Here is a 56,145-nt window from a genome sequence, read left to right as displayed (position 1 = left end):
GTCTTTATACTAAATAAGAGGCGCATTATGTACGTACTGTCCGCCATCGTTGTTCTGACTGCACTGGGACTGTTACTAGGGCTGGCGCTGGGGATTGCCGGAAAGTATTTGAAAGTAGAGGCCGATCCGCTGATCGAAAAAGTGGAGGCGTTGATGCCCGGTTCGCAATGCGGACAGTGCGGTTATCCGGGCTGCCGGCCTGCGGCTGAAGCGGTGGTATCGGGCGCGGCGCCGGTGACTTTGTGCCCGCCGGGGGGAACGTCGCTGGTGGAGCAACTGGCCAAGTTGCTGGGCGTGGAAGTCGATTTGAGCCAGACTCAGGACCAGGAGCCGATGGTGGCCCGGGTGAGCGAGGAAACCTGCACCGGCTGCACCCGCTGCTTCAAAGTCTGCCCGACCGATGCGATCGTCGGCGCGCCGAAACAAATCCATGCCGTGGTTGCCGATGCCTGTATCGGTTGCAAAAAATGCGTCGAAGTCTGCCCAACCGAATGTTTGCAAATGTATCCGATCGAAGTGACCCTGCGCAATTGGCGCTGGCCTAAACCGCTGGCGGCCTGACGGAGAAGCCTATGCTCGCATTGTTCGAAAATCCCCGTTTGCGCGGCGGTATTCACGCCGAAGAACACAAAACCGAGACCTCGGCGCTGCCGATTGCGACCGATTTTCCGTTGCCGAAGAAACTGTATATTCCGGTGCAGCAGCATGTGGGCAAGCCGGCCGAGCCGTTGGTCATGGTCGGTGAAAAAGTCTTGAAAGGCCAATTGCTGGCGTACAGCCAAGGTACCATCTCGGCGCCGGTACATGCGCCAACCTCCGGCACCATTGTCGATGTCAAAGACTTTCCGGCGCCGCACCCGTCGGCCTTGCCGATCCGCACCGTCGTGTTGGAAAGCGACGGCCTCGAACAATGGGCGGAGTTGAACGTCGCAGAAGACCCGTTTCAGCTCGATCCGGAAGAAATCTGCCTGCGGGTCGGTGCGGCCGGCGTGGTCGGTCTGGGCGGCGCGGTATTCCCGTCGGCGGTGAAATTGAGTCTGGGCCGGAAGAACAAAATCCATACGCTACTGATCAACGCCGGCGAATGCGAACCCTATCTGACTTGCGACGACCGCTTGATGCAGGAACGGGCGGCGGAAATAGTGGCCGGCATCCGGCTGATGTTGCGCGGGATGGATGCGCCCAAAGCCTTGGTCGGGATCGAAGACAACAAGCCGGAAGCCTTTGCGGCGATGCGCGAGGCCAGCCGCGACTTCGCCAATATCGTCGTCTCGCAAGTGCCTACCCGCTATCCGATGGGCTGGGATCGGCAAATGCTGCGCTACCTGACCGGCCAGGAGATTCCTGCCGACGGCCGCGCCACCGACATCGGCGTCGTAGTGCATAACGTTGCCACCGCGTACGCGGTTTATAAAGCCGTTTGTTTGGGCCAGCCCTTGATTAGCCGGGTGGTGACGGTGTCCGGCGCGGCGGTCGCGCAGCCGCAGAATGTCGAAGTGCCGATCGGTACCCTGATGTCGGAAGTATTGGCCTATTGCGGCCTGGACAAAGCCAAAATGGCGCGGCTGGTCATGGGCGGGCCGATGATGGGCGACGCATTGCCGATTGCTGAGGTGCCGGTGGTCAAGGCCTGCAACGGAATTCTGGCATTGTCGCAAGCCGATATCGAAGAGCCGGAAGTGCAGCCTTGCATTCGGTGCTCGAGTTGCGTGACGGCCTGTCCGGTCGGTTTGTTGCCGTTGGAGATGGCCAGCCGGATCAAGGTTAACCAACTCGATGCGGCGGTGGATTTGGGGCTGAAGGATTGCATCAGTTGCGGTAGTTGTTCTTACGTTTGTCCCTCTAACATTCCGTTGGTGCACTACTTCAAGTTTGCGTCCGGCGAACTGGTCAAGCGCCAACAAGCCGAGCATAAAGCCGAGCAAACCAAGCGTTTGATCGAAGACCGCAACAACCGGATGGAACGCATTCGCTTGGAAGCCGAAGCCGAAGCCGAGCGCGCCGCCGAAGCCCGTGCCGCCAGATTGGCCGCCCAGCAGCAGGCGCAGCAAGCTAAAGCCGAAGGTACCGAAAAAACCGCGCCGGGCGTCGCCGCCGAGGAGACCGCATGAGCAGCAAACCGATCAGCGGGCCGCACGTTGCGGCGACCCGCCGCGTAGACCAGATCATGTGGCTGGTGATTAAAGCCATGGCGCCGGCAATCGCCTGCGGCATATTTCTGTTCGGTTGGCCGGCCCTTTACTTGCTGGCAACGACCGTAGCCGCGGCACTGTTATTCGAAGCGTTCAGTTTGAAACTGAAGGGCGTTGCCGCCATGCCGTTTTTGCGCGACGGTTCTGCCATCGTCACCGGTTTGCTGGTGGCCATGACCTTGCCGCCCTGGGCGCCTTGGTGGATAGGCGTGGTCGGTGCGGCCATCGCGATCGTGCTGGGTAAGCACGTCTACGGCGGCTTGGGCCAAAATCTGTTCAACCCGGCCATGCTGGCGCGGGTGGCCTTACTGATTTCGTTTCCGATCGAGATGACGACCTGGGCCAACGTGTCGCCGTTGTTCGCGGGTCCGGGGATGATCGATAGTTTGGGTATTACCTTCGGCGGCTTGCAAAATGCCGATGCCGTGACCGGCGCCACCACCTTGGGTTACGTCAAAACCGAATTCTCCCAAGGTCGCTTGCTTCCCGGCAGTTTGTTGGATTATTCCGGTTTTCTGGCCTTCATCGGCTGGGAGCGGGGTAGCCTGGGCGAAACGTCGTCGCTGCTACTTTTGGCAGGCGGCATCTGGCTGATGCGGCAGGGCGTAATCAAATGGCATATTCCGGTATCGCTGTTGCTCAGCATTTTTCTGTTGTCGAGTCTGTTTCATTTACTGGATAGCCAGCACTATCTGGGGCCCTGGGTGCATTTGAATTCCGGTGCGGTGATGTTAGTGGCGTTTTTTATCGCCACCGACTACGTCACGTCACCGAATACGCCGGTGGGCCAAATTATTTTCGGTGCCGGTTGCGGCATGTTGATTTACGTGATCCGCACCTGGGGTGGCTATCCGGAAGGTACCGGCTTTGCAATCTTGTTGATGAACGCCGTGACGCCGTTGATCGACCATTACATCCGTCCGCGGATCTACGGCCGTTACCGTAACGGCAAACCGCTCGATATTTCCAACTCCTGAGGCCGGCCATGAGTTCCGAACCCGCAAAACCTCAAACCGGGCTCAAAGCCGGCGAATTTTTAGAATCGGCGCGGCAACGTTGGGCTTGGTTCAGGCAAAAACTGGCGGTTTGGCTGGAACCCGATAATTTGCAGCAATTAAGGCCGCAAGTTAAATTTCAGGCCGGCGTGTTGGCCGGGTTTGCGCTGTTGGCTGCGATTCTGTTGGGCGTTGCCGACCTGGCGACCCGCGGCGTGATCGAATTGCGCTTGCGCGAAGATTTGCAGGCCAATCTGGCCCAGGTAGTGCCGGCCGAATTTCACGATAACGATCTGCTGCAGGACAGCGTGATGCTGGATGCCCGCGACAACAATCTGGGAAGCGAGCAAATCGAGGTGTATTTAGCCAAGCAAGCCGGGATGGTCAATGCGGTATGTTTCAAATTCGTGGCGCCGGACGGCTATGCCGGGCCGATTACTCTGGTGATGGGCATCGACCGCAACGGCGAAATTCTCGGCGTGCGGGTCATTTCTCACGTCGAAACGCCCGGTCTGGGCGACAAGATCGAAGTCACCAAATCGAAATGGGTGTTAGGGTTCAACGGCAAATCGCTGGATAACCTGACCGTCGAACAATGGGCCGTGAAGAAAGACGGCGGCGTCTTCGACCAATTCAGCGGCGCGACGATCACGCCGCGTAAAGTGGTGCAGGCCATCAAGCGCGGTTTGGACTTTTACAAGTCGCACCAGGCGGAATTGCTGGCTGCCGGTTAACCGTCGGTTAGCAAGCTCACTGAGCAGCGACTGCGTTGGCGCCGCCGATAGCGCACGAATCGCAACCAAGTTTTTATAAGGGAGCATAGCTGTCATGAATCTGTCGATTCTATTCTCTGCACAATACCGAAAAATTGCCCGCGACGGCTTGTGGGACAACAATGTGGTTTTGACCCAAAATCTGGCGCTGTGTCCGCTATTGGCCGTGACCGGAACCGCAACCAACGGCTTGGGCATGGGCTTGGCAACGATGGTGGTGATGGTGGCTTCCAACGCCGCGGTTTCGGTCAGCCGGCATTTGATCCCGTCGGAAATTAGGATTCCGATTTTCGTGCTGCTGATTGCGGCGCTGGTGACGCTGGTCGATATTTTTCTGAATGCCTGGATGCACGAGTTGCATAAGGTGTTGGGCCTGTTCATCCCGTTGATCGTGACCAACTGCGTGATTCTTGGCCGCGCCGAAGCCTTCGCTTCCAAGCAGCCGGTGATGCCGTCGATGTGGGACGGTCTGATGATGGGTGTCGGCTTTACCGGGGCGATGGTGGTGTTGGGGGCGATGCGCGAGATTAGTTCGACCGGTACTTTATTTGCCAACGCTTCGGTTCTGCTTGGCGAAAGCTTTCGCTTTCTGGAGACCGTGTTGATACCGGAATACAAAGGTTTCTTACTAATGGCGTTGCCGCCGGGCGGCTTTATCATGCTTGGGTTCATGGTGGCCTTGAAGCGGTTGTTGGATCGCAGAATTGCGCTCAAGCCGGCCCCGCTAGTGGAGGCGGCGGTGGAGGTGGTTGACGAGGATGCGGTCGCGGTGGAATAACAGGAGGCGAAGATGAACGTAGGGGTATGTTACGCACAGGCCGATCGGCAAATTTGGTTGCGTCTGGAAGTGCCTGACGGCAGCACCATCGCTGATGCGATCCAGTTGTCCGGCGTGTTGAAGCAAATTCCGGAGATCGATCTGGAAACGCAAAAGGTCGGTATTTTCGGTAAACTAGCCAAGCTGGATGCTCCGGTCAAAGAGGGCGACCGGGTGGAAATCTACCGTAAAATCACCGCCGATCCCACTCAAGTTCAACGGCGACGAGTGGCATAAGCGATGTATGTCTGCATTTGCAAAGCGGTGACCGATAGCCAGCTCGATGCCGCAATCGCCAGAGGGCTGTGTTCGCGCAAGCAGTTGTTCCATTGTTTCGGCGTGGGCGGCGACTGCGGCAAATGCAACAAGGATATTGCCCGAATCTTGACCGATAAATCCGCCGGACCTTTGCAGCAGACGGCGAATCATCGGCACTGACCAAACCACATTACCCAGGAGATTAGACATGCAAGGCGACAAGAAAGTTATCGAGTATCTGAACAAGGTATTGGAAAACGAATTAACCGCGATCAACCAGTATTTTTTGCATGCCCGGATGTTTAAAAACTGGGGTTTGCACAAGCTCAACGAAAAGGAATACCACGAGTCGATCGACGAAATGAAACACGCCGACAAGCTGATCGAGCGGGTGTTGTTTTTGGAAGGTTTGCCCAATCTGCAAAGCCTGGGCCGCTTGATGATAGGCGAAAATCCGCGGGAAATGCTGGAATGCGACCTTAAGTTGGAATTGCTGGCGTTGCCGCTGTTGAAAGAAGCGATCGCTTACTGCGAATCGGTCAACGACTATATCTCCCGCGAAGTATTGGAGCACATCCTGGAAAGCGAGGAAGAACACGTCGACTGGCTGGAAACCCAGTTGGATTTGATCGAAAAAATCGGCTTGCAAAACTATTTGCAGTCGCAAATGTAACCTACCTTTCGCAAACAGCGGTCGCGCCGAGAATACCTTTGGCGGCGCGACCGCCGTTTCTCGCGCGTGTTCCCAACTTCCTGTCTTTAATTCAATAGTCGCGCAGGCGGCGAAATATCAGCTTGCTTGCCGACAGGGCCGGCGAAGGTACTTCAGCGAATATTTTCCGCGCCTCGCCACCACTTTCCGCTTATGGGTTATGCTTACTCCGATTGCTGGGAGCGGCCTTGGGCTGGTTGATACGGTCGTATCCCGCCGTTGCCGTCTAGCGGCGTGAGGTTGCCGATTTTTCTATCAAAACTGCCGGAATGGAGCGTATGCCGCAAAATGCTTTTACCCTGGAATCCTTGCTGGAAACACACGACTTGCCGCTGGTTATCGTCGATGCCGGTTTGAATGTGGTAGCCGTCAACCGGGCTTGGGAATTGGGGTTCGGCGCTTCCCGGCAGAGTCGGGTAGGTAAACCGTGCTGTCCGGATAACAGCGATTGCCGGCACCGGAAAATGTTCAGAACCTTGGAATCGTATGCGGGGGTCTATCCCGATTACAGTAATCCAGAGGCGCCGTCCTCGTTAAATGTACGCGGTTTTCCGCTGTTGGATGCCGATGCCACGCTGTATCTGGGGGAAGTGCAGACACCATTGCACAAAGGCCCGTCTGTAGAGTCTGAGACCTTGATGGTAGGTAAGTCGCCAGCCTTTACCGAGTTTAAAACCCGGTTATGCCAGGCTGCCGATACTCAAGCTGCCGTGATGCTGCTTGGCGAGACCGGAACCGGCAAAGAGTTGGCCGCCGAGTTTGTCCACCGGAACTCCAAGCAGGCGAATGGCGAATTCGTGATTGTCGATTGCACCATCCTGGGTGAAGACTTGTTCGAAAGCGAGTTGTTCGGCCATGAAAAAGGCGCGTTTACCGGCGCCACTGCGGCGAAGAAAGGCCTATTCGAATTGGCGGACAATGGCACTTTGTTTTTCGACGAGATCGGCGATTTGCCGTTGTCGCAACAACCCAAGTTGTTACGGGCCTTGGAAAGCGGTCAATTTCGTCGTGTGGGCGGTACCACGATGCAAAAAGCGAAAGTCAGAGTGGTTTGTGCTACGCATCGGAATTTGGCGGAAATGGTCAAAAACGGCCGGTTTCGCGAGGACTTATTCTACCGGTTGTCGGTGTTTCCGGTGGGAACGCCGCCGTTACGCCAGCGGAAGCAGGACCTGCCGATATTGATCGACCATTTCCTGGGGCAACTCGCGGTGGGAGATGGGCGTTACAGCCTGACGCAAGCGGCGTTGGTCAAGTTGATCCAATACGATTGGCCGGGGAATATCCGCGAGTTGCGCAATTGTCTACAACTGGCCGCCGGTTTGTGTAAGGAACACAAGATTCAAGACACCGACATTCACTTTATGCAGCGTCCGGCCGAGATCGCTGAAACCGGAAACGGCGTTGCCGAGCAACGCGAGCCAACAGCCTTGACCGGCTTGGCGCAGTACGAGGCGGAATTTATCGGCAGTCTGATGAAAAAATATCAGGGCAACCGCAAGCTGATAGCGGCCGAAATGAATATCAGTGAACGAACGCTTTACCGGAAATTGAACCGGCTGCACTTGAACTAGGCCACGGGACGCGATGATGGAATCCAATTTGATCAACTGGACGCTGGACAACATCGGTAACCAGCAACGTAACGGTTTCACGCCGCCGCGGGATATGCGGGAAATGATTTCCCAGATCAAAGCGTTGCCGCCGTTGCCGGGCAGCGCAATGCGCATATTGAATCTGATCGGCGATCCGCATGCCGATGTCGCCAAATTGGCTGAAATCATTGAGCTGGACCCGCTATTGACGGCGCAAATCATCCGTTGGGCCAGTTCTTCGTTGTACGGCTACCGCGGCAAGATTACGACCGTACACGACGCGATTAGCCGGGTTCTGGGATTTAATTTCGTCCTGGATCTGGCGCTGGGCCTGGCGGTGCTGGCGCCGCTGAAATCGCCGAAGGAAGGGCAGATCGGGACTCGGATGTTCTGGACTCACGCCTTGGCCAGTACCCGGTTGATGCCGCAATTGGCGGCGGCGATGCCGGAGTCGATGCGGCCGAGTTCCCAGGAGTTGTTTCTGGCCGGTTTGATGCACAACATCGGCTTTCCGTTGTTGGGGCATCGGTTCCCTGACGAATTCAACTATCTGAGCGGCCTGATCAACGCAAATCCGAATTTGGCGATCTTTAACCTGGAAAATTTCGCGTTCGGTTTGAATCACACCGAAATCGGCGCTTGGTTAATGAATGTCTGGTCGATGCCGCGCACAATCACCGATATCGTTTATCACCACCACAACCCTTGTTATCGCGGTGAGCATCACGTGCTGAATTTGCTGACTTTTTACAGCGATTGTCTGTTGGGCAAGTTGGGGATAGGCGATGCCGCGAATCAGGCTTGTCCCGACGACGTGCCGACGCTGTTGGGCTTGGACGAGGCGGCCTGCGAACGCATTCTCGACAGTCAAAACGACGAGATCAGTTATATTCTGGCAACGGCCGAACAGTTGACGGACTGAGCACTGCTGCTACAGGCAAGCGGCGTGGAATCCCGGTTACGCTTGGTGTGATTACAATTCGACCCCGCCCCCGGATTCCGAGGGCGCCAGGATCGGGTCGCATTTGGGATTAGGTTGAAGAATGGCTGGTTTCGACCAGGATTTTCAGTTTCGAGCCGGGTTTTATGTCCGCTTTGTTGCGCGGCACATTGTTCCATTTACGCAATTCGGTAACGTTGACATTAAATTTTTTCGAAATTTGGCCCAGCGTGTCGCCCGGTTTGACGGTGTAACTGATTTGTCTGATGGCTGGTGCCGTGGATGCGACGGTGATGCTGCCGCTGGTCTTTTTAATGGTCAGTTTTTGGCCGGGTTTTAACGCGGCTTTTTTCGATAGCTTATTCCAACTGACGATGTCATCCTGATCGATGGCGAAATGCTGAGCCAGGCGGGACAAAGTATCGCCTTTCTTGACCGTATACACCTGTTTGCCGGCCGGCATCGGCGCCGAGGTTTGGGCTGCCGGTGCCGACGAGGCTAGGCTGGTAGCTTCGCCTTTTTGCGATTGGTTGGACGCCGGAATCAGCAAGATTTTGCCTTGCGCCACCGCTTCGTCTTCCAGGTGGTTGACGCTGGCAATTTCTTCAACCGTGGTGTGGTGTTTGCTGGCGATACTTTTCAGCGTCTCTTTTTTACCCACCGTATGGTGTTCCCAGCGGATGCGTTCTTCGTGCGGCAGTTCCGCCAGTTTTTCCTTGAATTTATCGGCTTTGTCGACCGGAATCAGCAAGTGCTGGGCGCCGTTCGGATCGGTACTCCAGCGGTTGTAACCCGGGTTCAGCTTCAAAAAATCGTCCAGCGGGGTTTGAGCCAGTTCCGCGGCTTTACCCAGGTCGATCTGAGATTTGACGTCGACCAGTTCAAAGTAAGGCTGGTTGGCGAATTGGTGCAAGTTGACGTTGTATTTTTCCGGATTGGCAAAGATTTTGGCGATCGCCAACAGCCGGGGGACGTAAGCCGAGGTTTCGCTATTCAGATCCAGCGACCAGAAATCGGTGGGTTGGCCGCGTTCAACATTCCGGTCCACGGCATTTTTGATATTGCCCTTGCCGGCATTGTAAGACGCCAGCGCCAGCAGCCAGTCGTTATTGAAGGTTTCGCTGAGCTCTTTTAAGAACGTGGTGGCTGCCTGGGTCGATTCGACCACGTCGCGGCGGCCGTCGTACCAGCTGTTTTGTTTCAGGCCGTAAAGCTTGCCGGTCGGCGGAATAAACTGCCACAAGCCCGATGCTTGCGCCGGCGACATTGCATCCGGGCGGAAAGCGCTTTCCACCGCCGGTAACAAGGCCAGCTCGCCGGGGATGTTTTTGGCTTCGATTTCGTTCAATATGAAATACAGATAAGGTTCCGCCCGCTGCTGGACTCGGGACAGATAGTCCGGATTACGCAAATACCAATTTACTTCGCGGTCTATCCGGGGGTGGTCGATTTCAGGCAATGCATACAGCGACAACATTCTGTCCCACAGCGTGTTATGTTCTTTGGCTGCTTCCTGCTTCTTAGACGAGCTGATAGCTTTGCCATTGCGGGTAAATACGGAAAACTTACTCGTGGAAGACTGGGTCAGATGATCTTTCTGAGCTTGTTGGCTACAACCTGTAACCAGCAAAATAGGTAGTAGATAAGACAGATGACGGGCTGATTTTTTAGAAATTGAGCGGGGCATTGTCTGAACTCGCTAAAATAAAAAAATTAGATCGTAGCATGGCTTTCTAAAATAGCCAAAAAACATAGCCTTATCGGTTGAATAGATGAAAAGACAATTCTTGTTTGCACTATACGAAACCCCAAGAGGGAAGCTGTTGCAAACCATGGAAGCCAGTTACCTGAAACGCTCGATTACCGTCAGTTGCAAACAAAACCAATTGCAAATCGGCGGACTGGGCTGGGAGAAAGAGTTCGTCGATTTTTCGCTTTACCGCAATTATCTGATTCTCGACGGCAAGGCGTTGGGCGATGCCGACGCGCTCAAAGTGGCCGCTAAGGCCTTTAGCTTGCCGATACAGACCGAGTCGATAGATTTGGTGATTTTGCCGCATATACTCGAGTTCGATGCGCGCCGGTTCCAGACTCTGCGCGAGGTCAACCGGGTGCTGAAGCCGGGTGGCGAATTGGTGGTATTGAATTTCAGTCCGTTTAGTCTGGCGGTTCGGTTTCAGTTTCTGTGGGACCGAAAAATGGCCGATTCCTGGCGCGCGCATTTCATCAGTAAATCGCGGATGTTGGATTGGTTAAAGTTGATGAATTTCGAGCTGTTGACTGCGGCCGAGTTCGGTCTCGATAGTTACACTATTTCCCACGGCAAGTTCCAAACCGGATTCGCTGCGTTGTTTGCGATGGCCTACGGCATTAGAGCGGTAAAGAGACAATATACCCTGATACCCCTGACCGTCGAAAAACGGCGTAAAACCAAATTAGCGACTGCGGCGGCGGGCTTGGAGTCGCGCTCACACGAGGATTCATAAACATGGCGGAAACGGTCAACATATACACTGACGGCGCGTGCAAGGGCAATCCGGGGCCCGGCGGCTGGGGGGTGTGCCTGGACTATAAGGCTCACCGCAAAGAGTTGTTCGGCGGAGAGGCAGAAACCACCAATAACCGGATGGAATTGATGGCGGCGATTCAAGCGCTGGAAACCTTGAACAAACCCTGTAGCGTCAGGCTGTATACCGATTCTAAATACGTGTTGCAGGGTATTACCGAATGGATGCCCAACTGGAAAAAACGCGCTTGGAAAACGGCTGCCAATCAGCCGGTGAAAAACGTTGAATTGTGGCAGCGTCTGGATTCGGCGATCCAACGCCATCGGATCGATTGGGTCTGGGTCAAGGGCCATGCCGGCGTTCCCGGCAACGAACGCGCCGACCAGTTGGCAAACCTGGGTATTCCCCCGGTTGCCGGGTTACTCAATAATTAAACAGGTGATGCATGATAGGTTCGGTAGCGGCGGCGTTAATCGCAGTATGGTTTTACAACACGGCCGCGCGCTCGGGCCGGCCGGCGATTTCCTGGGCGGTGTCCGGGGTAGTGGTCTATTTTTTGGCGGCGGTATTGTGGACGCTGGTCGTGACGCCCGCGATCAAGGACACTGCCAGCCACACTCAAAACGGCGTGTTGGTTTTTATCGTGCAGTACGCTTACATCGCGTTTGGTGCGGCGGTGGCGCTGGCCGTCAATGCCTGGTTGAATAAGTCGGCTTGACCCGGCCGGTGCGATGGCAGTTTGGTCGGTTTACATCATCGAATGTTGTGACGGTAGTCTGTATACCGGCATCACTACCGATGTCGAACGGCGGTTTCGCCAGCATCTGACCGGCACTGGCGCCAAGTATTTCAGGTCCAAGCAGCCGCTTCGGATCGTTTACACGGAGTCGGAACACGATAGGGTGACCGCCAGCCGGCGGGAAGCCGAGATCAAACGCATGGCGCGGGTCGAAAAGCTGGCAATGCTGCAATCGGCCCGCTAAGCGGACAAGTTTGTGGTGGGTTTGCAATTGCCCCGCGGCTACGTCCCTGTCAGCCGCAAGTTGGCCGGCTTGTTATCAAAAATTGACTTTAAAACCGGCTTGGACCAAACGCGGCGAGCCCGGCAGAATGCCGCGGGTCCTGTCGACGATGTAAGTCTCGTCGAGCAGGTTTTTCAGCGATACGAAGAAATCGGTGTTGATCGGTTTGGCGTGATAGGTGGTGGCGACGTTTAACACTACATAGTCGTCGATTTTGCCGGTTTGGCCGTTACCGTTGACCGGCGCCGTGCCGGTATTGGCAAAATCGCTGAATTGTTCGCCGACGTAAACCGTTTCCAGATGCAGATCGAAGCCGCTGGGATGGGCATAGCCGATGGTGGTAGTCAGGTTGTGTTCCGGCGAGTAGGGCAGGCGGTTGCCGACAAAGTTGCCGTTGGCCATCGCGATTGCCGTAGCGTTGTTGCAATCGGTGCCGGTGGCCAGACAGCGGAAAGCGGAAGTCATCTCGGCAGTACCGACCCAAGTGTAAGCGGCTTGCAGGTAAACGTTATGATCGCTGTCGAACAACGGGCCGAAGTCCTGGCGGGCCGACAGTTCGGCGCCCTGGTATAGAGCCTGTCCGGCGGCCAGCGGGGTGGAACCGCCGGCGATGCTGCCGACTGCGTTTTGCTGCAAGAAATCGGCGTGGAACAAGGTGGCATCCAATTTGGCGCCTTTATATGGTTTGGTCCTGACGCCCACCTCGTAATTCCAACTTTTCTCCGGCCCGACGTCCACGACGGTGCCGACATTGCTCAGCGTATCCTCCGCGCGCGGCGGGGCAAAGCCGCCGTGAAAACCGAAAAAGGTGGTGATCTTGTCGTTCGGCGTATGTGCGATACCGAACGCCGGCAAGATTTCGGTCAGCGTGGTATCGCCGGCGAGATTGGTCCGCTTATCCAGTCGGCGAAAATCGACGTGTTCGATACGAACGCCCGGCGTCAAACTCCAATCGCCGAGTATGAACCGGTTTTGGGCGAAGCCGGAGTAGGCATCGGTTTCGCGCTCGTTACGTTCGGCGAACGAGGTTATCGTGCCGGTCAAAAATTGTTTATTTTCCTGAATCCGCTGCTGTTCTTCGAAGTGGGCGCGGAAGCCGATGTCGAGTTCGTTGTCGATGCCCAGGGTTTTGTGGTTGACATGGAGACGCGGTTCGACGCCGTAGCTGTAGTAATCCCGCAACCGGCCCTGAATCGAGTTGCAAGCGTCGGGATTGACCGCGACGCCATTGAGTCTGGCGGTATTGAAGCCGCACTGGTTGTCGGTGGTCGTGCTGGCTTGGCGCCACCAGTCGCGGTGGAAATGCGACCAGTAGACATTGGTGGTCAACGTGGCGTTATTGTTGATGCTGTACTGGTGGGTGACTGAAGTACCCCAGCGGTCGGTCATCATCCGGTCGTTTTTAAACGGGTTGTAGCGAATCCCGAAGTTGCGCATTTCGGCGTCGGTGATGCCGGAATAGGTCAATTGCGAGTCTTCCTGGAAATAGTTGGCGCGAATGGTCAGGGCATTGCTCGCGTTGATATCGTAGACACCTTTAATGTTGAAATCGTTGATGTCGGAATGGGTATTGTCGCGGGCGCCGCGGCTTTCTTTGTGAGTGATATCGACCAGACCGCCGAAATCGCCGACCGTGCCGCCATAGTTGAAATGGCCGTCGTAAAAGTCGCGGGTACCGCCGGTAAAGCTTAGATAACCGCCGGGCTTGCTAGGCGGATTCGGCGTCAGATAGTTGATAGTGCCGGTGATGGTTTGCGGGCCGTACAAGATTTGCGACGGACCCTTCAACACTTCGATGCTGGCGAAACGTTCGATCGGCGGATGGTAATAACTGGCATTATCGCCGTAAGGAGCGTACGAGAGCGGGATGCCGTCTTCCAATAACAAGGTTTTGGTGGAGCGGGTGGGGTTCATGCCGCGGATACCGATGTTGGGCCGCATGCCGAAACCTTCCTCGTCGCGGGCATTGACGCCGGGGATTTTTCGCAACGCCTCGTTGACGTTAAACACATGGCTTTCGAACAACTCTTCCTGGGTCAGTACATTGACGGTGCCGGGGATTTTTTGCAGGGTTTCCGCGGAATCGACGATTTCCACCACCGGCATTTCCAGCTCAGAATCTTCGGCGGCGGGTGCTGCGAGCAAAATCGGAGAATGGCCGAGGAGTATGGCGATTTGACCGGGTATCAAAAGGTGTGAATATTTTTTCGGCATGGTGTTGATCCGCATCGGTAGTTTCTATATGACAAGTAGGGTATTTACCAAAGTTAACGGAAGTATACGTCCCTTAATGCAAAAGGTAAATGATAATGCATATTATTTACCATTCACTTTGGTAGTGGTGGCGTGAGTGTCTTGCGCCGCATTGGATTGGATTTTTTGCTGTTTTATTTTTAGCCCTGTACCATGCCCGGTCATTTGTTAAGTTTGGGGAAAACGATGAATAAACATCTGCAACAAGTCAGGGCTTTTCACGACACTTTCGGCATCGTCCAGCCGGAAGAAGGCGATGCCGGCTGTCTTTCGGATATGGATATTGTCCTACGCCAGGCTTTGTTGCTGGATTGCGCCAGCGACACCTTTAAAGCGATCGCCGCCGGCGATCTGGAAAAAATACTCGCCGGTTTGGTGGACTTGGCGTTCAACGCATTGGCGGCCATTGCGACCCGCGGCGACGATGTGGTGACAGTTGCGGCCAACTGGCGCCAGGACGGTTCGGTCTTGTCGGTGGTCAGGGTTTTATCCGATAAGGTCAACCAATGCGCATCGGGCGAAACCGTGCATTACTCGGGTTTGTATTCCATCTGTGTGCATCTGGCGCAGCGTTTCGTCAATGCCGATTTCGACCAGGCCTTCCAAATTTTGCAGCGCCATCTATTAAGTGGGCAGGGCGATTCGGTACGGATCGACTTGAGTCCGGCTTTGTTCGAATAAGCGGGCTACTATGCTTGGGCGACCCTACAAATTAGGTTTCGTCGGCATCGGCCTGATGGGCCGGCCGCTGGTGTTGCGCCTGCTGCAAGCCGGTGACCAGGTTTGGGTGTGGAATCGAAATCCGGAAAAAACCAAGCCGGTAGCCGAGGCCGGTGCCGTGGTTTGCGGTTCCGTTGCCGAACTGGTGCGCGCAGTCGATGTGACGATTTTATGTTTGTCGGATACCGCCGCCGTAGAACAGGTTGTCGCAGGCCAAATATTGGACAACGGCGGTCCCAGTAAATTGCTGATCGACTTGTCCAGTATCGACCCGGAAGCCACGCGGCGGCTGGCCCGTGAATTGGAATCCGCGTGCGGCATGGCTTGGGTCGACGCCCCCGTTTCCGGCGGCACCGCCGGCGCCGAGCAAGGAACTTTGGCCATCATGGCGGGAGGGGATGCGGCCGATATCGCCCTTGCGCGCGAGGTGCTGCGGCCTTTATACAGCCGCCTGACTCATATGGGGCCGGTCGGTAGCGGCCAGACCACCAAAATTTGCAATCAAATGATCGTCAGTTGCAACGTACTGGTGATTGCGGAAATGATGGCCCTGGCCAAAGCGGCCGGCGTTGACTCGGCCAAAATACCGGAAGCTTTGGCCGGCGGTTTCGCCGATTCCAAACCCTTGCAAATCGTGGGGCCGGAAATGGCGGCAGAGCGTTTCGAACCGGTGAAGTGGCGGGTTAAAACCTTGCTGAAGGATTTGAACATGGCGGCCGAACTGGCTACCAAGCAGGGCAGCGCGGTGCCGATGTCCGGGCTGGCGGCGCAACTGATGCAATTGCACGGCAGTCGCGGATTTCTGGAGCAGGACCCTTCGACCTTGGTCAAGCAATATCTCCGATCTTAACCATGTTGCAGTTTTCGGCCAATCTCAGCCTGCTTTTTAACGAATATCCGTTGCCGCAACGGTTCGCTGCCGCCAAGGCCAGCGGTTTCGATGCGGTAGAAATTCAGTTCCCCTACAGCGTTCCGGCCGCGGAATTGCGGCAGCTATTGGATGACAACGGCTTGCGGCTAGTGTTGTTCAATGTCGATGCCGATACCTTGCTGCAAGGCGGCGAAGGTCTCGCCGCGGTGCCGGAAAAGCGGCAGGATTTTCAACGGGCAGTGGAACAGGCGCTAGGCTATGCCGAACTGTTGCGGCCCGGAGCGATAAACGTGTTGCCCGGCCGCTGCCTGAACTCGGAACGGTTGGCCGAATTCAGGGCAACCTTTCTGGAAAACCTGGATTATGCCGTTCGGGTGTTTGCTGAGCGAGATATCATCACCGTTTTCGAAGCGGTGAACAGTTTCGATATGCCGGGATTTATTGTCGATAGCAGCGCGCAGATGCTAAAAATACTGCACGACTTGAATCATCCGCAATTGTGTTTGCAATACGACATTTATCACATGAGCCGGATGGGCGAGGACTGCGCCGATTTTCTGCGCCGCCACATTGGCCAGGTCGGCCATATCCAGTTTGCCGACTGTCCGGGACGCGGCCAACCGGGTAGCGGGGCAGTGGATTTTTCAGCCTTGTTCCAAATTATTCGCGATTCCGATTACGCTGGCTGGACCGGAGCCGAATACCGGCCAAGCGCAGTAACCGCCGATAGCCTCGCTTGGCTGAAAAGCTGCTCGGCAGGCAATATTCGCGGGGTATAATCCAAGTATTGTCCAATTGTTAGACCAGAAATATGTCCAAGCATAACTTCACGATTCACCATGCCAGTCTGATTGTTTCCGATACCGAGCAGTCGCTGCGTTTTTATCGGGATGTACTCGGCATGCAGCTTATCGAACGTCCGCCGTTGCCGTTTCCGGGAGCCTGGCTGGCAATCGGCGACCAGCAGATCCATTTGTTGGAGCTGGAAAACCCGGATCCGACTACCGGTCGGCCGGCCCACGGTGGTCGCGACCGCCACGTGGCGATGCATATCGATTCGGTGGACGCGTTGCGGAGCGATTTGGAGGCGTCCGGTGTTGCTTATACGCTAAGTATTTCCGGACGTCGGGCCTTGTTTTGCCGGGATCGCGACGGTAATGCGCTGGAGTTCATCGAGCGGGCTTGAGTGTATGCGATTAGGGCGCATCATGTACCTGGGGTTGACGGTTGGCAGTCTGGCGATGTTGTTGTTTGTAACCGGTTTTTTCTGTTTTCGGCTTGGCTTGGCTTTACTGGCCGGTTTTTTTTACGCTGTAGCGAGTAAGTTTCTATTACTTGCGCTGGTTGGGTTGGGAGCGCTTGGTCTGATTGCTTTGGCAAAAGCGCTGTATCGGGAGTTGCGCAGCTATTTTCGGCGCGATGCCGCGGAAATTCGCTGTTGGTGGGCGTTGCGCAACCAACTCCGTGACGCCGGCTTGCGCGCCGCTGCGGAGGCGCGGCAACTGCGTTATCGGATGCAACTTGAGCGCGGGCGTATCTCTGCCGCAAACAACCGTAAACATTTGCGGCAATTACGGCAAGCTATCGCAGCTGAGCTGGCGGCGGTCCGCAAGCGGGTGCCCGCTGCGACTTATAAGGCACTGCGCAAATCGCTAAGGCAACATTACAAGCAGGCGGATGCGGCCGCGATGCTGGCATTGCGCAAACAATTGCCATGTCCGTGATGCGGCGCTGGTTGGCGGAAGCCTTGACGTTTTGGCGGCGTAGTAGCGATGACAATCTGCATTGGCGCTTGTCCCGGCAGGACGACCTGGTGCAACTGCGCCGCGAACAAGCTTTGGCTGAGCAGGAACTGGTGGCGGAATTAAAAAAACGCAGCCAGCAACTCGCGCACGAATTGGCTTTGAACAAGGCACGCAACCAGAATGAACTGGCGATGCTGAAAACCCGTTGTCGGCAAGACTTGCAGGATTACCAGCAATATTTGCAGTCGCTGGATAAATTGAAAGACTCGCTATGTCGTAGTTACGGCCACTTGCCGGAAGCGGTCGCATTCACGATCCATCACCACGCCAAACAGTTGCTGAACCGGATGTGGGAGACTGACGAACCGCAGCAGAAATTGCAGATTGAAATGCAACTGTTGCAGTTCATGACGGCTGTTCACGAAGACAGTCGGGCGTCGTTACAGTCGGATACCGCCGAAGGCTTGCCGCAGCGGGCGTTGGCCTGTATCGATGCCGATTTCGAAAATCAGATCGGCTGAAAATATTCTTCGATATCTTTAATCAGCTTTTTATTCAGCGCGAACATCACTACGTGGTCGCCTTCGGCGAACACGGTATCGTGATGGACCGGAATCACTTCCTTTTCCCGAATCAAAGCGCCGAGAATCACACCGTCGGGTAAGTTGACCTGGTCGACGCGCAAGCCGACTACCGATGAAGAGTTCTTGCTGCGGTGGGCTATGGCCTCGATGGCTTCGGCGCTGCCGCCGCATACCGAGCTGACGCCGACCACGTCGCCTTTGCGGACGTGCTTCAGAATGCCGCCCAGCGTCTCTAGTTTGGGTTGAATCGCCAAATCGATATCGCTGCCGTCCAGCAGTTTCAAGTAAGAGTTATTGTTGACCAGGCAGATCGACTTTTTTGCGCCCAGTTTTTTGGCCAGGCCGGCGGCGATCAGGTTGATGCCGTCGTTATTGGTAATCGCGCAGAACAGGTCGATGTTCTCGATCATTTCTTCCTGCAGCAGGGATTCGTCGGTGCAATCGCCGTGCAAAATCAGGGTGCGGCGCAGGTCGTTGGCGATTTCCCGGGCGCGGTTGATATCCTTTTCGATGATTTTGACCTGGTAATTGTGCTGCAAGGCGATGCCCAGACGCTTGCCGACATGGCCGCCGCCAGCCAGCATGATTGTTTTGATCGGCGATTCCAGCTTGTGCAGGTCGATCAGGGTCTTCAGGACTTTTTCGCGCGGGCAGACGAAAAACACTTCGTCGCCGCTGGCGATGACTGCTTCGCCGTTAACCGCGATTGCCTTGCCGTCGCGGAAGATCGCCGCAACCCGGATCATGCTGTCGGCCAGTTTTTCTTTGACGGCGTGGATGCGTTTGCCGGTCAGGAAACCGGTCGGCACTACCCGGATCGAAAACAAACGGACTAAACCGTCGGCGAATTCGGAAACGTGCAGTGCACCGGGGTATTTGATCAGATTGTGGATGGATTCGGTGACGACCTGTTCCGGGCTGATGACAATATCGATGCCGCCGGGTTGGAATAATTGCGGATGGTTCAGGAAGTCGATCGCTCGCACCCTGGCGATGGTTTTGGGTTTGCTGTACAGCGTGTTGATCACCTGGCAGGCCAGCATATTGGTTTCGTCGCGGTCGGTGACGGCGATCACCATGTCGGCGTCGCGGATGCCGGCTTGTTCCAAAATACTCGGATGGGCAGCGTTGCCTTCGATGGTGGCGATATCCAGGCGTCCCTTCAGTTCGGTTAGCAGGCTCGGGTTTTTGTCGATAACCACGATATCGTTTTCTTCGCTGGCCAGGGCGCCGGCAACCGATGAGCCGGTCACGCCGGCACCTAATATAACTATTTTCATGACACGTAACGCCGGGGATAAGGGCTTGGCGGACAGATTCCGCTAGATGCTAAGCCAGCTGGGTTAAAGGCCGCGGATTATACGCCTATCGCCCGGCATGTCCATGCTAAAACCCGTGCTTGGCGGCGCCGAATTGCCTGCGGATACCGGCGCTGGCGGTACTGGTATTAAATGCGGCGGGGATTAGCGTTTGCCAACGATTTCGACCTGCGCGCACAACCGGGCCAAACCGGCCTCGTTCGCTATGTAAGCCGTCGGCCGGCCCAGTGCGTTAGGCTTGTTTTCTGGTCATTGCCGCCTCATAACGTTTATAATCGCAAACTTTGGTTCACTCTCACACTGGAAGTATCATGCTGGGTAAGCTGGTTAAAATGGTAGTTGGCAGCCGCAACGACAGGCTGGTCAAGAAGAAACGCAAGCTGGTCAAGAAAGTCAATGCGCTGGCCGCCGAGTACGAAACATTATCCGACGCCGCTTTGCAGGCTAAAACGCAAGAGTTCCGCGATCGCTTGACCCAGGGTGAAAAACTCGACGATTTGTTGCCGGAGGCCTTTGCCGCGGTCCGCGAAGCTTCCACCCGCGTTTTCGGCATGCGCCATTTCGACGTGCAGTTGATCGGCGGTATGGTGTTGCACAGCGGCAAGATTGCCGAGATGAAAACCGGCGAGGGTAAAACCTTGATGGCAACCTTGGCCGCATACTTGAACGCCTTGCCCGGCAAAGGCGTACATGTCGTTACCGTCAACGATTATCTGGCCCGCCGCGACGCGGAGTGGATGGGACGGCTCTACGGATTTCTGGGATTGACCACCGGCGTCATTGTCAGCGATTTGAACCACGAACAACGTAAAACTGCCTATGCGGCAGATATCACCTACGGCACCAACAACGAATTCGGTTTCGACTACCTGCGCGACAATATGGCGTTTAGCCTGGAACAGAAAGTCCAGCGCGAGTTGCATTTTGCCATCGTCGACGAGGTGGACTCGATCCTGATCGACGAGGCCAGAACGCCGTTGATCATTTCCGGTCAAGCCGAGGGCAGTACCGACATCTATTCGATTACCAACCGCATCATTCCGCATCTGACCAAGCAGGAAAAAGCCGAGGATCCGGAGCAGCAGGACAAGATGCCGGGCGATTACGCGGTCGATGAAAAACAGCGGCAAATTCACCTGACCGAAGCCGGTTACGAGAAAGTCGAACGTTTGCTGACCGAGCAAGACTTGATTCCGGAAGGCTCCACTTTGTACGACCCGGTCAACATTCGCTTGATGCATTACTTGAACGCCTCTTTGCGGGCGCATGTCTTGTTCCAGCGCGACGTCGATTACGTGGTCAAAGACGGCCAAGTCATTATCGTCGACGAGTTTACCGGCAGGATGATGCTGGGCCGGCGTTGGTCCGAGGGTTTGCACCAAGCGATGGAAGCCAAAGAAGGAGTGCCGATTCAAAACGAGAACCAGACTCTGGCTTCGATTACCTTCCAGAATTATTTCCGCCTGTATCATAAGTTGTCCGGTATGACAGGTACCGCCGACACTGAAGCTTTCGAGCTGAATAAAATCTACGGTCTGGAAGTCGTGGTGATTCCGACCCACCGGCCGATGATTCGCAAGGACATGGGCGATTTGGTCTATCTGTCGGCCCGCGAGAAATACAAAGCCGTGATCGAAGACATCAAGGACTGCGCTAAGCGCGGCCAACCGGTCTTGGTCGGCACCACCTCGATCGAAAATTCCGAACGGATTTCGGCGATGCTGCGCGAGCAGGGCATCAAGCATGAAGTCTTGAACGCGAAACAACACGAGCGGGAAGCGCACATTATCGAAATGGCCGGTTTGCCCGGCGCCGTCACGATTGCCACTAACATGGCCGGTCGCGGCACCGACATCGTTTTGGGCGGTAACTTGAATGCCGAACTCGATGCGCTGGGGCCTGACGCCAGCGAAGCCGACAAAGAGCGGGTTCGCGGTGCTTGGCTGGATCGGCACGAGCAAGTGTTGGCCAGCGGTGGTCTGCACGTGATCGGCTCCGAGCGTCACGAATCGCGGCGGATCGACAACCAATTGCGCGGCCGCTCCGGCCGGCAGGGCGATCCTGGTTCGACCCGGTTTTATTTGTCGCTGGAAGACGATTTGATGCGGATTTTCGCGTCGGAACGGGTGGCGTCGCTGATGCAGAAGCTGGGCATGGAAGAGGGCGAAGCGATCGAACATCCTTGGGTGACGCGGTCTATCGAAAGCGCGCAACGCAAAGTCGAGAACCGTAACTTCGATATCCGCAAGGAAATTCTCGCTTACGACGACGTCGCCAACGACCAGCGTAAGGTGATTTACGCGCAGCGTAATGAATTGATGGCAGCTGAGGATATCAGCGACATTATCACTGCGATTCGCGCCGACGTGTTGAACGACGCGATTACCCAGTTCATTCCGCCGAAGACGATGGAAGAGCAATGGGACGTGCGTGGTCTGGAAGCCCATTTACAGCAAGAGTTTCATTTGAGCTTGCCGCTGGGCGAGTGGTTGGACAGCGACCGCAGTTTGAACGAGCAAAAATTGCGCGAGCTGATTGTGGAAAAGGCCGCGGAAGAAGGCCTGCGCCGCGAGCAGACCGTCGGGACGCAAGTCATGCGCCATTTCGAAAAATCGGTCATGCTGCAAGTCCTGGACAACGCCTGGAAAGAACACTTGGCCGCAATGGATCAATTGCGTCAAGGTATCCATTTCCGCGGTTACGCGCAAAAGGACCCGAAGCAGGAATACAAGCGCGAATCCTTCCAAATGTTCAACAGCTTGCTGGACCACATCAAGCACGAAGTCGTGATGATTTTGGCCCGAGTGCAGATCGCGCGGGAAGAAGACGTGCAGGCCATCGACGAGCAGCGTCAGGCGCCGCAGGAAATGCATTTCGAACACGCCGAAGCCCAATCCGTATTTGAAGAGACTGCACCGGCTCCAGCCGCGCAGGAACCGGAGTCAGAGCCCGGTTTGGCGGAACAGCCTTTCGTGCGTCACGGCGCCAAGGTCGGCCGTAACGATCCGTGTCCCTGCGGATCGGGTAAAAAGTACAAGCAGTGCCATGGTAAGCTAGAGTGAGCGGGATTGCGGTGCCGCTTGCAAGTGCGGCACCGCACCGACTCGGTGCTCGGAGTTTAGAGCTCGGCTCGCCGCCCGCAATTGCGGCTCGAGGCTTAATAGTTCACTAGTTCCAGAGGTAATCACTATGCCGCATAGAGTTTTTCATAAAAGCAGTCCCGCCGCCGATATCACCAAATTGCCGAAACTCGGCATGGAAAAAAAGCATTTCATTGCCGATTTCAAACACTACTACAGCCACCGCCTCGGCCGCGACGAAAATTGCCGTTCGCCCCACTACGCCTATGAAGCGCTGTCTCTAGCCATCAGTGACCGCTTGGTTGAGCGCTGGAAGAAAACCTACAACGTTTATCGCGATTCCGATTGTAAAAAAGCGTTCTATCTGTCGATGGAATTCCTGATCGGCCGCTCGTTGAGTAACGCGATGTTGAATTTAGGCGTAGACGATGTCGTCACGCAAGCCTTGTACGATTTGGGCTTAGAAGCGGAAGAATTAGTGGAAAGCGAGCCCGATGCCGGATTGGGTAACGGCGGCCTGGGGCGGTTGGCGGCTTGTTTTATCGATAGCTGTGCCACCTTGCAATTGCCGGTCACCGGCTACGGTTTGCGTTACGAATACGGCATGTTTTCTCAGCAAATCGTCAACGGCGAGCAGATCGAGCGCCCGGACCACTGGCTACGAATGGGCAACGTTTGGGAAATCGAGCGCCCGGAATACATGCATCGGATCAAATTCGGCGGCCGGACCCAAAGCCATATCGACGAAAAAGGCAACAAGCGTACCAGTTGGATCGATACTCACGACGTGTTGGCTATGCCATACGACACGCCGGTGCCGGGTTATAAAAACGGCACGGTAAACACTCTGCGGCTGTGGAAAGCGATTGCCACCGAAGAGTTCAATCTGCAGGAATTCAATGCCGGCGACTATGCCGAGGCGGTGGCCGAAAAAAATACGGCCGAAAACATCACGATGGTGTTGTATCCGAACGATGCCAACGAAAACGGCAAGGCTCTGCGCCTGCAACAGCAGTATCTACTGGCGTCTGCCAGTTTGCAGGACGTGATTGCCAACTGGGTCGGCCGTCACGGCAATAATTTCGCTAAATTCGCTGAGAAAAACTGTTTTCAGCTGAATGACACCCATCCCAGCATCGCTGTCGCCGAATTAATGCGTCTGTTGATGGATATTCACGGCCTGTCCTGGAAGGAGGCCTGGGGTATCACCCGCAGTACGATGGCTTATACCAACCACACCTTGTTGCCCGAAGCGCTGGAAAAATGGTCGGTGCGCTTAATGCAAACCCTGTTGCCGCGCTTGATGGAGATTATTTTTGACATCAATGCTCATTTCATGTCCGAGGTCTCGGCGCGTTGGCCTGGGGATGGCGCCCGGATGGCCCGGATGTCGATCATTGAGGAAGGTCATCAAAAACAAGTGCGCATGGCGTTTTTGGCCATTGTCGGCAGTTTTTCGGTCAATGGCGTGGCCGAACTGCATTCCAAGTTGCTGAAGGACGGCCTGTTCAAAGACTTTTACGAATTGTGGCCGCAAAAATTCAATAACAAGACCAACGGCGTAACGCCGCGGCGTTGGCTGGCAGGCTGCAACCCCGAATTGGCGCAATTGATTACCGAGACGATTGGAGACGCCTGGGTCACCGATTTGTCGCAACTTGCCAAACTCAGGCCTTATGCTGAGGATGCCGCGTTCCGCAAGAAGTGGTACGAGCTCAATCGCGCCAGTAAGCAACGACTGGTCGATTACAAGAAAGAAGAGCACGATATCGAAATCAATGTCGATGCTTTGTTCGACGTGCAAGTCAAACGCATTCACGAGTACAAACGCCAGATTCTGAATGTATTGCACGTGATCCATCTCTACGACCGGATCAAGCGCGGCGATACGGCCAACTGGGTCGACCGTTGTGTGCTGATCGGCGGCAAAGCCGCGCCCGGCTACGTGATGGCCAAAAAAATCATCAAGTTGATCAACAACGTGGCGAATGTGATCAACGATGACCCTGACGTCGGCGATAAACTGAAACTGGTGTTCATGCCGAATTACTGCGTATCGGCCATGGAAAAAATCTGCCCCGGCGCCGATCTGTCCGAGCAAATTTCGACGGCGGGTAAAGAAGCTTCCGGTACTGGGAACATGAAGTTCATGATGAACGGCGCCTTGACTATCGGTACGTTGGATGGTGCCAACATTGAAATTCGCGAGGAAGTCGGTGCTGAGAATTTTTTCCTGTTCGGCTTGACCGAAGCTGAAGTGGAGGCCTTGCGTCCGCATTACGATCCGCAGCCCTATATTGATCAGGATACCGATCTGCAAGGAGTCATGCGCCTGCTTGAGTGCGGCCATTTCAATCAATTCGAGCCGGGCATTTTCGACGATATCATCGGTTCGATCAAAAGCCCGCACGACCCGTGGATGACGATTGCCGATTTTCGCAGCTACATTGATGCTCAACGCCGGGTGGAATTGGCTTACCGCGATCAAGAGCGCTGGACCAAAATGAGTATTATCAACACCGCCGCCAGCGGCAAGTTTTCCACGGACCGTACTATCAGCGAATACAATCGCGATATTTGGAAACTGGAACCGGTTAAGGTCGACAATTAAAGGCAGCGATGCTGGATATCGTTCTGTTCGAGCCGGAGATCCCGGCCAATACTGGCAATATTATCCGGCTTTGTGCCAATACGGGCGCACATCTGCATTTGATTCAGCCGTTGGGCTTCGATCTGGACGACAAACGGCTGCGGCGAGCCGGGCTGGATTACCACGAATGGGTGAGTATTCGCCAATATGCTTCGTTGGCGGATTACGTCGAAAAAATCAGGCCCAAACGGTTGTTCGCGTTGACCACCAAGGGTTCGGAAGTTTACAGCGAAGTCCGTTTTCAATCGGGTGACGCGCTGTTGTTCGGCCCGGAGACTCGCGGTTTACCGATGTCGTTCCTCGCCGAACATCCGGCCCAGTACCAATTGTATCTGCCGATGCGTCAGGAAAGCCGTAGTCTGAATCTCTCCAATACTGTCGCAATCGTACTTTACGAAGCGATGAAGCAGTTGGGCTTCCCGGACGCTGTGATCAAGCCGCGTTTACCTTAACTGCCGGCTTCGGTCCTTTTCCTGATTTTAGTTCGGCGAGTTGAGACTGAGGTGGGCGAGCATATAAGCCGGGATTCTACCCGGTACCAAATCCTAGTCTTTACCGTTCTTGTGTTTCCGATAGGTTTGCGCCGCGTAATTCTTGGCTTGGTCTTTAGATTTTTCGGAAAATAAGTTTTGATAAAATCCGCCTTTGCGGTCGGCAATCGCGCGGCAGATATCTTTGAACAGGCTGGTATTTTCGATTACCGCTCTCGGGCTGAGTCCGTGCTGGTTGGTCAAGTAATAAGACACCCCCATTAGATAGGTTTTCTCCCGGCCGTTGAGTTTGATCAGCAGCTTCTTCTGTTTGTCGTAAACGTAGTAAGAGGTGAACGCTAACAGGCTCAGGCCCAAAAATTTGGTCCACAACAGGATGTAGGAATTGTCCTCGAAAAGCGGTTGGCCCTTGTTCAGAATGGCTTCGGTTTTGGTCATTATTGTCCTCGTCGGTTGTTTCCCACATAGTAATTTAACACGCTGGTGCTGTACAAATTGCCCTGCCAAATAGGTGGCGGGCTGTAAAACTGGATTGGGCGATCTCTGAGGCTCCAAGCGGATAGAGCCCTCTAAGGCCGAAGCGGCGAACACTCCGCCCTGTTCAGCAGTCAAGGGCAAGCGAAATTTATTGAGTGTCGGAATAGCCTATCGGAGAGCTGCCGAACATGTATTCGACCGAATGATGGCGGCTGATCGACATCGGTTCGACAAGTTTGGCGATTCGGCTCACGGTGAAGCTTGTTTTTGGTGCAATTTTGCCCGGCATTGCGTGGTTTTGGTGCGTTCTCTGAGTTGATTCATCGCGCAAAGGAGCAAAAAAGGCTTGGAGCGACGTATTTTTGACTTGGCATTAACTTTGCTTTAACTAAAGCGTGTGTTGTTACTCCTACCTGTTCTCAAGTGTGGACATTACGCCCTAGTTGGAAATCCAAGCAGGGCGTTTTTTTTGCGCCTCGCAATCCGGTTAGGCCGGCCGAATTAAGCTTTTTTTACGAATTCGGATTTCAATTTCATCGCGCCGATACCGTCGATCTTGCAATCGATGTCGTGGTCGCCTTCCACCAAGCGGATGTTTTTGACACGGGTGCCGACTTTGACCACCAGCGACGAACCTTTAACTTTCAGGTCCTTGATTACGGTGACCGTGTCGCCGTCTTGCAGCAGATTGCCGTTGGCGTCTTTGATGACCTTGAGGTCGTCACTATGGGCGTCGGCAGCGTCCTGAGTCCATTCGTGAGCGCATAACGAGCAGACGAAATTGTTACCGTCGTGATAGGTGTATTCGGACCCGCACTGCGGGCAATTGGGTAAGTCGTTCATTGATATCGGTCGTTCCGTTCTTGATCAAAGCTGAGCACAGCCGTATTGAGCTAGTCCTGTGCTTGTGGCAGATTGGCCTAGGCCGTGCTTCGGTGTGGCCGGGGCAAGGGGCGGGTGCCGCGCCAGCAGACATCACTGCCAGCGGCGGCATCGATTGGTCAGCGGTATTTAACGTGTGGTTTGCCGTTGCCCACGCCAATCTCGCCGATGGTAAATGCGGTTTCGCCTTGCTGTTGCAATATTTGTAACGTGGCCGCTTCGTCGGCGGCGGCGATGCAAACGATCATGCCGATGCCGCAGTTGAATGTTACCAGCATGTCTTCCAAGGCAACGTTGCCTTGTTGCTGTAGCCACTGAAAGATTTCCGGCAATTGCCAACTGCTTAGGTCGATATTGGCTTGCAGGCCTTCCGGCAATACTCGTGGCAAGTTCTCGGTGATGCCGCCGCCGGTGATATGGGCCATGGCATGGACCGGAATCGTTTTTAGCAACTCCAGCAGCGGTTTGACGTATATCCGGGTCGGGGTCAGCAAGGTCTCGCCGAGCGGTCTGCCGTTTACCTCGTCGGTCCAGGCGAGTCCGCTGCGTGCCACGATTTTACGGATTAGCGAGTAGCCGTTCGAGTGCGGACCGGAAGCGGCCAGGGCGATCAGTTTGTCGCCGGCTTGAACCAAGCTGCCGTCTATGATGCGGTCTTTTTCGACGATGCCGACGCAAAAGCCGGCCAAGTCGTAGTCGCCATCGGCGTACATGCCCGGCATTTCCGCGGTTTCGCCACCGACCAGAGCGGCGCCGGCCTGCTCGCAGCCCAGGCCTATGCCTTCGATAACGCTGGCTGCGGTATCGACCGCCAATTTGCCGGTTGCGAAATAGTCCAGAAAGAACAGCGGTTCCGCGCCTTGCACGACGATGTCGTTGACGCACATTGCCACCAAGTCGATACCGACGCTGTTGTGGATATTTAAATCCAGGGCCAGTTTCAATTTGGTGCCGACGCCATCGGTGCCGGAAACCAGCACCGGTTGTTTGTAGCGGTCCAGAGGCAATTCGAATAGCGAACCAAAGCCGCCAAGGCCGGCCATCACGCCTGCATTACGGGTTCTGGCAGCGATGGGTTTGATGCGTTCCACCAAAGCGTTGCCCGCTTCGATATCGACACCGGCACTCTTGTAATCCAGGCGGTCTTGTTGTTCGCTCAATGTTGGCCTCTTGTTAAAGTTCAGGTTGAAACGACCGATATTGTACTATATTCCGAATTAATGCTGAGTCAGGGTAGGCGAGTGAGCAAGGTTTTTATGAAACGTAAATCCGTGCGTTGGGGTTTGCTGGTATGGGGTTTGTTGGGCGGAGTCGTAACTGCCGATGCCGTTGAGGTGAAGGGGCTTTATGAAATCGAACTGGTGGCCCGCAGCCAATCGGCCGAGGACAGGCTGCAAGCTATCAAGCAGGCTATGTATGCGGTATTGAGCCGGGTGTTGGTAGCGGACGACATTTCCAAAATTCCGGCGGTGCAGCAAGCGTTGGCCAGTGCGCAAAACTATGTCAAACAATCGCAATTTTCGCTGATCGCGGCTGACGAGCAACCGGACAATGAAGCGCGCTTGATTCGGGTGCAATTCGACGAAGATCAATTGATGCAAGTCATGCGCGATAGCCATGTCGGGATCTGGAGTGAGATCCGGCCGGAAACCTTGGTCTGGCTGGTAGTCGACGAAGACGGCGTACGCCAGTTTTATAACGCCGACGCCATGCCGGAAGTGGAAAGCGCATTGGCCTTTGCCGCCAAAATCAAAGGCATTCCGATGATTTATCCGATGTTGGATCTGGAAGAGCAGCAAAAGATTTCGGTTAGCGAAGTCCTCAGTGCCGATTCGCGCAATTTGCTGGCCGTTTCCGCTCGTTACGAAGTGACCTCGGTCATGGCCGGGCGCATCGCCAAAAAAGGCGGTTGCTGGCAAGGCGAGTGGGCGTTTTATTTCGACGGTAAGATCAAGCAGTGGAATGGCGAATGCTTGCCTTTGAAATCGGCCGCCGTTACCGGCGCCGAAGGCGCTTATCGAGTGCTGTCCAATTATTACGGTGTTAAGCCGTCAGCCAATCAATAAGCTGTAAAGGCCGTAGGCGCCGCCGTAGCTGATCAAAAAATAGAAAAGAGACATCACCAAGCCGGCCGTATTGTTGATGCGCAAAGCGTCTTTGAAAATCCTGCCGATAATGATCAAGTCCCACAGTAAAAACAAGCTTAGCGTCATGTAGCTGGGCGTATCTTCGGCAACGGTCACCCAAAACAGAATTGGCGCCAGGAACAGCGCCACTACGTTCTCGCAGAACAATATCGCCGACGACACTCTAATAAAATCGCCGAAAGTGCCGTTGGTTAGCAATACCAGCGCAATAAAGGCCAAAGTCAGCAAAGTCTCCAGCATCACCTCGAAAATCGAATCGATATCGTCAACCATGTTGAATTGGACGAAGAACACGATTGAGAAATAGAAAATCAGATTGTGCTTAAAGAAACGAGGTGAGGCCGGCAGATTGAGGACCGAGACATTGAGCCAGCACAGCGGAAAATACTGTCTGATGATGTCCATCGGTCTCGGTGTCCTAACAGTTGTGGTTTATTCTTCCGTTTCGGAATACGGGTAGGCGTCGTAAGGGCCTCGGTAATCCTGTTGTTGTAAGTGGCTGAACTGGTCGTTCAGCGCTTGGATCAGATCCTTGCTCTGCTCAATCAGGCCGAGCAGGCGTTTCCGGTTCTTTTTGTTTCTGCCGACTGGATCGGTGATCGGCAGCAAAGTTCTCCAGAATCCCAGGCTCTTCTCGAATAAGCCGACAAGATCTTCGCTCAAGTTGAGTTGAGCCTGGCGCTTCAGCAGTTGTTTTATCACGAATTTGGCATTAACCCGGCTGACAATCATATGCAGTGGCGTCATGATCGCGAGCAAAGCCAGGACCATGATCGGTCCGATGATGGGGTCGAATACCAAGTCGAGTATGCCGACTGCGATTTCGGCAAACAGCAATAGCATGATAATGAAGCTCAACACGATCAAGCTCGAAGCATTGGAGCGCTCTTTCCAGGTATTCAGCGCTTCTTCCACTTCAGGCATTATCACTTGATCGATAGCGAGGATGCTGTTTTCCAGCGAATCCAAAATTCGGTAAGAGCGGTCGTTGTTGATGTTAGCGAACCGATGATCGAACGGGGTGGTATCTCCGGATTGCGAGAGCACCACAAACTGGCCGGTGTGGATGCCAAGGTTTGCCAAACGGCGTTGCCAGGACGCGGCGATTTCCTGGCTTTTGGCTGGGTCGATACTGATCTCGGAATGATCGACGACAAACAGAAACTTATTGGAATCCTGATGGGCAACGATGGTACTGAGGGTGTCTTTGATCAATTCGGCGTCGGCTTCGAACAAATCCGTAAATACCAAAACCAGATCGGAAATACCAATTACGTAATTCCGTAACAAAGCCGAAATCTGGGATTCCTGATTGGGGTTCAGTACCGGAGCGTCTATGACTAATTTGTTTTTCAATTTGGCGCTATTGGCGGTGACTAGCTCCAAATAAGCGTTGATTTTACCGCCCTCTCCAGTCGCAGTTTGTTCGAGTACGCGGCTGATCTGGTAAAACGGCAGGCGGTGGTCGGCGTCCAGCGCGGTACCCGGTAAAGTGGCTGTGGTCGCTTGCGGCGTATATTGTAGTACTGTGAATTTGTGGCGAGAGGTATTCAGTTGCACGCCAAGATAGCGGTTGATGAATTCGGATTTGGCTGGTGAGTAGCCGCCGAGGGTGCTGACGATAGGCCACCAACTGGTTTTGCGCGCAGTGGTTTCGTCGTTCTCGATCAGGCCCAGCTCGAACTCGATTTCATCCAAGTCCTGAAATATTTTTGCGGTTTTCTGCAATATCGGGTCGTTGGCGGCGAATTGCCGCTCGAGATTGATCAGGTGCTTGCTTACCGTTTTCTCCGCCATGATACATGAACCTTATTCTACTAGTTGTGGGGTGTTCATCAGACGGCGGGAGTATACACCGATGGCTTTAATCGGAGTAAAAAAACCTGCCGCCCCAGCAACGGCAGGTCCGGGCGGAATGCGGGATGTGCGAGTCGGGCGCGGTGGCTTATTCCTTGATATCCAGCTCTTTGATTTTGCGCGTCAGCGTATTACGGCCGTAACCCAGAAGTAAGGCCGCTTCGTGTTTGCGGCCGTGGGTATGGTTCAGCGCCGCCTCGATTAATAAGGTTTCCACCGACGGAATCGCATGTTTGGCGATATCGACTTTACCCGACGAGAGCTGTTGTTTGACCCAGGTTTTGAATTGGTTTTCCCAGTCGCCGTTACCGGGCTCATTTACGCTGGTTTCGGCGTGGCTCTGGCTGAGTTCCGGCGGTAGATCCTCGATATGGATTTCCCGGCCCGATGCCATAACTGTGAGCCAGCGGCAAATGTTTTCCAATTGTCTGACGTTGCCCGGCCAACGCAAGGAACTCAGAAACGCTTCGGTATCCGGTCGCAATACTTTGATCTCGGTGTTTAGCTCTTTCGCACTTTGGTAGAGGTAATGCCGCATCAGCAAACCGATATCCTGCCGCCGCTCGCGCAACGGCGGAATATGGATGCGGATTACATTCAAACGGTGAAATAAGTCCTCCCTGAACCGGCCTTGGGCGACCAGTGCCTCCAGATCCTGGTGGGTGGCGGCAATGATGCGGACGTTGACCTTGACCGAGGTGTGGGCGCCGACCGGATAAAACTCGTTATCCGCCAACACTCGCAATAGTCGGGTTTGCAATTCGGCCGGCATGTCGCCGATTTCGTCCAGAAACAAGGTGCCGTTGTTGGCCTGTTCGAAGCGGCCGATGCGGCGGGCTTGGGCGCCGGTAAAGGCACCTTTTTCGTGGCCGAATAGTTCCGACTCCATCAAGTCCTTGGGAATCGCCGCCATGTTTAAGGCGATGAAAGGCTGGTCGGCACGCGGGCTGTGGCGGTGCAGCGCCTTCGCTACCAACTCTTTGCCGGTGCCGGATTCGCCGTTGATTAACACGGTAATGTGCGAACGGGCCAGACGGCCAATGGCGCGAAATACCTCCTGCATCGCCGGCGCTTCGCCGATGATTTCCGGCGTCTCCTGCACCCTTTCCTGTTCCTGAGTGTTATCGCTATGACGTTGCCGGCTGTGGGCGCAGGCGCGCTGTACGGTTTCGACGACTTCGGTAACGTCGAAGGGTTTGGGCAGGTATTCGAAGGCGCCGCCGTGGAATGCCGATACCGCGCTTTCCAGATCCGAGTGCGCGGTCATCACGATCACCGGCAGCTCGGGGTAGCTGTTTTGAATGTTGCGCAGCAGTTCGAAACCGTCCATGCCGGGCATCCTGATGTCGGTGATCAACACGTGCGGCAAGCCGTGGGGCAGCGATTTCAGCAAATCGCCGGCATTGGAGAAGCTCTGCGTGTTGGCGCCGGCTTTCTGCAAGGCTTTTTCGAGTACCCAGCGAATGGATTTGTCATCATCGACAATCCAGACCTTGTCAGGAATTTGCATGATTTTGCTCCAAGGGTAGGTAGATAGAAAACACGGTGTGGCCGGGTTCGCTTTCGCATTCGATCAGGCCGTTGTGCTGATTGATCAAGGATTGCGCGATCGATAGCCCCAGCCCGGTTCCTTCGGCGCGGCCGGTGATCATCGGGTAAAAAATTTGTCCCATCAGCTCGGGTTTGATGCCGGGGCCGTTGTCGATGATGTCTATTTTTACCGTCAGCCGGTAGCGTTTACGGCCGATCGTCATATGCCGTTGCACCCGGGTCTTGATGGTGATCTCGCCGTCGCTCTGTAACGCTTGCACCGCGTTGCGGACGATGTTCAGAATCGCCTGAATCAGCTGGTTTTTGTCGGCGAAAATCTCTGGAATGCTGGGGTCGTAGTTGGTTTCCAAGACGATGCCTTTGGTCGATTCCGCCGCGACTAGGTGGCGGACGCGCTCCAGCACTTCGTGAATGTTCAGCAAACTTTTATTCGCCGGTTTGTTCGGGCCCAGCATTTTGTCCATCAGATCCTGCAAGCGGTCGGATTCGGCGATGATGATTTGGGTGTATTCCTTCAATTCCGGATCCTGCAGTTCCAAATCCAGCAATTGCGCCGCGCCGCGCAGCCCGCCCAACGGGTTTTTGATTTCGTGGGCCAGACCGCGCACCAGCATCCGGCTGGTGTTTTGCTGGGCCAGCAATTGCTCTTCCTTGGTAATGCGCAGATGGCGGTCCACTTGCTGTAGCTCAATTAATATCTCGCTGAGTTCGCCGTCTTCCAGTAACGGCGTCGCGCTGAGATTTACGGTAATCGACTGGTTAAGCCGTTCTAGGATCAGCTCTCTATCGACCAGGGGTTCCAGCATGTACAGACGCGGCAATAATTCATTGAACAAGCTGCTGTGTGCGGTTTTGAATAGTTTGTGCGCCGTGTGGCCAAGCAAATGCTTGGCGCTGTCTGCTAACAGCATTTCGCCTGCCGGGTTAATGTAGATTAATCGCAAATCCTTATCGAACAGCAGGATTGCTTCGTTTAAGTGATCGAGTATTTTTTTGTGCACTGGAAACGGATATCCTTAAAAGTCCTGTTTAGCTAAAGCAATATGTACGCCAATGCCCGGATTCTCAGGGCGGATGCACCTTGCAGGGCGAAGTTGCCTATGGTGCGCTTATTTTAGTGCATATGCTGGAGCAAAAGCACCAAAATGGTGCGCTGTATTGCGATCGCCGGTTTTCAGAGTGCCCGGCTTTTAGGGCTAACTGGACTTGGTAGGGGGGTACCGATCATTTCGGTGCGACTTAAATAACAAGGTTGATTGCTGTTGAGTTGCCTTGTGGCCGATCAGAGTCGATAGTCAATGGTCAGCGGTGCGTGGTCGCTGAACCGCTGTTGTTTGTATATCTGCGCTGCGGCTGCCTTGTTACCGATTCCTGGCGTGGCGATCTGGTAATCGATGCGCCATCCGACATTCTTGGCCCAAGCTTGGCCACGATTGCTCCACCACGTGTAACATTCGTCTGTGGCGTCGGGATGTAAATAACGGTAGGTATCTACCCAACCGAGTTCTGCCAACACCTGTGTCATCCAGTTTCTTTCTTCCGGTAAAAATCCGGAATTTTTCTGATTGCCGCGCCAGTTTTTTAAATCGGCCGGGCGGTGGGCGATGTTCCAGTCGCCGCACACGACGACTTCGCGGCCGCTGCCGATCAAGTCGGCTAAATGCGGAAGAAATCGCTCCATGACACTGAACTTGACAGCCTGGCGCTCTGCGCTGCTGGAGCCGGACGGCAGGTACAGCGAGACAATCGATAGATTGCCGACTCGAATTTCCAGATAACGGCCTTCGCTGTCGATATCAAGGTGGCCCAGGCCCTCGATGACCGTATCGGCCGGCACCTTGCTATAGATGCCGACACCGCTGTAACCCTTTTTCTCGGCGTAATGAAAGTAACCGTATAGCCCTGCGGGCCTTAACATCTCGGCGGTCAGGTTTTGGGCTTGGGCCTTGAGTTCTTGCAAGCAGACGAAATCGGCGTTTTGGTCTGCCAGCCAGTCGTAGAAACCTTTGTTGGCTGCGGAGCGAATGCCGTTCAAGTTGGCGGAAATAATGCGAAGCATGGGGATACTTTGGGATGGGTTCCGGTCGTAACGAGCGACATAAAAAACCCCGCTAAGCCTTGAAGCTTGCGGGGTTTTGAGCCGGTTTCGGCCCGCGAGACAGGCTTAACCTTTACAGGCTGTAGTACATATCCAGCTCAACCGGGTGAGTGCTCATGCGCAGGCGAGTTACATCTTGTTTTTTCAGTTCGATGTAGCCGTCGATCACGTCGTCGGTGAATACGCCGCCGCGGGTCAGGAACTCGCGGTCTTTGTCCAGAGCATCCAGCGCTTCGTCGAAAGAGAAGGCCACTTGCGGGATGGCTTTTTCTTCTTCTGGCGGCAAGTCGTACAAGTCTTTATCCATCGCTTCACCTGGGTGAATTTTGTTTTGGATACCGTCAAGACCGGCCATCAGCATGGCGGAGAACGCCAAGTATGGGTTAGCGGTGGAGTCAGGGAAGCGGACTTCGATACGGCGACCTTTTGGGTTGGTGACGTAAGGAATCCGGATGGACGCAGAGCGGTTACGTGCTGAGTAAGCCAGCATCACAGGTGCTTCGAAGCCTGGTACCAAGCGTTTGTAGCTGTTGGTTGAAGCGTTGGTGATCGCGTTCAGGGCTTTAGCGTGTTTGATGATACCGCCGATGTAGTACAGAGCGGTTTCTGACAGGCCGCCATACAGGTTGCCGGTGAACAGGTTGACGCCGCCTTTGGCCAGAGATTGGTGGACGTGCATGCCGCTGCCGTTGTCGCCGACCAGTGGTTTCGGCATGAAAGTAGCGGTTTTGCCGTAAGCGTGAGCGATGTTGGCGATGACGTATTTCAATTCCAACACTTCGTCGGCTTTTTTAACCAGGGTGTTGAATTTGGAACCGATTTCGCATTGACCGGCAGTGGCCACTTCGTGGTGGTGCACTTCGATGGTTTGACCCATTTCTTCCAGCACCAAGCACATGGCGGAACGCATGTCTTGGAATGAATCGACTGGCGGAACCGGGAAATAACCGCCTTTTACGCCAGGACGGTGGCCGATGTTGCCGTTTTCGTAAACTTTTTCCGAGTTCCAGCCGGCTTCTTCGGAGTCGATTTGGTAAGAGCAGCCGCCCATGCCGGCGCTCCAGCGTACGTCGTCGAAAATGAAGAATTCGTTTTCAGGGCCGAACAATGCGGTGTCGGCGATGCCGGTAGATTGCATGTAAGCTTCTGCGCGTTTGGCGATGGAACGCGGGTCGCGGGCATAACCTTGCATGTCTTTCGGTTCGATGATATCGCAACGCAAGATCAGCGTTTTGTCGTCGAAGAACGGATCGATTTTGGCGGTGCTGGGATCCGGCATCAGAATCATGTCGGATTCGTTAATGTGTTTCCAACCGGCGATGGAAGAGCCATCGAACATGTTGCCTTCTTCAAAGGTGTCTTCGTCGATGGTGTGCGCAGGGAAGGTGACGTGTTGTTCCTTGCCGCGGGTATCGCAGAAGCGGAAATCGACGAATTTAATGTCGTTTTCCTGAATCATTTTTAGTACGTTATCTACTGACATCGGCCAAAATCTCCTAGTGGATGGTTATTGTTTTAGGTTTAAAAAACCGGCGCTTACCATAGCATCAATTGCTAACAAGAGCCAGAAAAATCAAAGCTTCCAGCGTGCCTAAATCACCCTGGAAGCGTCTTGTGATTGCTTGTTGGCGAGCGGGGTAGAGCTTAGAAAGTCACGACCACATCGGCGGTAAACAGAAACTGGCTTTGCCGAGTGCCGTTATCGAACGCTCTGGCGTCGTCGGTAAAGTCATAACGCAAGTTTGGTCTCAGATTCAGCCATTTTGCCGGCTTGTAACTCATGCCGGCAGTTACGGCATAGTAGCTCGAGCCTTCTTGGGTATAGCTGGCAAGATAGTTGCCGCCGCAGGCGAAGTTGTCGCCTTGGTTAGCGGATGCAGCATAGCAGCGGCCTGGGCCGTAAACTCTGATGCCGTTGTGGTCGCGGAACCATTCGGCTCTTAAACCGGCCGATACTTTGTCGTTGACGTCGTAAATCAAATATTGGTTGATGCCATACCATTCTGCGTCGCCGTTGCCGCTGGCATCAGCTGGTATCCAAATGTTTTGGGCGAAGCCGTGGTCATGCTGAATGATGTAATGCAGCTTGTCGGTGAAATTGTGTTTGCCGACCACGCTGTACATTGACCAGCTATCGTTAACATGCTCGGCACGTTTGCCTGCGGTAGACGTAATCGCTAGAGAGGTGCCTGCGTCGTCGCTAGTCCAGGTTACGCCTCCCAGCCAGGCCCAGTTACCCAAATCGCGGTCCCAGTTACCGTCCCAACCGCCAGTGCTGCTACCGGTAACGGCACCACCCATTACGGTCCAGTTTGGATTGAACGCATAGGTCGCCAATACCCCTGTATGGGTGAACGGCTCGCCGTACTGCATCGTATAAGGTTTGGTGATGAAGAAATTGTCCGGCGCGGTTACGACTTCGTAACCAATCGGGGTGTAAAAATGACCGAGTTTGACGTCGATACCGTTACCAAACGGCAAGTTGATTTCCGCATAGGCCTGGGGTAAGGCTAAGCCGTAAAAGCGCTCACCGTTACCACTCAAGCCCAAATCCCAGCTGCCGCGTTCGCTGGCTTCAAGCGTTTTAGGATCAAATCCCGGGGAGCCGTATGCTTGAGTGAAGATCGCGTCGGTTCCGTACATGGCGTCGACTCGTCCGCCGATATCGAAAGCATCGCCGCCGACAGTAACGGCTTTTTGGAAATATAGGTAGAACTGGTTGACTTGGAATTCGCCACTGCGGTCGTTGAACGTGACCGGGCCGTTAAAACCATCGCCGTTGCTGCTCATGTTCGCGCCAATGCTGGCGTTAAACCATCCGCCCAACTTCAGATTGTGGTCCTGCATGAATTTGCTTTCGTTGGGATCGATGCCGGCTGCGCTGAGCAAACCGGGAGCTTGGCTCCAGGTTTCGGCAGTGGCGCTACCGCAGCACAGCGCGATGACGGCCGCCAACGAAGTGTTCGCAGTAAGTTTGAGTGATGGAAGGATTATTTTCATAGGTTTACCTCTTGGTGTGTGACTACTGCATTAAGAATAGCATTTTTGGGGCCAATTTCATTTTAATAAAAAATCAATAAGATACGTTTGTTTGTTCCGGTTTTTTTGAACCTAAACGGTGCAATTCCGATTTTGTGATTTATTTTGGTGCGGAGGAAGTTTGCTTAGACTAATCAATCAGATGAAGAGACTTAGCGTCAATGTTTGAGTCTGTGCTTGAAGAGATGGGTCGTGGTGGTGCATGTCTGTGCCGGATGCACCATCTGAGTGCGAATCTATTTGGTTTCGGCGGGGGATTTGTAACAACCGCTTATAAATCACGGACATAAATAGTGGCATGCATCATGCTTCGTCGGTTTCGGGATTTTACTAACTGAAGCAACGAGGTGTTGAACTATGAAACTGATCACAGCGGTGGTTAAGCCGTTCAAGCTGGACGACGTGCGCGAAGCGCTGTCGGATATCGGCGTGTCGGGCGTAACGGTGACCGAGGTTAAGGGTTTCGGCAGGCAGAAGGGCCATACCGAACTGTATCGCGGCGCCGAATACGTCGTCGACTTTTTACCGAAGGCCAAGATCGAAGTTGCGGTGGCCGATGCGTTGCTCGATCAAGCAGTGGAAGCCATCGTCAAGGTCGCCAATACCGGCAAGATCGGCGACGGCAAGATTTTTGTCACTAATCTGGAACAGGTGGTTCGGATCAGAACCGGCGAATCCGGCGAAGAAGCTCTTTAACATCAAGATGGGGAAACAAACAATGAGATATTTAACAAGCATGGCGCTGTTAGCGCTGTTTGGGCTATCCGGCGCGGCGTTTGCGCAAGAAGCGGCCGCACCGGCGGTACAAGCCACGATTAACAAAGGCGACACCGCTTGGATGATAGTGGCCACAGTGTTGGTGGCGTTGATGGTAATTCCGGGGCTGGCTTTGTTCTACGGCGGTATGGTGCGAGCAAAAAACATGCTGTCGATTTTGATGCAGGTTTTCGTGATTTTCTCGTTGACGGCAATTTTGTGGGCCACCTACGGCTACAGTATCGCCTTCACCGAGGGTAATGCGTTCTTCGGTGGATTCAGCAAGGCCTTCCTGAGCGGTATCACGCCGGATTCGATGGCGGCGACCTTTAGCAAAGGCGTTTACGTGCCTGAGTATATTTACGTCGCGTTCCAGTTGACGTTTTCGGCGATTACCCCGGCTTTGATTGTCGGTGCTTTTGCCGAACGGGTTAAATTCTCTGCAGTGCTGCTGTTTACCGTATTGTGGTTTAGCTTCTGCTACCTGCCGATGGCGCATATGGTTTGGTACTGGGCCGGCCCGGATGCATACACCGATGCCGCAGCGGCGGAAACTGCCGGGGCTACAGCCGGGTTTCTGTTCCAAAAAGGTGCCCTGGATTTCGCCGGCGGTACCGTGGTGCACATTAACGCCGGTATTGCCGGCCTAGTCGGTTGTTTGATGATCGGCAAACGTATCGGCTATGGCAAAGAATTCATCGCGCCGCATAGCGTAACGATGAACATGATCGGTGCGTCGTTGCTGTGGATAGGCTGGTTCGGCTTCAACGCCGGTTCCAACCTGGAAGCCAACGGCTTGGCGGCGATGGTGTTCTTGAACACTCTGCTGGCCGCCGCCGCCGCGACCCTGGCCTGGATGGCCGCAGAATGGCTGGTACGCGGTAAACCCAGCATGTTGGGCGCCACCTCCGGCGCGGTAGCCGGCTTGGTTGCAATTACCCCGGCTTGCGGATGGGCAGGTCCAATGGGATCAATCGCGCTGGGTCTGGTGGTGGGCGCGGTGTGTTTCTGGTCTGTCACTTACCTTAAACACGCTTTGAGCTACGACGATTCGTTGGATGCCTTCGGCGTGCACGGTATCGGCGGCATCATCGGCGCGCTGGGCACTGCCGTTGTCGCCAGTCCGGCGTTGGGCGGTTCCGGAGTATGGGATTACGTTACCAATGCTACGGCACCGGACTATAGCATTCTGACCCAGCTCGGCAGCCAAGCCTGGGGTGTTGGCGTCGCCATTGTCTGGTCCGGCGTCGTATCGTTCATCGCTTTCAAAATTGCCGATGTGGCACTGGGTTTGCGAGTCAGCGAAGCCACCGAACGCGAGGGTCTGGACGTTACCGAGCACGGCGAGACCGCTTACCACAGTTAATTGCTACGCGTACCGAGATGCTTGGGGGGAACGGGCGATCAATTACAGGTCGCCCGTTTCAGTTAGCTCGGGATGTCTTGTCAGTAACGCGGCTGGCTAAATTGTAGGTTGCGGCGGAATTCTTTATCATTGGCCGCAACTGTCACGAAACAGCACGTTAACCATTCGATTTTTTGGGGATAGCATGAAACTAATTACAGCAATCATTAAACCGTTCAAATTGGACGACGTTAGAGAGGCCTTGTCGGAAATCGGCGTGGCCGGTGTGACGGCGACCGAAGTCAAAGGCTTCGGCCGGCAAAAAGGCCACACCGAACTGTACCGCGGTGCCGAGTACGTGGTGGATTTTCTGCCCAAGGTGAAATTGGAGATTGCGGTGGCCGACCAGATTGTCGACCAAGCCGTGGAAACCATCGTCAAGGCTGCCAATACCGGCAAAATCGGCGACGGTAAAATCTTCGTTACCAATCTGGAGCAAATCATTCGAATCAGAACCGGCGAGACCGGGGAAGACGCGATTTGATGCACCGATAATAATCAGAAAGTCGGGCGTAAGATCGGCAAAAATCGCCCTGGTCTGCGGGTAAAACGTAGACCAGGGCGATTTTGTTGTTTATAGCCCGTCAAAAAACAACACAACAATATTCGTGATAGACCATGACAACAATTATAAGAGCGTTAACGCTCATCGCCTCCACCTGGGCATTACCCGTTTCGGCGTTCGCCGATGAATTAAACCAGGCCAACACCGCCTGGGTTCTCACCTCCACCGCTTTGGTCTTGTTCATGACCATACCGGGCTTGTCGCTGTTTTACGGCGGTCTGGTCAGAAGCAAAAACGTGCTGTCGGTTTTGATGCAGTGTTTTTCGATTACCTGTTTGGTTTCTTTGCTCTGGCTGGCCGGTGTTTACAGCTTTATCTTCGCCGACGGCGGCGATTGGCAGCCGTGGCTGGGTGGCGCCGCCAAGATCTTTCTGCCGGATATGGGTATCCGCAGTTTGACCGGCGATATCCCGGAAACCGTGTTTTTCATGTTCCAAATGACGTTCGCGATCATCACGCCGGCACTGATCGTCGGCGCCTTTGCCGAACGCATGAAATTTTCGGCCATGCTCTGGTTCAGCGGGTTGTGGCTGGTTTTCGTCTACATGCCGATTTGCCACTGGATTTGGGGTAACGGCTGGTTGGCGGCGCTGGGCGCTAAGGACTTCGCCGGCGGCATCGTGATTCATGTCAATGCCGGGGTTGCGTCGCTGGTTGCGGCATTGGTGTTGGGCCGGCGCAAAGGTTTTCCGACCGTGGCGATGCCGCCGCACAATATGACGATGGTGGTCACCGGCGCCGGCATGCTTTGGTTCGGTTGGTTCGGTTTCAATGGCGGTAGTGCGCTGAAGTCGGACGGGTCGGCCGGAATGGCGATTGTCGTGACCCATATCGCGGCGGCGGCCGGCGCCTTGACCTGGATGACGATCGAATGGCTCCGCTATAGCAAACCCAGCGTGTTGGGCATCGTTACCGGCATGGTGGCTGGGTTGGGCACCATTACGCCGGCCTCCGGCTTCGTTGGGCCTATCGGCGGCTTGATAATCGGCGTGGTCGCGGGCGGCGTCTGCTTCTATGCCACCCAATTCGTCAAGCGTCGCTTGAAAATCGATGATTCGTTGGACGTGTTTCCGGTACACGGCGTCGGCGGCTGCGTCGGCTCCGTTCTAACCGGCGTGTTTGCGGCTGAGAGTTTTGGTGGGCTGGGGCTGAACGGCGTCAGCATCGGTCACCAAGTGGCAATTCAAACCCTGGCGGTGCTGGTGACCGCCGCCTGGAGCGGTGTTTTCAGTTACGGCTTGTTGAAGATTTTGGATGTGCTGATCGGTCTGCGGGTCACAGACGATGAAGAGCAGCAAGGCCTGGATATCGTGCTGCACGAAGAGACCGGCTACCACAATCTGTAAACTGCGGCATTGCAGGTTAGAATAACCGGCTGACTCAACAGGCGGGGTGTGCCAACACCCCGCTACCGCTATTTTAAGCCGAGATTTCCATGCCAATCACACTCCAAGCTCTGGAACCCATCATTCGCGCCGCCGGCAGTGTGGCGATGAATTATTTCAACGATCTGCCCAATCTGGCCGTCAACAAAAAAAGCGCGCGCGATTTAGTGACCGACGCCGACGTTGCCGTCGAAAATTATCTGAAACAAGCGCTGACCGAACATTGCCCGGAATACGGTTTCTGGGGTGAGGAGAGCGGTCAGACCGCCAATCAAACCAGTCGCTGGATCGTCGATCCGATTGATGGCACCCATTCCTTTTCCAAGGGCCAATATTTCTGGGGCATCAGCGTTGCTTTGGAAATCGACGGCGAACTGATCATGGGCATAGTCTACGGCCCTGCTTTAGACGACTATTACTGCGCCGAGAAAGGCAAAGGCGCCTGGAAAAACGGCAAACCGATCCGGGTCTCCGACGAAACCGACCTCGGCGCCAGCATGGTCTCGACCGGTTTTGCCTGTCTGCGCCAATATCTTACCGACAACAATCTGGCGCGCTTCGCCCGCATCGCCCAAGCTACCACCGGCCAACGCCGTCTGGGTTCGGCCGCATTGGATTTATGCACCGTCGCCGATGGCCAAGTCGATGCGTTTTGGGAGCAGGAGCTGAATCTATATGACGTCGCCGGCGGCGCCCTGGTCGTGATGGAAGCCGGCGGCACCGTCACCGATTTCGCCGGCAATCCCGGCGTGTTTCCCAAACAAATCCTGGCCACCAACGGCAAATTGCTCGATCAAATCTTGCCGTTGATGTAGCCAGCGGTGACAGTAAGGCTGGTTTGGCATCGGCTAATCCCGCAATACCGCATTGCGCCGGTCGGCTTGTTTCAGTACGCCGCCCAGGATCCACATCTGGTACATCGACACGGTCCACATGAAGGCGAAGGAGATGCCAAGCCCGGCGCCGGCGACGATGATCAGCCAGGCGAAGTGCGGGTTTAACTTGGTCAGCCACCAGGAGGCGATGTCGACCAGCAAAAACAAATAGGGCATGACGATGGCCGGATACTTGTATTTGCACGGTACGCCGGTGCTGAAGCTAAAGATCAGGCCGACGAACATGAAAATAAAACTGATGCCGAACAAATGAATGTGGGACAGCCGGGTCAGCGAGGCAAAGGTGGCGCCTTCGTTCGATTCGGACACCTTTTTCAGGTTTTCGAATTTGGAAAAATCCGGTAACGAGCCCGCATTGGCGTTGTGGCACATCACGCAGTTCTTTTCGACGATGGGTTTGATGTCGGCGTTGTAAGACGCTTCGGCGGCGCCGTCGCGCACCCACTGGATAATCTTGAACCGATCCTGGTCCGGTGCGTTCATTTTCATCGAGCCGTTCAGTTTCGATTCCATTACCGAACCCGAGCGATCGCCGTAGTAACTGTATACGATGTCGTCCAGCGACAAGCCGAACTTGCCGTCGGCCATGCCGTGAGTGAACAAGATTTGGGTCAGCGCCATCAAGTAACCGGCGCCGATGGTGACCAGATAGCCGGTGAACAGCAACTTGATACATGTGCCGAAGCTGACTAGATTCGCGCCTTTGTAGGCATATTTAACGGGAATATTGGGTTCGGTCGACATAGGTTGTCCGGTCGCTGAGTTGACGGAGCAGGCGTGAACGGGCGGCCGCGATTTGCGGCCGCCCGGCCAGCCTGGTTACTTTTTGACGTTTTGGTAGAAAAAGCCTAGTTCATTGATCTCGTCTTCGCTGAGCGATTCGGCTAGCAAACGCATCCTGCTGTAGATGTCGTTATGGCGGCTACCGGTTTTAAAAGCCTTTAAGGTCGCGACCAGATATTCGGCATTTTGGCCGGCCAGAGCCGGGATATCCATTTCCTGGCCTTGACCGTTACCGCCGTGGCAAACTTCGCATGGCGGCAAAATCCGGTCGCTGCTGCCTGCCGAAACCAGCTTTTCCGCCAGTTCATAGACCATCGGGCTGCGCGATTTGAATGCCGGCGGCCGGGTAGAAAACCACGCCGCCAAGTCGGCTGCATCCTGCTTGCTTAGCGATTTGGCCAAGCCGGACATCATCGGATTGTCGCGGCTGCCGTCGGCGTAATCGCGCAACTGCTTGTACAGGTAGGTCGGCAGCTGGCCGGCCAGCGACGGCGTGCCGGGCATCGTGCTGATGCCGTTTTCGCCATGGCAAGCCGCACAGGTTTTGGCCAGTTCCTGGCCTTTCTGCGGGTTGCCGGCTTTGGCAAAGTTCAGCTCCTCGGCGGTCCAGGCCACTTGCGACGAAGGTTGCGCCGCCAATGCGCTCGGCAACAGCAAGGCTGTAGTGAGTATCAGTTTTTTCATGATCAGACCCCCCATCTGCCTGAACCAAAGGTTTCCATCAAGAAAAATTGCAGAATCGGATAACCGAAGGCAATCAGCATGAATACGGCGATGATGGCGTTCCACAAGCCGAAGCTGTTCAGGTAGCCGGGTAATTCCTTGACGGCATGGATCGGTTCGGCGTATTCGACCTCGCCCTGATAGCTTTCCTGGCTGGTTTGGGTTTTATACAGGATATAGATCAGCAAACCGGCCGAGCCCAGTAGAATCAGGCCGCCGAATATCATCGTCACCTCGTACGGTTCCCAGGACAGGGTCAACAAGTTGTTGTAGTGCACGCTGTCGATCCGGCGCGGTTGGCCGAGCAGGCCTAGAATGTGCCAGGGCGTGGTCATGATGATCATGCCGATAAACCAGCTCCACAACTGGGCGATCGCCAGCGACGGGCAGTACAGCGGTTTGCCGCTCAACACCGGCCAGAAGTAATAGGCGATACCGAAGTACATGATGATGGTGGTGCCGCCGAAGATCAGATGGAAATGGCCGGAAATCCAGGCGGTGTTATGCACCATCGCGTTCATGGCGTAACTGGCGTTGATCAGGCCGCCGAAGCCGCCGAAGATCAGCATTAACAAACCCAGAATCAAGGCCAGTACCATCGGGTTGTTCCAGGGCAGCGCCGCGATCCAGCCGAACAGGCCTTTGCCGCCACGCAAACGGCCGGCGATTTCCAGCGAGGCAATCACGGTAAAGCCGGTAATGAAGGTCGGTAAGGTCACGACGAAGGTGCCGACGGCGTGCAGCAGTTTCCAGCCGTGGCCTTGTTCCGGGTCCATATACAGATGATGGAAGCCGATCGGCAAGCTGAATACCACCAACAGGATGAAGGCGGCCCGGGCCATTTCGTCGCTGAACAAGAAACCGCCGGCCTGTTTCGGTACCAGACAGTAAAACGCGGTGTAGGTCGGAATCAGCCAGAAGTAGACGATAGGATGCAGGGTCCAGGCGAACAGGGTGCGGGCCAAGCCGGCGTCGATGGTGTCGATCCAGCCCAATGCCCACGGGATTAACTGGAACAACACTTCGGCGGCGACGCCGGCGCTGGTCCACAACCACAGGATGGCGTTGCCGGTGGTGGCGAACATCGCCAGCGGCACCGGTACGCCGGGGTTGGCCTTTTTCCATTGCATATACATGACGATCATCGACACGCACCAGAACCAGGAGCCAACCACCAACAAAGTGGCGCCGATATAGAACAACGGGTGCGCCTTCAACGGCGGATAAAAGGTAAACAGCACCGAGGCCTGGCCGAACAGCAGCGGTAACGCGGCCATGACCACGCCGGCCAAGGCCAGGCCGAAGCCGGTCCAGGCGAAGGTTTTATTCCACACCGGCAATTTCAGCGTGCTGGTGGCGACGTAATAGCCGAAGCCCATGATGAAAAAGGTGGTCAACACAAAGCCCATCAGCACGCCGTGGGTACTGACCGAGGCGTAATAAACCTCGCGCGATTCCAGAAAGCTAAAGAAGCCGCTGCGTTCGATGACTTGATACAGGCCCATCACCGCGGCCAAGCCGAAGGCGGCGAAGGCGACCCAGAAATGGGTCAGCGCCAATTTTTTTTCTACGCTGTTATCCATGGTTTGCTCCCCCTTGTTTGTTGAGCGCTTCCCATTGCGCCTTGCTGACCACCTTGATGTTGCTCCACATATGGGCGTGGCCCATGCCGCAGTATTCGTTGCACAGCAGCGGATAGTCGCCGGCATGATGCAGTTCGGTTTGGACTTGAGCGACATAACCCGGCACGATCATCGTGCTCATATTGGTCATTGGGATGTGCACGCCGTGGATCACGTCCAGACTGACCCAGCGAAAGGTGATTTTGGTTTCCGCCGGCAGGGTCAGGGTTTTCGGATAAAAACCGTACCGTCCGGCCACCATCCGCACCGTGACGCTGCCGTCCGGGTTGGTACTGGCGCCTAATTTGTCTTCGGCAAATTCTGCGGACAAATGCAGTTTTGCCGAATCGATGGTCTCCACATTACTCGGGGCGTGGATACCGTGGACCAGGGCGGAACCCAGAATCACCGCAACAAAAAGGCCGGCGATGCCCAAGGCAATGCCGGCCCATCTTTTTTCCAGTCGGTCGATATGCATGGCAGCCTCCTAGCCGATATGGCCGCGGGGTAGAAATACCCCGTAATACATCAGCAGCCATGCAATCACCATGCCGCCGCCGACGATCAACATCAAAGCCCAGGTGCCGACCGGCGAGCTCTCCAGGATTTTTTTGCGTTCTTCTTCAGTGAGATTGTTCATATCCTTCCTTTCTTGTATGCGTTTGTGACAGGAATTGAGTTGGCAACCAACGGCATGAACAGCACAGGCTCCGTCATTCTTGCTGATGACTTAACCAGCCGATTGCTGTGGTAATCATAACCTTAGCCCATGTCGGATCGAAAGCGAAAATTCAATGTAATTAATTGGTTGTAATCCAAAGTTACTATCAATGTCAGTATTGGCCCCCGGTATTGGCTGCAGTATTTCGCGATGGTCGCGGTGCTTGGCTTCGGCTTGGTATAATGGCCGACTTTTCCAAATGACTGGGTTTGTCAAGATGAACATCACTGACTATATGCAGCAGTTAGGGCGACAGGCCAGGCTTGCCGGCCGCGAGATCAGTAAGGCCGATAGCGGTCGTAAAAACAATGCACTGTTGAATATCGCCGCCATGCTCGAGGCCGATAGCGCCACATTAGCCAGCGAAAACCGTAAGGATCTCGATGCCGGCCGGGCTAACGGCATGGATGCGGCCACGTTGGATAGGCTGGAACTGACGCCGGCCCGCATCGACGCGATGGTCGAGGGTTTGAAACAAGTCGCGGCCTTACCCGACCCGGTGGGTGAAATCAGCAATCTCGGGTATCGGCCCAGCGGTATTCAGGTCGGCCAGATGCGGGTGCCTTTGGGCGTGATCGGCATCATCTACGAGTCGCGGCCCAACGTTACGGTCGATGCGGCGGCCTTGTGCCTGAAATCCGGTAATGCCTGTATTTTGCGCGGCGGCTCGGAGTCGATTCACTCCAATCGGGCGATCGCCGCCTGTATTGCCAAGGGCTTGGCGGTGTCCGGCTTGCCGGAACAGGCGGTACAGGTAGTCGAAACCACCGATCGGGCCGCGGTTGGCGAATTGATCCGGCTGCAGCAATATGTTGACGTGATTGTACCGCGCGGCGGCAAGAGCTTGATCGAGCGGATCAGCGCCGAAGCGACGATCCCGGTGATCAAGCATTTGGATGGGATTTGCCACGTCTATATCGACGGTAAAGCCGACATCGACAAGGCCGTAGCGATTGCGATGAACGCCAAAACCCACCGCTACGGTGTCTGCAATGCGATGGAAACCCTGCTCGTCGCCGAGAGCATCGCTCCGGCGGTACTGCCGGTTTTGGCCGAAAAATACGCGGAGCAGGGCGTCGAATTGCGCGGTTGCCTGAAAACCTGTTCCTTAGTGAAACAGGCCGTCCGCGCCAGCGAAGCAGACTGGCATACCGAATATCTGGCGCCGATTTTGTCGATCAAGATCGTGGCCGATATCGACGAAGCGATAGACCACATCAATACCTATAGCTCGGCCCACACCGAAGCCATCGTCACCGAGGACTACACCTTGGCGCGGCGCTTTTTGCGCGAGGTGGATTCCAGCTCGGTGATGGTCAACGCCTCCACCCGCTTTGCCGACGGTTTCGAATACGGTTTGGGCGCCGAAATCGGCATCAGCACCGACAAACTGCACGCCCGCGGACCGGTAGGATTGCACGGCCTGACGTCATTGAAATACATCGTGCTTGGCGACGGCCATATTCGCCAGTAAATGATCGGCGTTTACGGCGGCACTTTCAATCCGGTCCATTTCGGCCATTTACGCACGGCGCTGGAAGTCAAGGAGCTGTTCAAACTGCAGCGCCTGCACCTGGTTCCATGCCGGCTGCCCGCCCATCGCGGCCAACCCGAGGCCGACGCCGAGATGCGGATGCAGATGCTGGCCGCCGCGGTGGCGGATACGCCTGGGTTTTACGCCGATAGGCGCGAGCTGGAGCGCGACGGACCTTCGTATATGGTCGATACTTTGGCGGCATTGCGGAGCGAGTTAGCGGGCGATACGCCATTAGTGCTGTTCATCGGCGCCGATGCCTTTGCCGGTTTGGAGCGCTGGCACCGATGGCAGCACCTGTTCGAGTTTGCCCACATCGTCGTGATGACCAGACCCGGTTTTCAACCCGGGCCGTTACCGGTTTTTTTGCAACAGCGGGTCGTCGACGATCCCGGTGTGTTGAGCGTCGAAGCGGCCGGACGGGTGTTCTTCCAACCGGTAACGGCCTTGGCGATTTCCGCAACTGAAATCCGTCGTTTAATCGCGGCTGGCCGCAGTCCGCAGTTTTTATTGCCTGATCGGGTTATTGCTTTGATCCGTCAGCATCAACTTTATCAAGCAACTACTGATCAATAGGAATTGGAATGCAATCAGAAGATTTAGTGAAACTGGTCGAAACCGAACTCGACCTCCGCAAAGGCCTGAATATCAAAACCATCGATGTGCGGGGTAAGACCAGTATCACCGATTTCATGGTGATCGCTACCGGTACCTCATCGCGGCATGCCAAATCGTTGTGCGATTACGTGCTCGAAAAGGTTAAAGAGAGCGGGCTGCAAGCTTTGGGTATGGAAGGCGACCAAAGTTCGGATTGGATCTTGCTGGATTTGGGCGACGTGATCGTACACGTGATGACGGGACAGGCGCGTGAACTTTATCAATTAGAGAAGTTGTGGTCGGTAGCCGGCGATGCGGCCAGGGCCTGACCTCGCCGGCGCGTAAGCAAATTGCTTGCCGGGTCGAGCTAAACTTTCAGGCTGATCCTAAAGAATAATTCTGCTCTGCCGATGACTCAGGCATAGAGTGGAGGGTTTATGAAAGCATTGCGAATAATCGGTTTAGCGGCATGTTTGGGATTAGCGGCGTGTACCAGCCTGAGCGGCAAGAATGCGGAATCGGTGCAGCAGACTAAAACCTTGCGCGCCAGCGGTTTCAGCAGTTTCGACAACAGCGGTCGGCTTTCGGTCAACCAGCGTTGGTTGCAAGCGCAACAGGCGGCCAAGCTTGAGGCATTCCGCGGTTTGGCGGATCAGTTGTACCGGGAGCCGCTCGACAACGGCGATACGGTCGGCGCAAAAGTGATGCGCGATGAAACCTACCGTGTCTATCTCGATACCTATCTACGCAGCGCTGCCGCCTCGGATTACCGCACGGTAAAGGACAACTTGAAAGCAACATTGGAGCTGCAACTCAGTCCGCGGTTTTACCGGTGCATGAGTGGCGGTGCCGGTAACGTCAATCAATGTTTGCAGGAAGAAAATAAGGTTCCGTTTACCCGATTGGGTTATAAGGAAGCGACGGTCACATCCGCCAATCTGGCTTGCGGTGTGCGTGACTGTAATGATCTGTATTACGTCAGCGGTTTCTCTAAACAACCGAACCTGCTGGACGACGTTTTGTTGGATGCCGGCTTTTACGACGCGCAAGGTATCGTCAATACCGGTGCCCGCGGATTTCTGCAATACTTTCTATTCAATGGCTTCTTTAATACGCTTTAACAGTTTGATTGCACCGATGTTGGCGATCCTATTGGTCGCCTGCGACGGCTCGTTGATGCGTAAATACGGCGCCGGCGACGGGGCGGTTGACGCGTCGGGCCGCCAAACCACTGTGCAAGGGGCTGCGCAAATCGGCCCCGGCGGTGTCGAGGAAGCCCGGCGTGCAGCGATCGACGACGCAGTGATGCGCGCCTCTTCGCAGTTGAAACGCAGCAATGCCGGGTCGGTCATCAGTGACGTCAAGGTAGTTGACGAGTGGCAAGACGGCGAGGTTTACCGGGTTCAGGCCTTGGCAGTATTGTCCGAGCGTCAGCATTGTGCTTCGCCTTACCGCAAAAAGATCGTTGCTACCGGTTTTCCGATCATGAACGCCGAGCAGGTGAGTAGCAGCGAAAGCCAGGATTTGTTTAGCGGTATCCCGCGCGAAATCAATAACCGCTTAATGGAAACCGGCGATTTTATCGGCCGTAATCTGACCAACGCCGTGTTGTATTCCCGACCCGACATCGCGCCGGAAATCCTGTCGCCGACAGGCTCGGCCGAGTCGGTGATCGTTAACGTCGCCCGCCAATACAATGCCCAGTTCGTGTTGTCCGGCGTGATACGCGGGTTTCGCACCGAGTCCACCGAATATGTGCGGGGTACGGGGGTGTTGGCGGAAATCAAATCCATGACCAGGGAATTTATCGGTCGACGCAGTATCGATTTCGACGTCTTCGTCCACGACGGTTTCAGCGGCGCGCTGTTATTCCAGCAGCGTTACAGTGCCTCTATCCTGGGCGACGTGTCGCTGCCGAACGGCTATAACGTCGGCAGCGAGCGTTTCAACGACACGCCGTCCGGGCATAAAATCGACGAATTGATTCAGCAGGCCAGTGCGGATTTGCATCGGCTATTCGGTTGTTACCCATTCACGACCCGCGTGCTGGAGTCGACCCATAACCGAATCGTGATCGCGGCCGGTGCTCAGGACAAAATCAAAGCGGGAGACAAGTTGATGATATTTTCCGCTGCCGGGATTGCGCCGGACGGACGCGGAATGAGCGAGTCGATCGGAATTTTGACCGTCTCGGAAGTTAGTGCCAACACGGCGGCCGGTAGTCTGGACTCGGGGGCGACCCGGGTGGTTCGACCGGGAGACTGGGTGAAAAGTTTTGCTTCGCCGTAAGGTCTAAGACCTAGCCAGAAGTCGCTCAATATCCTTACTTAGCGTGGACGGCGGTACGAAAGGTGCGTAACGGCGGTGGACGGTACCGTCGCGACCAATCAAAAATTTACAAAAATTCCATTTGATCGACTGGCTGCCCAAGAAACCGGGCGCCTTAGCTTTCAGGTATTGAAACAAGGGCTCAGCCGTGGCACCGTTAACGTCAACTTTTGCAAATAGCGGAAAACTGACGCCGTAGTTTGCTTCACAAAAATCGGCTATCTCGCGGTTGGAACCCGGCTCCTGTTGGCCGAATTGATTGCACGGAAATCCCAGTATCTCGAGTCCGCGGCTTTTGTAGGTCTGGTATAACGCTTCCAAACCACGGTATTGCGGCGTAAAGCCGCAACGGCTGGCAGTATTGACCACTATCAGGACTTTGCCGCGAAATTGCTCCAGAGACACGCTTTCGCCGCGAATATTCAAGACGGAAAATTGGTAGATATCGCTCATAGGGAAAACTTCGCTGGTAGATGTCGGTGATTTAGTGGGCGGAGCCATGTTGGCATGATACGGGGTTTGGAAGTGTGCGGGTTTTCCTAAAATTTGCCGATGGCGGAAACGATATTTTGGTTAGTGGGTTGAGTGCGCCGCGGCGCTAACGGCGAAAGCTTACCGTTGGCCGCGGATTTGTCAAAACAAAACCTGTCGCTTAAACCGATTGCAACCGTGCCAGATATTGTTGCAGCTTGTGGGCGACCATGGCCTCGTGATGCCTTTTCAGGACAGAGTCAACCGGTTTGGCAGGTAGTTCGCTTTCAATCTCGCGGGTGATGTGTGCCAAAAAATGCCTTCTCAGGACAGAATCCTGCGGTAAGGCAGATGTGGATGCCATTGCTGCGACCGCCGGTGTTGCTATGGCGGCGGCGGTCTGGATGGGTGGAATATCCGAATGGGTTTCGGCCGCGGAGGCGAGCGAATGCATGGCGTCGTAATGACGGTGCAAAACCGAATCTTCCGGCGGTTGCTCGGTGTATGCCGTGTCCGCTGGTTTAGCGGCGGCCGTGCTTGCCAGTTCCGGCTCGGTTTTTGTAAATGTTGCCGGTTCTACGGCCGCGGTTGCCGGAGCCGTTTGCGCTTGTTGCGGCGCTGTATCAACGGTTGCCGACGTCGCCTGCGTCGCCGACGGTTTTAACTCCGCCGCGGCCGCATTGGCTTTTTTGCGACGGCCGAGCAAAGCCCAGGCCAGAATGCCCAATACCAGCAGCGAAATACCCAGAATCGATAAAGTTACCAACATGACGGTCCTCCTTTGAAAGAGTGTTGTTATTTTTCCCAGCCGACCCGGCGTCCAATTTGGGCAGCGTTGATTTTTTATAATGGCCGCCAAGCCTCCTTCAGCGACCGGATAACCTTCGGCGTCGCGACCAAACCCGCGGTGTTGTGACGGCTATCTGGTGCGACTTATAACATAATTCGTTGAAATTGTTGATTTTGGCCGGGTTTTTTCCGGCTTGGTGACGCGGTCGCGTTTATCGGCGGCTGGGTCCGGTACAATGAGCGCCTGTTTTGTGTATTTCTGATGTATTGATGACTGATTCAACTATCTATGCGCTGGATTTCGACGGCGTGATTTGCGATAGCGCGCTGGAAACCGCGCTGACTGGCTGGAAGGCTGCTGCCACAATTTGGAGCGGCATGACTGGCATTGCGCCGCCGGAAGTCGTCAAACGTTTTCGCGCCGTGCGTCCCATCATAGAAACCGGCTACGAGGCGATTCTGGTGATTCGTTTGTTGTATGCGGGAGAGAGCATAGAGTCGATTTATGCTGGCTACAGCGAAAAAGCCAATCAAATAATGACGGCGGCCGGATTGACGGTCGAAGGTTTGAAGCAGTTGTTTGGAGACACTCGCGACCAATGGATCTCGCTGGATAAGGCCGGTTGGATTGCCGTAAATCCGTTGTTTTCAGGTATCGCCGACAAGCTGCGTCGGTTGGGTTCGAACCATGACTGGTATGTGGTTACGACCAAACAAGAACGTTTTGTGAAAAAAATCTTAAACGCGAATCACATCGAGCTCGCTGCCGAACGTATTTTTGGTCTGGACCGGAATATGAGCAAACCGGAAGTATTGAAAGGTCTGAAGCGTTCGTACCCCGGTCGGCCGATTTATTTTGTCGAAGACCGTCTGCCTTCATTGCAGAACGTTTTGCAGCATGCGGAACTTGCCGACTTGCGTCTCGGTTTTGCCTTGTGGGGCTACAACCTGCCGCAGGACAAAGTGCTGGCCGAGGCGGAAGGGTGTTTGCCGCTAGAGCTCGAATACTTTTTGGCAGACGGCCTATCGCCGCTCGGCGCAGCCTGAGGCCGGCCTAAAATCTCAACAAGCTTTGCACGTAGAAATAATCTGTATCCGGTGTCCGTGGCGCGGATGGGGCAATTCTGGCGAATTCGCCTTTGAACAGGTGAGTCCAGCCGGTTTCGAAATTCAGGCTGCTGTTTAAATCCCAACGCGCCGTCAATTCCAACTGTTGGCCGACCGAGTCGCCGCTGCGGCCGGTTTTGTCCTGCAAGCCGGTGCCAGCCCAACTGTCAGTCGGCGAGGCCAGCCAGAACAAGCGATGGGAAACCGATGCTTGCAGGTCGCTTCGCGGCGAAAATGTGATGCGGGCGCCGGGCGAGTTGATATTGGTGCGGGCAAACGCGCCGTAGATGCCGGTGGCGCCGAACTCGAAGCGGCGGGCGCCGTATAGGGTGTCGAACCTCTGGTCTTTATTGTCGTGGGGATTGTCGTCGCCGCTGGCGTAATCGTATTCCAGTGTCAGATGCGGGGACCAGGCTGTGTCAAAGCTATAACCGATGTCGGCATGTTGGTACCAAGCCGAGTGGTTCTGGTCAAGTCCGTCTCGACTGCCGCTGCTGGCTCTTACGGTGCCGAACTGGCCGATAGTTTCCAGTTGAAAGTCGAACTGCGACTTGGCCGGTTTGATAAACCAGCGGGCGCCGGGCGTAAAATAGCGCCGGTTGCGAGTCTGATTGCGGATGCTGTCGCCTTCGTCCAGATGGTACAAATAAACTTCGGCGCTGGTGTGCCAGGCTAAATTGTAAAGTTCAAAAAAGCCTCCGGAAAACCAAGTGTGACTGTCTTCCTCGTCGAATTCATGAGTTTCCGCCAGCAAATCGATCGCTGCCGTCGGGTAGCGGTTGACCGGCATTGTCACAAATCCGGTGAATTGCCAGGTGTCGTAATCTAACAAGCGCAATTTGATGCCGGTAAAGCTGTTGATGGTATTGCGCATGGCGTTGCGAGCAATCAGGCGTCGGCTGCCCAAATTCAGCGTTTGCCGACCGGCGACCATTTCAAAGCCGAGTCCGCTGTAGAACATATTCTGCCTGGCCCAGGCCAGATAGCCTTGGAGAAAGTCTGCCTGGTCGGCGTGGGTATTGTTGACGCCGGAACCGCCGTCGGCAGCCAAGGCTCTGGCATCCAGAAATTCCGCGCCGAGGCGAAAGGCGTTGAAACTGGCTTGCAGCCAAAGATCGCTTTGTAGCGCAATTTGCTGGTCGCCGCCTTTGCCGTTGGCTTTGAAGGCATTGTCCAAGGTTTCGTAGCGTGTGCGCTGTTCCAAGCCGATTGCCAGCCATTTCGGTAATCCAAGGCTATCGTGCAAATTCCAAACCGGCTTTTCGTATTTATCGTTTCCCAGCAAGGCATCGGGCATTTGACTGGAAAACGGAGCGAATGGCGGCCGACTATAGGTTTTCTGTTCCGCAGATCCGACTGCAGTTGCCGCGCTGGCCAAGTAAAGACTGCCGGCCGCCAATGTTTTCAGTGGATTACAGATGGGTAGTGGTTTCATCTTTAAACCTTATTCATCGAAGTTGATCCGTTGCCCGATCAAACGTACGTCTAAGTCCATTTGTTTCGGGCGCCCTGTTTGTGGCTCTGGTTCGGTTAAGTACGGTATTAGCTTACTCATCGTTATATCTTTGCGTAAATAACGAAGAATGAGAATAGTATGTTTCCGGCTGGGTAATAATCGCCGCCGGATCAAAGAAATCGGGCCGGAGGCCGGTTAGGCGAGATAGTCGTTGCGGCGGCCTCATCGGTCGTTTGGGAGGGGCTCTTTATTTTGATATTCCATGTTGGAACAGCTGCTGACCGGACTAGATCCCGCAGGCAGGGCCCAAGAAGTTGCCGTCGCAGTGTCGGTGATCGAAGCCGAGTAAACGACATCAAGCTGGCCGGGCCCCGGCTGTTACGGCAGCGGTTTCATGCAAAACCTGGTCGCAAACCTTACATAAACTTCGGCAAAGGTTCGGGTGTGATGTCGTGTTTGCGACAATGTCGGTCATAGGCCGGCTGAATTGGCTTGTTTTTCCGCTGTAGAAATGCGGCTGTCTTTGAATAATCCTAAGAATGATAAGGATTTGGCAAGCTGGCAAGCCTCTTGCTTCGCAGCACAGTAATACGATTTCATTCATCCGACAGGAGACTTTCCCGATGTTACTCGAGAGCTACGACAGCCAAGGCCTTTTGACTATTACTTCCGTGCTCGGCAAAACCAGTACGGCCGGAGTATCCGCCTGGCGCGGCGATCTGGTGTTGGTAGAAGGCGCTATGCGCGAAGGCGCCACCAATCCTAACGATCGTAATCCGCCGAAGTTGTTGATTCATCAAGCGGCGATGCTGGCTGATAACGAGAAGATCTTGTTCGTCAACGGCGTGGTTTATAAGCTCGACTCACTGCAAGTGTTCGTAGAAAAGTACAAAGCGGGTTTGACTCCTGAAACCCTGGCTTTGGTGTACGTCGAAAATATTGGCAGCAATTTGGAAGTCGAAATCGGCGGTGTCAAATTCAAATTAGTGCCTTACAGCGAAGGCATGGTCTGGAACGAAACCATGGAATTGCTGTACATCGAAAAGGCCGACCTGAAAGGTCAATCTGCCGAAGACAAGGTGGTGACGGTATATGAAGCCGCCAAAGATTTTAAATTTAAGGCGGAGACGGTGGACTACCAAACGGCTTTAAGCAAAACCATCGAAGTCAAGCGCGAAGCCAGCTACGGACCGGTGTAAACCGGCTTTATCCAGGTCGGGAGCGAGCATGAAAAACTTTAAAACGGTTTCGGTTGCCGAATCGGAACATTTGATAGCCGAACAGCAACCGATGATTTTAGATTGCCGCGATCTGAAGGATTACCGGGCCGGTCATATCGACAACGCCATGCATGTACACGAACAATTGCGCGATTCCCTGCTCAGAAAGGGCGATAAGACCAAGCCCTTGCTGATTTACTGCTATTACGGCC

At 54.8% G+C, this 56,145-nt stretch carries 59 protein-coding genes (2 of these 59 running past the window's edge); 38 read left to right on the top strand and 21 right to left on the bottom strand.

Annotated elements, in window-relative coordinates; translation table 11 throughout:
* From rsxA to PL263_RS07260, 11 genes are all read left to right on the top strand, one after another.
* On the top strand, positions 1-17 hold the 3' end of the coding sequence (gene rsxA / locus PL263_RS07310) for an electron transport complex subunit RsxA (RefSeq protein WP_064023544.1). It extends 565 nt beyond the left edge of the window; only the last 17 of its 582 coding nucleotides appear in the window; the start codon falls outside the window, past its left edge; it ends in the stop codon at positions 15-17.
* A gap of 10 nt (positions 18-27) precedes the next feature.
* Positions 28-561 carry an electron transport complex subunit RsxB gene (rsxB, locus tag PL263_RS07305; RefSeq protein ID WP_140912218.1) on the top strand — a complete coding sequence of 178 codons (534 nt, stop codon included), beginning with the start codon at positions 28-30 and terminating at the stop codon, positions 559-561.
* A gap of 11 nt (positions 562-572) precedes the next feature.
* Positions 573-2,111 carry an electron transport complex subunit RsxC gene (gene rsxC / locus PL263_RS07300; RefSeq protein ID WP_278212371.1) on the top strand — a complete coding sequence of 513 codons (1,539 nt, stop codon included), beginning with the start codon at positions 573-575 and terminating at the stop codon, positions 2,109-2,111.
* Entirely contained in the window at positions 2,108-3,169 is a 1,062-nt protein-coding gene (locus PL263_RS07295) for an RnfABCDGE type electron transport complex subunit D (protein WP_278212370.1), read from the top strand. The genes rsxC and PL263_RS07295 overlap by 4 nt, the downstream gene beginning before the upstream one ends.
* Positions 3,170-3,177: 8 nt before the next feature.
* Positions 3,178-3,921 carry an electron transport complex subunit RsxG gene (gene rsxG / locus PL263_RS07290; protein WP_278212369.1) on the top strand — a complete coding sequence of 248 codons (744 nt, stop codon included), beginning with the start codon at positions 3,178-3,180 and terminating at the stop codon, positions 3,919-3,921.
* Positions 3,922-4,015: 94 nt separating this feature from the next.
* The gene (locus PL263_RS07285; protein WP_278212368.1) at positions 4,016-4,738 is read left to right on the top strand and encodes an electron transport complex subunit E; all 723 of its coding nucleotides are present in this window, start codon (positions 4,016-4,018) and stop codon (positions 4,736-4,738) included.
* Between the two features lie 12 nt (positions 4,739-4,750).
* Positions 4,751-5,014: an RnfH family protein gene (locus PL263_RS07280; RefSeq protein WP_140912213.1), complete on the top strand. Its 264-nt coding sequence runs from the start codon at positions 4,751-4,753 to the stop codon at positions 5,012-5,014.
* Between the two features lie 3 nt (positions 5,015-5,017).
* Positions 5,018-5,215 (top strand): (2Fe-2S)-binding protein, encoded by a 198-nt coding sequence (locus PL263_RS07275; RefSeq protein WP_278212367.1) that lies wholly within the window; start codon positions 5,018-5,020, stop codon positions 5,213-5,215.
* A gap of 28 nt (positions 5,216-5,243) precedes the next feature.
* Positions 5,244-5,708 (top strand): bacterioferritin, encoded by a 465-nt coding sequence (gene bfr, locus PL263_RS07270; protein WP_140912211.1) that lies wholly within the window; start codon positions 5,244-5,246, stop codon positions 5,706-5,708.
* 317 nt (positions 5,709-6,025) lie between these two features.
* Complete coding sequence (locus PL263_RS07265) at positions 6,026-7,321, top strand: sigma 54-interacting transcriptional regulator (protein WP_278212366.1); 1,296 nt, start codon at positions 6,026-6,028, stop codon at positions 7,319-7,321.
* Between the two features lie 13 nt (positions 7,322-7,334).
* A complete protein-coding gene (locus PL263_RS07260) occupies positions 7,335-8,264 on the top strand; it encodes an HDOD domain-containing protein (RefSeq protein ID WP_278212365.1) in 930 nt (309 codons plus the stop codon).
* A 109-nt stretch (positions 8,265-8,373) separates the two neighbouring features.
* Here the strand turns inward: PL263_RS07260 and PL263_RS07255 are convergent, their stop codons facing one another.
* The gene (locus PL263_RS07255; protein ID WP_278212364.1) at positions 8,374-9,759 is read right to left on the bottom strand and encodes a LysM peptidoglycan-binding domain-containing protein; all 1,386 of its coding nucleotides are present in this window, start codon (positions 9,757-9,759) and stop codon (positions 8,374-8,376) included.
* A gap of 295 nt (positions 9,760-10,054) precedes the next feature.
* On the opposite strand from PL263_RS07255, the gene PL263_RS07250 reads away from it, so the two are divergent.
* From PL263_RS07250 to PL263_RS07235, 4 genes are read left to right on the top strand one after another with little or no spacing between them, the layout of a single operon-like run.
* Complete coding sequence (locus PL263_RS07250) at positions 10,055-10,768, top strand: methyltransferase domain-containing protein (RefSeq protein ID WP_140912207.1); 714 nt, start codon at positions 10,055-10,057, stop codon at positions 10,766-10,768.
* A gap of 2 nt (positions 10,769-10,770) precedes the next feature.
* Complete coding sequence (gene rnhA, locus PL263_RS07245) at positions 10,771-11,223, top strand: ribonuclease HI (RefSeq protein ID WP_278212363.1); 453 nt, start codon at positions 10,771-10,773, stop codon at positions 11,221-11,223.
* Positions 11,224-11,234: 11 nt separating this feature from the next.
* Positions 11,235-11,507, top strand: coding sequence for a hypothetical protein (locus PL263_RS07240; RefSeq protein ID WP_278212362.1), 273 nt, complete (start codon positions 11,235-11,237; stop codon positions 11,505-11,507).
* A 13-nt stretch (positions 11,508-11,520) separates the two neighbouring features.
* Positions 11,521-11,772 carry a GIY-YIG nuclease family protein gene (locus PL263_RS07235; RefSeq protein ID WP_278212361.1) on the top strand — a complete coding sequence of 84 codons (252 nt, stop codon included), beginning with the start codon at positions 11,521-11,523 and terminating at the stop codon, positions 11,770-11,772.
* A gap of 75 nt (positions 11,773-11,847) precedes the next feature.
* On the opposite strand, the gene PL263_RS07230 is transcribed toward PL263_RS07235, so the two are convergent.
* Entirely contained in the window at positions 11,848-13,956 is a 2,109-nt protein-coding gene (locus PL263_RS07230) for a TonB-dependent receptor (protein WP_278212360.1), read from the bottom strand.
* Between the two features lie 294 nt (positions 13,957-14,250).
* On the opposite strand from PL263_RS07230, the gene PL263_RS07225 reads away from it, so the two are divergent.
* The 6 genes from PL263_RS07225 to PL263_RS07200 are packed head-to-tail and all read left to right on the top strand — an operon-like array spanning position 14,251 to position 17,921.
* Entirely contained in the window at positions 14,251-14,745 is a 495-nt protein-coding gene (locus PL263_RS07225; RefSeq protein ID WP_278212359.1) for a nucleoside triphosphate pyrophosphohydrolase family protein, read from the top strand.
* 10 nt (positions 14,746-14,755) lie between these two features.
* Entirely contained in the window at positions 14,756-15,634 is an 879-nt protein-coding gene (locus PL263_RS07220) for an NAD(P)-dependent oxidoreductase (protein ID WP_278212358.1), read from the top strand.
* Positions 15,635-15,636: 2 nt separating this feature from the next.
* Entirely contained in the window at positions 15,637-16,434 is a 798-nt protein-coding gene (locus tag PL263_RS07215; RefSeq protein WP_278212357.1) for a TIM barrel protein, read from the top strand.
* Between the two features lie 32 nt (positions 16,435-16,466).
* Complete coding sequence (locus PL263_RS07210; protein WP_140912195.1) at positions 16,467-16,841, top strand: VOC family protein; 375 nt, start codon at positions 16,467-16,469, stop codon at positions 16,839-16,841.
* Positions 16,842-16,845: 4 nt separating this feature from the next.
* On the top strand, positions 16,846-17,379 hold the full coding sequence (locus PL263_RS07205; RefSeq protein WP_278212356.1) for a hypothetical protein: 534 nt from the start codon (positions 16,846-16,848) through the stop codon (positions 17,377-17,379).
* Positions 17,370-17,921 carry a hypothetical protein gene (locus PL263_RS07200; RefSeq protein ID WP_278212355.1) on the top strand — a complete coding sequence of 184 codons (552 nt, stop codon included), beginning with the start codon at positions 17,370-17,372 and terminating at the stop codon, positions 17,919-17,921. The genes PL263_RS07205 and PL263_RS07200 overlap by 10 nt, the downstream gene beginning before the upstream one ends.
* Here PL263_RS07200 and trkA read toward each other — a convergent pair.
* A complete protein-coding gene (gene trkA, locus PL263_RS07195) occupies positions 17,909-19,264 on the bottom strand; it encodes a Trk system potassium transporter TrkA (protein ID WP_140912192.1) in 1,356 nt (451 codons plus the stop codon). The genes PL263_RS07200 and trkA overlap by 13 nt on opposite strands.
* Positions 19,265-19,614: 350 nt before the next feature.
* Between trkA and secA the strand changes: the two genes are divergently transcribed.
* The 3 genes from secA (at position 19,615) to trmL (ending at position 25,485) form a co-directional block, all read left to right on the top strand.
* Complete coding sequence (gene secA, locus PL263_RS07190) at positions 19,615-22,365, top strand: preprotein translocase subunit SecA (RefSeq protein WP_278212354.1); 2,751 nt, start codon at positions 19,615-19,617, stop codon at positions 22,363-22,365.
* A gap of 127 nt (positions 22,366-22,492) precedes the next feature.
* Positions 22,493-24,994 (top strand): glycogen/starch/alpha-glucan phosphorylase, encoded by a 2,502-nt coding sequence (locus PL263_RS07185; RefSeq protein ID WP_278212353.1) that lies wholly within the window; start codon positions 22,493-22,495, stop codon positions 24,992-24,994.
* A gap of 8 nt (positions 24,995-25,002) precedes the next feature.
* The gene (trmL, locus tag PL263_RS07180; protein ID WP_140912189.1) at positions 25,003-25,485 is read left to right on the top strand and encodes a tRNA (uridine(34)/cytosine(34)/5-carboxymethylaminomethyluridine(34)-2'-O)-methyltransferase TrmL; all 483 of its coding nucleotides are present in this window, start codon (positions 25,003-25,005) and stop codon (positions 25,483-25,485) included.
* A gap of 93 nt (positions 25,486-25,578) precedes the next feature.
* Here the strand turns inward: trmL and PL263_RS07175 are convergent, their stop codons facing one another.
* The 3 genes from PL263_RS07175 to purM form a co-directional block, all read right to left on the bottom strand.
* Entirely contained in the window at positions 25,579-25,962 is a 384-nt protein-coding gene (locus PL263_RS07175; RefSeq protein ID WP_278212352.1) for a hypothetical protein, read from the bottom strand.
* A gap of 540 nt (positions 25,963-26,502) precedes the next feature.
* Positions 26,503-26,844 carry a zinc ribbon domain-containing protein YjdM gene (locus PL263_RS07170; protein WP_278212351.1) on the bottom strand — a complete coding sequence of 114 codons (342 nt, stop codon included), beginning with the start codon at positions 26,842-26,844 and terminating at the stop codon, positions 26,503-26,505.
* Positions 26,845-27,002: 158 nt separating this feature from the next.
* Positions 27,003-28,043, bottom strand: coding sequence for a phosphoribosylformylglycinamidine cyclo-ligase (purM, locus tag PL263_RS07165; RefSeq protein WP_140913254.1), 1,041 nt, complete (start codon positions 28,041-28,043; stop codon positions 27,003-27,005).
* Between the two features lie 96 nt (positions 28,044-28,139).
* On the opposite strand from purM, the gene PL263_RS07160 reads away from it, so the two are divergent.
* Positions 28,140-28,949 carry a DUF2066 domain-containing protein gene (locus PL263_RS07160; RefSeq protein WP_278212350.1) on the top strand — a complete coding sequence of 270 codons (810 nt, stop codon included), beginning with the start codon at positions 28,140-28,142 and terminating at the stop codon, positions 28,947-28,949.
* On the opposite strand, the gene PL263_RS07155 is transcribed toward PL263_RS07160, so the two are convergent.
* The 7 genes from PL263_RS07155 to PL263_RS07125 all read right to left on the bottom strand — a co-directional run bounded on the left by PL263_RS07155 (position 28,935) and on the right by PL263_RS07125 (position 37,536).
* Entirely contained in the window at positions 28,935-29,435 is a 501-nt protein-coding gene (locus tag PL263_RS07155; RefSeq protein WP_278212349.1) for a hypothetical protein, read from the bottom strand. The two genes, PL263_RS07160 and PL263_RS07155, sit on opposite strands and share 15 nt — an antisense overlap.
* A 27-nt stretch (positions 29,436-29,462) precedes the next feature.
* Positions 29,463-30,827, bottom strand: a complete 1,365-nt coding sequence (locus tag PL263_RS07150; RefSeq protein WP_278212348.1) for a hypothetical protein — start codon at positions 30,825-30,827, stop codon at positions 29,463-29,465.
* 148 nt (positions 30,828-30,975) lie between these two features.
* Positions 30,976-32,397, bottom strand: a complete 1,422-nt coding sequence (ntrC, locus tag PL263_RS07145) for a nitrogen regulation protein NR(I) (protein WP_140913258.1) — start codon at positions 32,395-32,397, stop codon at positions 30,976-30,978.
* Positions 32,384-33,439: a nitrogen regulation protein NR(II) gene (gene glnL / locus PL263_RS07140; protein ID WP_278212347.1), complete on the bottom strand. Its 1,056-nt coding sequence runs from the start codon at positions 33,437-33,439 to the stop codon at positions 32,384-32,386. Before glnL ends, ntrC begins: the two co-directional genes overlap by 14 nt.
* A gap of 281 nt (positions 33,440-33,720) precedes the next feature.
* The gene (locus tag PL263_RS07135) at positions 33,721-34,497 is read right to left on the bottom strand and encodes an exodeoxyribonuclease III (protein WP_278212346.1); all 777 of its coding nucleotides are present in this window, start codon (positions 34,495-34,497) and stop codon (positions 33,721-33,723) included.
* 112 nt (positions 34,498-34,609) lie between these two features.
* Positions 34,610-36,019: a glutamate--ammonia ligase gene (gene glnA, locus PL263_RS07130; RefSeq protein ID WP_140913261.1), complete on the bottom strand. Its 1,410-nt coding sequence runs from the start codon at positions 36,017-36,019 to the stop codon at positions 34,610-34,612.
* A 161-nt stretch (positions 36,020-36,180) separates the two neighbouring features.
* The gene (locus PL263_RS07125) at positions 36,181-37,536 is read right to left on the bottom strand and encodes a porin (protein WP_278212345.1); all 1,356 of its coding nucleotides are present in this window, start codon (positions 37,534-37,536) and stop codon (positions 36,181-36,183) included.
* A 396-nt stretch (positions 37,537-37,932) separates the two neighbouring features.
* On the opposite strand from PL263_RS07125, the gene PL263_RS07120 reads away from it, so the two are divergent.
* From PL263_RS07120 to PL263_RS07100, 5 genes are all read left to right on the top strand, one after another.
* On the top strand, positions 37,933-38,271 hold the full coding sequence (locus PL263_RS07120) for a P-II family nitrogen regulator (RefSeq protein ID WP_064024325.1): 339 nt from the start codon (positions 37,933-37,935) through the stop codon (positions 38,269-38,271).
* A gap of 22 nt (positions 38,272-38,293) precedes the next feature.
* Positions 38,294-39,697, top strand: coding sequence for an ammonium transporter (locus tag PL263_RS07115; RefSeq protein WP_140913262.1), 1,404 nt, complete (start codon positions 38,294-38,296; stop codon positions 39,695-39,697).
* Positions 39,698-39,881: 184 nt separating this feature from the next.
* Entirely contained in the window at positions 39,882-40,220 is a 339-nt protein-coding gene (gene glnK / locus PL263_RS07110; protein ID WP_140913263.1) for a P-II family nitrogen regulator, read from the top strand.
* A 134-nt stretch (positions 40,221-40,354) separates the two neighbouring features.
* Entirely contained in the window at positions 40,355-41,647 is a 1,293-nt protein-coding gene (locus PL263_RS07105; RefSeq protein ID WP_278212344.1) for an ammonium transporter, read from the top strand.
* A gap of 89 nt (positions 41,648-41,736) precedes the next feature.
* Positions 41,737-42,501 carry an inositol monophosphatase family protein gene (locus PL263_RS07100; protein WP_278212343.1) on the top strand — a complete coding sequence of 255 codons (765 nt, stop codon included), beginning with the start codon at positions 41,737-41,739 and terminating at the stop codon, positions 42,499-42,501.
* 33 nt (positions 42,502-42,534) lie between these two features.
* On the opposite strand, the gene PL263_RS07095 is transcribed toward PL263_RS07100, so the two are convergent.
* The 5 genes from PL263_RS07095 to PL263_RS07075 form a co-directional block, all read right to left on the bottom strand.
* Complete coding sequence (locus tag PL263_RS07095) at positions 42,535-43,326, bottom strand: elongation factor-1 alpha (RefSeq protein ID WP_278212342.1); 792 nt, start codon at positions 43,324-43,326, stop codon at positions 42,535-42,537.
* A gap of 75 nt (positions 43,327-43,401) precedes the next feature.
* Entirely contained in the window at positions 43,402-44,049 is a 648-nt protein-coding gene (locus tag PL263_RS07090) for a c-type cytochrome (RefSeq protein WP_278212341.1), read from the bottom strand.
* Between the two features lie 2 nt (positions 44,050-44,051).
* On the bottom strand, positions 44,052-45,671 hold the full coding sequence (locus tag PL263_RS07085; RefSeq protein WP_278212340.1) for a b(o/a)3-type cytochrome-c oxidase subunit 1: 1,620 nt from the start codon (positions 45,669-45,671) through the stop codon (positions 44,052-44,054).
* Positions 45,664-46,188, bottom strand: a complete 525-nt coding sequence (locus PL263_RS07080; protein ID WP_278212339.1) for a cytochrome C oxidase subunit II — start codon at positions 46,186-46,188, stop codon at positions 45,664-45,666. Before PL263_RS07080 ends, PL263_RS07085 begins: the two co-directional genes overlap by 8 nt.
* Before the next feature lie 9 nt (positions 46,189-46,197).
* Positions 46,198-46,350 (bottom strand): hypothetical protein, encoded by a 153-nt coding sequence (locus tag PL263_RS07075; protein ID WP_054758538.1) that lies wholly within the window; start codon positions 46,348-46,350, stop codon positions 46,198-46,200.
* A 298-nt stretch (positions 46,351-46,648) separates the two neighbouring features.
* Between PL263_RS07075 and PL263_RS07070 the strand changes: the two genes are divergently transcribed.
* The 5 genes from PL263_RS07070 to PL263_RS07050 all read left to right on the top strand — a co-directional run bounded on the left by PL263_RS07070 (position 46,649) and on the right by PL263_RS07050 (position 50,851).
* Positions 46,649-47,905, top strand: a complete 1,257-nt coding sequence (locus tag PL263_RS07070; RefSeq protein ID WP_347568943.1) for a glutamate-5-semialdehyde dehydrogenase — start codon at positions 46,649-46,651, stop codon at positions 47,903-47,905.
* Positions 47,906-48,541, top strand: coding sequence for a nicotinate-nucleotide adenylyltransferase (nadD, locus tag PL263_RS07065; protein WP_278212337.1), 636 nt, complete (start codon positions 47,906-47,908; stop codon positions 48,539-48,541).
* Between the two features lie 8 nt (positions 48,542-48,549).
* Positions 48,550-48,891, top strand: a complete 342-nt coding sequence (rsfS, locus tag PL263_RS07060; protein WP_140913271.1) for a ribosome silencing factor — start codon at positions 48,550-48,552, stop codon at positions 48,889-48,891.
* A gap of 108 nt (positions 48,892-48,999) precedes the next feature.
* A complete protein-coding gene (locus PL263_RS07055) occupies positions 49,000-49,683 on the top strand; it encodes a hypothetical protein (protein ID WP_278212336.1) in 684 nt (227 codons plus the stop codon).
* A 16-nt stretch (positions 49,684-49,699) separates the two neighbouring features.
* A complete protein-coding gene (locus tag PL263_RS07050; RefSeq protein ID WP_278212335.1) occupies positions 49,700-50,851 on the top strand; it encodes a flagella assembly protein FlgT middle domain-containing protein in 1,152 nt (383 codons plus the stop codon).
* Positions 50,852-50,854: 3 nt separating this feature from the next.
* On the opposite strand, the gene PL263_RS07045 is transcribed toward PL263_RS07050, so the two are convergent.
* Positions 50,855-51,343 (bottom strand): glutathione peroxidase, encoded by a 489-nt coding sequence (locus tag PL263_RS07045; protein ID WP_278212334.1) that lies wholly within the window; start codon positions 51,341-51,343, stop codon positions 50,855-50,857.
* Positions 51,344-51,542: 199 nt separating this feature from the next.
* Positions 51,543-52,220, bottom strand: a complete 678-nt coding sequence (locus tag PL263_RS07040) for a hypothetical protein (RefSeq protein WP_278212333.1) — start codon at positions 52,218-52,220, stop codon at positions 51,543-51,545.
* Positions 52,221-52,420: 200 nt separating this feature from the next.
* On the opposite strand from PL263_RS07040, the gene PL263_RS07035 reads away from it, so the two are divergent.
* A complete protein-coding gene (locus PL263_RS07035; RefSeq protein ID WP_278212332.1) occupies positions 52,421-53,197 on the top strand; it encodes an HAD family hydrolase in 777 nt (258 codons plus the stop codon).
* A gap of 7 nt (positions 53,198-53,204) precedes the next feature.
* Here the strand turns inward: PL263_RS07035 and PL263_RS07030 are convergent, their stop codons facing one another.
* The gene (locus PL263_RS07030; protein ID WP_278212331.1) at positions 53,205-54,692 is read right to left on the bottom strand and encodes an alginate export family protein; all 1,488 of its coding nucleotides are present in this window, start codon (positions 54,690-54,692) and stop codon (positions 53,205-53,207) included.
* Between the two features lie 644 nt (positions 54,693-55,336).
* On the opposite strand from PL263_RS07030, the gene PL263_RS07025 reads away from it, so the two are divergent.
* Together PL263_RS07025 and PL263_RS07020 are read left to right on the top strand one after the other, a co-directional pair.
* Positions 55,337-55,912, top strand: a complete 576-nt coding sequence (locus PL263_RS07025) for a hypothetical protein (RefSeq protein WP_278212330.1) — start codon at positions 55,337-55,339, stop codon at positions 55,910-55,912.
* 28 nt (positions 55,913-55,940) lie between these two features.
* On the top strand, positions 55,941-56,145 hold the 5' portion of the coding sequence (locus tag PL263_RS07020; RefSeq protein WP_140913278.1) for a rhodanese-like domain-containing protein. It continues 104 nt past the right edge of the window; only the first 205 of its 309 coding nucleotides appear in the window; the start codon lies at positions 55,941-55,943; the stop codon falls past the right edge of the window.

It is taken from the genome of Methylomonas sp. EFPC3 (assembly GCF_029643245.1).
In the GTDB taxonomy this organism is placed as follows: domain Bacteria; phylum Pseudomonadota; class Gammaproteobacteria; order Methylococcales; family Methylomonadaceae; genus Methylomonas; species Methylomonas koyamae_B.
The sequence above is the reverse complement of the archived record's forward strand: the minus strand, read 5'-3'. Positions and strand labels throughout refer to the sequence as shown.

Coding starts and splice junctions, on each gene's coding strand:
- glnA (WP_140913261.1), bottom strand. CDS start 36,019: ATGTCAGTAGATAACGTACTAAAAATGATTCAGGAAAACGACATTAAA.
- bfr (WP_140912211.1), top strand. CDS start 5,244: ATGCAAGGCGACAAGAAAGTTATCGAGTATCTGAACAAGGTATTGGAA.
- PL263_RS07055 (WP_278212336.1), top strand. CDS start 49,000: ATGAAAGCATTGCGAATAATCGGTTTAGCGGCATGTTTGGGATTAGCG.
- PL263_RS07265 (WP_278212366.1), top strand. CDS start 6,026: ATGCCGCAAAATGCTTTTACCCTGGAATCCTTGCTGGAAACACACGAC.
- PL263_RS07240 (WP_278212362.1), top strand. CDS start 11,235: ATGATAGGTTCGGTAGCGGCGGCGTTAATCGCAGTATGGTTTTACAAC.
- PL263_RS07255 (WP_278212364.1), bottom strand. CDS start 9,759: ATGTTGTCGCTGTATGCATTGCCTGAAATCGACCACCCCCGGATAGAC.
- trmL (WP_140912189.1), top strand. CDS start 25,003: ATGCTGGATATCGTTCTGTTCGAGCCGGAGATCCCGGCCAATACTGGC.
- PL263_RS07220 (WP_278212358.1), top strand. CDS start 14,756: ATGCTTGGGCGACCCTACAAATTAGGTTTCGTCGGCATCGGCCTGATG.
- rsfS (WP_140913271.1), top strand. CDS start 48,550: ATGCAATCAGAAGATTTAGTGAAACTGGTCGAAACCGAACTCGACCTC.
- PL263_RS07285 (WP_278212368.1), top strand. CDS start 4,016: ATGAATCTGTCGATTCTATTCTCTGCACAATACCGAAAAATTGCCCGC.
- PL263_RS07175 (WP_278212352.1), bottom strand. CDS start 25,962: ATGACCAAAACCGAAGCCATTCTGAACAAGGGCCAACCGCTTTTCGAG.
- secA (WP_278212354.1), top strand. CDS start 19,615: ATGCTGGGTAAGCTGGTTAAAATGGTAGTTGGCAGCCGCAACGACAGG.
- PL263_RS07225 (WP_278212359.1), top strand. CDS start 14,251: ATGAATAAACATCTGCAACAAGTCAGGGCTTTTCACGACACTTTCGGC.
- PL263_RS07280 (WP_140912213.1), top strand. CDS start 4,751: ATGAACGTAGGGGTATGTTACGCACAGGCCGATCGGCAAATTTGGTTG.
- PL263_RS07045 (WP_278212334.1), bottom strand. CDS start 51,343: ATGAGCGATATCTACCAATTTTCCGTCTTGAATATTCGCGGCGAAAGC.
- ntrC (WP_140913258.1), bottom strand. CDS start 32,397: ATGCAAATTCCTGACAAGGTCTGGATTGTCGATGATGACAAATCCATT.
- PL263_RS07205 (WP_278212356.1), top strand. CDS start 16,846: ATGCGATTAGGGCGCATCATGTACCTGGGGTTGACGGTTGGCAGTCTG.
- PL263_RS07235 (WP_278212361.1), top strand. CDS start 11,521: ATGGCAGTTTGGTCGGTTTACATCATCGAATGTTGTGACGGTAGTCTG.
- PL263_RS07085 (WP_278212340.1), bottom strand. CDS start 45,671: ATGGATAACAGCGTAGAAAAAAAATTGGCGCTGACCCATTTCTGGGTC.
- PL263_RS07150 (WP_278212348.1), bottom strand. CDS start 30,827: ATGGCGGAGAAAACGGTAAGCAAGCACCTGATCAATCTCGAGCGGCAA.
- PL263_RS07105 (WP_278212344.1), top strand. CDS start 40,355: ATGACAACAATTATAAGAGCGTTAACGCTCATCGCCTCCACCTGGGCA.
- PL263_RS07260 (WP_278212365.1), top strand. CDS start 7,335: ATGATGGAATCCAATTTGATCAACTGGACGCTGGACAACATCGGTAAC.
- PL263_RS07170 (WP_278212351.1), bottom strand. CDS start 26,844: ATGAACGACTTACCCAATTGCCCGCAGTGCGGGTCCGAATACACCTAT.
- PL263_RS07185 (WP_278212353.1), top strand. CDS start 22,493: ATGCCGCATAGAGTTTTTCATAAAAGCAGTCCCGCCGCCGATATCACC.
- PL263_RS07250 (WP_140912207.1), top strand. CDS start 10,055: ATGAAAAGACAATTCTTGTTTGCACTATACGAAACCCCAAGAGGGAAG.
- PL263_RS07125 (WP_278212345.1), bottom strand. CDS start 37,536: ATGAAAATAATCCTTCCATCACTCAAACTTACTGCGAACACTTCGTTG.
- PL263_RS07080 (WP_278212339.1), bottom strand. CDS start 46,188: ATGCATATCGACCGACTGGAAAAAAGATGGGCCGGCATTGCCTTGGGC.
- PL263_RS07200 (WP_278212355.1), top strand. CDS start 17,370: ATGTCCGTGATGCGGCGCTGGTTGGCGGAAGCCTTGACGTTTTGGCGG.
- PL263_RS07120 (WP_064024325.1), top strand. CDS start 37,933: ATGAAACTGATCACAGCGGTGGTTAAGCCGTTCAAGCTGGACGACGTG.
- nadD (WP_278212337.1), top strand. CDS start 47,906: ATGATCGGCGTTTACGGCGGCACTTTCAATCCGGTCCATTTCGGCCAT.
- trkA (WP_140912192.1), bottom strand. CDS start 19,264: ATGAAAATAGTTATATTAGGTGCCGGCGTGACCGGCTCATCGGTTGCC.
- PL263_RS07215 (WP_278212357.1), top strand. CDS start 15,637: ATGTTGCAGTTTTCGGCCAATCTCAGCCTGCTTTTTAACGAATATCCG.
- PL263_RS07155 (WP_278212349.1), bottom strand. CDS start 29,435: ATGGACATCATCAGACAGTATTTTCCGCTGTGCTGGCTCAATGTCTCG.
- rsxG (WP_278212369.1), top strand. CDS start 3,178: ATGAGTTCCGAACCCGCAAAACCTCAAACCGGGCTCAAAGCCGGCGAA.
- PL263_RS07295 (WP_278212370.1), top strand. CDS start 2,108: ATGAGCAGCAAACCGATCAGCGGGCCGCACGTTGCGGCGACCCGCCGC.
- rsxB (WP_140912218.1), top strand. CDS start 28: ATGTACGTACTGTCCGCCATCGTTGTTCTGACTGCACTGGGACTGTTA.
- PL263_RS07035 (WP_278212332.1), top strand. CDS start 52,421: ATGACTGATTCAACTATCTATGCGCTGGATTTCGACGGCGTGATTTGC.
- PL263_RS07210 (WP_140912195.1), top strand. CDS start 16,467: ATGTCCAAGCATAACTTCACGATTCACCATGCCAGTCTGATTGTTTCC.
- PL263_RS07135 (WP_278212346.1), bottom strand. CDS start 34,497: ATGCTTCGCATTATTTCCGCCAACTTGAACGGCATTCGCTCCGCAGCC.
- PL263_RS07160 (WP_278212350.1), top strand. CDS start 28,140: ATGAAACGTAAATCCGTGCGTTGGGGTTTGCTGGTATGGGGTTTGTTG.
- PL263_RS07100 (WP_278212343.1), top strand. CDS start 41,737: ATGCCAATCACACTCCAAGCTCTGGAACCCATCATTCGCGCCGCCGGC.
- PL263_RS07075 (WP_054758538.1), bottom strand. CDS start 46,350: ATGAACAATCTCACTGAAGAAGAACGCAAAAAAATCCTGGAGAGCTCG.
- glnK (WP_140913263.1), top strand. CDS start 39,882: ATGAAACTAATTACAGCAATCATTAAACCGTTCAAATTGGACGACGTT.
- PL263_RS07090 (WP_278212341.1), bottom strand. CDS start 44,049: ATGAAAAAACTGATACTCACTACAGCCTTGCTGTTGCCGAGCGCATTG.
- PL263_RS07095 (WP_278212342.1), bottom strand. CDS start 43,326: ATGTCGACCGAACCCAATATTCCCGTTAAATATGCCTACAAAGGCGCG.
- PL263_RS07050 (WP_278212335.1), top strand. CDS start 49,700: ATGTTGGCGATCCTATTGGTCGCCTGCGACGGCTCGTTGATGCGTAAA.
- PL263_RS07025 (WP_278212330.1), top strand. CDS start 55,337: ATGTTACTCGAGAGCTACGACAGCCAAGGCCTTTTGACTATTACTTCC.
- rsxC (WP_278212371.1), top strand. CDS start 573: ATGCTCGCATTGTTCGAAAATCCCCGTTTGCGCGGCGGTATTCACGCC.
- PL263_RS07070 (WP_347568943.1), top strand. CDS start 46,649: ATGAACATCACTGACTATATGCAGCAGTTAGGGCGACAGGCCAGGCTT.
- rnhA (WP_278212363.1), top strand. CDS start 10,771: ATGGCGGAAACGGTCAACATATACACTGACGGCGCGTGCAAGGGCAAT.
- PL263_RS07115 (WP_140913262.1), top strand. CDS start 38,294: ATGAGATATTTAACAAGCATGGCGCTGTTAGCGCTGTTTGGGCTATCC.
- PL263_RS07030 (WP_278212331.1), bottom strand. CDS start 54,692: ATGAAACCACTACCCATCTGTAATCCACTGAAAACATTGGCGGCCGGC.
- PL263_RS07275 (WP_278212367.1), top strand. CDS start 5,018: ATGTATGTCTGCATTTGCAAAGCGGTGACCGATAGCCAGCTCGATGCC.